The organism is Sphingobium sp., from assembly GCF_041987595.1.
GTDB lineage: Bacteria > Pseudomonadota > Alphaproteobacteria > Sphingomonadales > Sphingomonadaceae > Sphingobium.
Map to the genome: position 1 here is coordinate 1 of NZ_JBHIWJ010000029.1, position 46923 is coordinate 46923.

At 65.4% G+C, this 46923-nt stretch carries 28 protein-coding genes; 8 read left to right on the top strand and 20 right to left on the bottom strand.

Annotated features, from left to right (window positions below; genetic code table 11):
• Positions 1-319: 319 nt before the first annotated feature.
• From ACFC3J_RS09670 to ACFC3J_RS09700, 7 genes are all read right to left on the bottom strand, one after another.
• Positions 320-1045 (bottom strand): FadR/GntR family transcriptional regulator, encoded by a 726-nt coding sequence (locus ACFC3J_RS09670; protein ID WP_375195965.1) that lies wholly within the window; start codon positions 1043-1045, stop codon positions 320-322.
• Positions 1042-1809, bottom strand: a complete 768-nt coding sequence (locus ACFC3J_RS09675; protein WP_375195966.1) for a helix-turn-helix domain-containing protein — start codon at positions 1807-1809, stop codon at positions 1042-1044. The genes ACFC3J_RS09670 and ACFC3J_RS09675 overlap by 4 nt, the downstream gene beginning before the upstream one ends.
• Before the next feature lie 55 nt (positions 1810-1864).
• Entirely contained in the window at positions 1865-3217 is a 1353-nt protein-coding gene (locus tag ACFC3J_RS09680; RefSeq protein ID WP_375195967.1) for an MFS transporter, read from the bottom strand.
• Positions 3218-3275: 58 nt separating this feature from the next.
• Positions 3276-4688, bottom strand: coding sequence for an FAD-binding oxidoreductase (locus tag ACFC3J_RS09685; protein WP_375195968.1), 1413 nt, complete (start codon positions 4686-4688; stop codon positions 3276-3278).
• Positions 4689-4693: 5 nt separating this feature from the next.
• Positions 4694-6799: a TonB-dependent receptor gene (locus ACFC3J_RS09690; protein ID WP_375195969.1), complete on the bottom strand. Its 2106-nt coding sequence runs from the start codon at positions 6797-6799 to the stop codon at positions 4694-4696.
• A gap of 148 nt (positions 6800-6947) precedes the next feature.
• A complete protein-coding gene (locus tag ACFC3J_RS09695) occupies positions 6948-7709 on the bottom strand; it encodes an SDR family NAD(P)-dependent oxidoreductase (protein WP_375195970.1) in 762 nt (253 codons plus the stop codon).
• Between the two features lie 78 nt (positions 7710-7787).
• Positions 7788-9281, bottom strand: coding sequence for a carboxylesterase/lipase family protein (locus ACFC3J_RS09700; protein WP_375195971.1), 1494 nt, complete (start codon positions 9279-9281; stop codon positions 7788-7790).
• Between the two features lie 149 nt (positions 9282-9430).
• On the opposite strand from ACFC3J_RS09700, the gene ACFC3J_RS09705 reads away from it, so the two are divergent.
• Positions 9431-10303 (top strand): helix-turn-helix domain-containing protein, encoded by an 873-nt coding sequence (locus ACFC3J_RS09705; RefSeq protein ID WP_375195972.1) that lies wholly within the window; start codon positions 9431-9433, stop codon positions 10301-10303.
• A 39-nt stretch (positions 10304-10342) separates the two neighbouring features.
• The gene (locus ACFC3J_RS09710; RefSeq protein WP_375195973.1) at positions 10343-10546 is read left to right on the top strand and encodes a hypothetical protein; all 204 of its coding nucleotides are present in this window, start codon (positions 10343-10345) and stop codon (positions 10544-10546) included.
• A 78-nt stretch (positions 10547-10624) separates the two neighbouring features.
• Here the strand turns inward: ACFC3J_RS09710 and ACFC3J_RS09715 are convergent, their stop codons facing one another.
• Genes ACFC3J_RS09715 through ACFC3J_RS09730 form a run of 4 tightly spaced genes read right to left on the bottom strand, consistent with a single transcriptional unit; the run spans position 10625 to position 26143 of the window.
• The gene (locus tag ACFC3J_RS09715) at positions 10625-11812 is read right to left on the bottom strand and encodes an HlyD family type I secretion periplasmic adaptor subunit (RefSeq protein WP_375195974.1); all 1188 of its coding nucleotides are present in this window, start codon (positions 11810-11812) and stop codon (positions 10625-10627) included.
• The gene (locus tag ACFC3J_RS09720; protein WP_375195975.1) at positions 11809-13950 is read right to left on the bottom strand and encodes a type I secretion system permease/ATPase; all 2142 of its coding nucleotides are present in this window, start codon (positions 13948-13950) and stop codon (positions 11809-11811) included. The genes ACFC3J_RS09715 and ACFC3J_RS09720 overlap by 4 nt, the downstream gene beginning before the upstream one ends.
• The gene (locus ACFC3J_RS09725; RefSeq protein ID WP_375195976.1) at positions 13943-15280 is read right to left on the bottom strand and encodes a TolC family protein; all 1338 of its coding nucleotides are present in this window, start codon (positions 15278-15280) and stop codon (positions 13943-13945) included. Before ACFC3J_RS09725 ends, ACFC3J_RS09720 begins: the two co-directional genes overlap by 8 nt.
• Before the next feature lie 18 nt (positions 15281-15298).
• Positions 15299-26143 carry an Ig-like domain-containing protein gene (locus ACFC3J_RS09730; RefSeq protein WP_375195977.1) on the bottom strand — a complete coding sequence of 3615 codons (10845 nt, stop codon included), beginning with the start codon at positions 26141-26143 and terminating at the stop codon, positions 15299-15301.
• A gap of 826 nt (positions 26144-26969) precedes the next feature.
• On the opposite strand from ACFC3J_RS09730, the gene ACFC3J_RS09735 reads away from it, so the two are divergent.
• The 3 genes from ACFC3J_RS09735 (at position 26970) to ACFC3J_RS09745 (ending at position 30084) form a co-directional block, all read left to right on the top strand.
• Positions 26970-27434 carry an aminoacyl-tRNA deacylase gene (locus ACFC3J_RS09735; RefSeq protein ID WP_375195978.1) on the top strand — a complete coding sequence of 155 codons (465 nt, stop codon included), beginning with the start codon at positions 26970-26972 and terminating at the stop codon, positions 27432-27434.
• 160 nt (positions 27435-27594) lie between these two features.
• Positions 27595-29808, top strand: coding sequence for a catalase/peroxidase HPI (gene katG / locus ACFC3J_RS09740; protein ID WP_375195979.1), 2214 nt, complete (start codon positions 27595-27597; stop codon positions 29806-29808).
• Between the two features lie 117 nt (positions 29809-29925).
• The gene (locus ACFC3J_RS09745; RefSeq protein WP_375195980.1) at positions 29926-30084 is read left to right on the top strand and encodes a hypothetical protein; all 159 of its coding nucleotides are present in this window, start codon (positions 29926-29928) and stop codon (positions 30082-30084) included.
• A gap of 175 nt (positions 30085-30259) precedes the next feature.
• Here the strand turns inward: ACFC3J_RS09745 and ACFC3J_RS09750 are convergent, their stop codons facing one another.
• The 7 genes from ACFC3J_RS09750 to ACFC3J_RS09780 all read right to left on the bottom strand — a co-directional run bounded on the left by ACFC3J_RS09750 (position 30260) and on the right by ACFC3J_RS09780 (position 39845).
• A complete protein-coding gene (locus ACFC3J_RS09750) occupies positions 30260-32929 on the bottom strand; it encodes a GAF domain-containing protein (RefSeq protein WP_375195981.1) in 2670 nt (889 codons plus the stop codon).
• A gap of 305 nt (positions 32930-33234) precedes the next feature.
• Positions 33235-35451, bottom strand: a complete 2217-nt coding sequence (locus ACFC3J_RS09755; RefSeq protein ID WP_375195982.1) for a NahK/ErcS family hybrid sensor histidine kinase/response regulator — start codon at positions 35449-35451, stop codon at positions 33235-33237.
• A complete protein-coding gene (locus ACFC3J_RS09760) occupies positions 35448-36590 on the bottom strand; it encodes an FIST N-terminal domain-containing protein (RefSeq protein ID WP_375195983.1) in 1143 nt (380 codons plus the stop codon). The genes ACFC3J_RS09755 and ACFC3J_RS09760 overlap by 4 nt, the downstream gene beginning before the upstream one ends.
• A 49-nt stretch (positions 36591-36639) precedes the next feature.
• Positions 36640-37032, bottom strand: a complete 393-nt coding sequence (locus ACFC3J_RS09765; RefSeq protein ID WP_375195984.1) for a DUF779 domain-containing protein — start codon at positions 37030-37032, stop codon at positions 36640-36642.
• Between the two features lie 115 nt (positions 37033-37147).
• Positions 37148-38668 carry an aldehyde dehydrogenase gene (gene adh / locus ACFC3J_RS09770; RefSeq protein ID WP_375195985.1) on the bottom strand — a complete coding sequence of 507 codons (1521 nt, stop codon included), beginning with the start codon at positions 38666-38668 and terminating at the stop codon, positions 37148-37150.
• A 79-nt stretch (positions 38669-38747) separates the two neighbouring features.
• The gene (locus ACFC3J_RS09775) at positions 38748-39437 is read right to left on the bottom strand and encodes a hypothetical protein (RefSeq protein ID WP_375195986.1); all 690 of its coding nucleotides are present in this window, start codon (positions 39435-39437) and stop codon (positions 38748-38750) included.
• Positions 39438-39542: 105 nt separating this feature from the next.
• Positions 39543-39845 (bottom strand): hypothetical protein, encoded by a 303-nt coding sequence (locus tag ACFC3J_RS09780; RefSeq protein WP_375195987.1) that lies wholly within the window; start codon positions 39843-39845, stop codon positions 39543-39545.
• Positions 39846-40257: 412 nt separating this feature from the next.
• Here ACFC3J_RS09780 and ACFC3J_RS09785 point away from each other — a divergent pair, with 412 nt between their 5' ends.
• The 3 genes from ACFC3J_RS09785 (at position 40258) to ACFC3J_RS09795 (ending at position 43954) form a co-directional block, all read left to right on the top strand.
• Positions 40258-41451, top strand: a complete 1194-nt coding sequence (locus ACFC3J_RS09785) for an AAA family ATPase (RefSeq protein ID WP_375195988.1) — start codon at positions 40258-40260, stop codon at positions 41449-41451.
• Positions 41452-41529: 78 nt separating this feature from the next.
• Positions 41530-42615 (top strand): ParB/RepB/Spo0J family partition protein, encoded by a 1086-nt coding sequence (locus ACFC3J_RS09790; RefSeq protein WP_375195989.1) that lies wholly within the window; start codon positions 41530-41532, stop codon positions 42613-42615.
• A gap of 166 nt (positions 42616-42781) precedes the next feature.
• Entirely contained in the window at positions 42782-43954 is a 1173-nt protein-coding gene (locus ACFC3J_RS09795; RefSeq protein WP_375195990.1) for a replication initiator protein A, read from the top strand.
• Between the two features lie 942 nt (positions 43955-44896).
• On the opposite strand, the gene ACFC3J_RS09800 is transcribed toward ACFC3J_RS09795, so the two are convergent.
• Together ACFC3J_RS09800 and ACFC3J_RS09805 are read right to left on the bottom strand one after the other, a co-directional pair.
• A complete protein-coding gene (locus ACFC3J_RS09800) occupies positions 44897-45841 on the bottom strand; it encodes a hypothetical protein (RefSeq protein ID WP_375195991.1) in 945 nt (314 codons plus the stop codon).
• 377 nt (positions 45842-46218) lie between these two features.
• Positions 46219-46923: sulfatase-like hydrolase/transferase (locus ACFC3J_RS09805; protein ID WP_375195992.1), on the bottom strand; the 705-nt coding region annotated here is incomplete at its 5' end.

Below are 46923 nucleotides of genomic sequence, written 5' to 3' on the forward strand. Positions count from 1 at the left end.
CCTACGCCTGAAAGCCGTAAGAACCCAGGGCCGCCGCCCACATGTCCCTTCATCATACTAACAATGTCAAAGAACCGACAACTTTAGAGGGACAGCCTTCCCGCCTCGAAACTTCTTCCGAGGGAGGTGCGTCCCATCCATGTTGGCGACCGTCCAGTCCAGCGCCTCAGTGGCGGCGTCCCGTCCGGTGAGAGGCCATCTATGTGGGTCCGAAGATTCGGGCAACCCCAAAAATGACAGTTTCGGGAAATTTATCGAAAAAGAGCGACGAAATCGAGCTAGTCCATTGTTTTTGCGTTATTTATTTATAACCCAGCGCTCAATCCCGCATGCGTCGGGCGTCTCTGGCGTAGAGTTGCTGCCCCACCGACGCATCGAAATGCGCTTCCATCGCCGCCCCTGCCGCCGCCGGATCGCCAAGCTGAATCGTCCGCGCCAGATCCAGATGTCGATCGATCATCGCCTGCCGCTGCTCGGCCGCGGTGCGGGTACGCCAGGCCTGCGATACGGCCGTTTTCATCAACGGCGCAAAGGACCGGACGATCTGCGCGAACAGCTTGTTGGCGGCAGCGTCGGCTATGGCCTCATGCAAGGCGATGTCATTGGCGGTGAGGCGGTCCTTGTCGCCGTCCGCCTCCGCCATGGCTTGCGCGAGCGCCATGATCCGCGCGGCCTGTTTTTCGGTGCGGCGTTCGGCCGCGAGCATGGCGATGCGGACCTCCACCGTCCGGCGCACGTCCCAGACCTCAGCGACGCTGATCTGCTCCGTCGCCACGGCATGATCCAGCGAAGCGCCCATCACAGACCCGTCGATCGCGCCGACCCTGGCCCGGCGGCCATTGGCAACGTCGATCAGGCCCAATGCCGCCAGCGCACCAAACGCCTCCCGCATGACCGCCCGGCTGACGCCCATGTCTTTCGCGAAACTGCCTTCGCCGGGCAGACTGTCGCCCACTTTCAGATCATGGTCCCGGATATGGTCGCGAACCGCCTGGATCGCGTGATCGACCAGCGACCCCCCGTCTTCCGTCATGCGCAGGGTCATGCAGCCAGCCGGTGCGAACGATATTGCGTGGGCGCAATTCCGAAGCGGCGCACAAAGGCGCGGGTGAAGCTGGTATTGTTGAGATAGCCGCATCTATAGCCGATGGACGACACCGGCAGTTCGGTCGCCAGCAGCATTTCGCCCGCCTTGCCCAGACGCTGCTGCGCGATCGCATCGGCCACCGAGCAATCGAACATGTCGCGGAAGCCGCGGGTCAGCTTGGCGCGGTTGAGGCCGCAGGCGCGGGCGATCATGTCGAGAGTGAGCTTCTCTGCCCAGCGTTCTTCGATCAGGCGGCGCGCGGCCAGCAGCCTTTCGCTGTCGGCGCGGGAGAGGATGGCATCCTGACCGATGGGGATGAAACCGCCTTCCCTGGCGGTGCGCAGAATGTCGCAAAGCAATTCAATGCATTTCGCAAGCCGATAGGGCGTCGCCGCGGCTTCATGAAGATCGCAATCCCGAATGGAGAGCGCAATGGCGCGCAGCGGCGCTGGGAGATAATAGGCCGTGTCGAACTGAAGCGGAACGGGGCCGTCGGCCACCCGCTCACAGGCTTCGCGGGTGACCAGCAGGATCAGGCGGCTGCCGCTTTCCCTGTTGAGATCCTCCACCGTAGGCCGGTCGATCATGCGCATCGACGCCGATTGGCCGACCGAACCAAAACCCAGCATGAACAGGCGACCGGATCCGCTCTGCTCAGGCAAGCGGGCTGGCCCGGACCCCAGCAGGGCGATCATTTCCGGCGACACGTCGATTCGGTGCATTTGGCGCTTCTCCTATGCGAAGGAGAATGACCTATCTGATAGGTTTGAGCAAGAGCTATCTGATAGGTGCCTTGCGCCTGGCCTGCGCAAAGGCCAGCAGGGAGAGGGCGCTGACCGCCGTGCCGACGACGGCCAGCCCTTGATTCAGATGAGCTTCGCCACCCAGCAGCGCGCTGATGAGAGTGACGAGCGTGGGTGCGACGCCAAAGCCGATCAGCCCGGCAATCGCAATGAAGGCGCCGATGCACAGACCCCGCAACTCATTGGGCAGGAAGACGGTGAGCGCAACCGAAGTGACAAGGCCGGTGACGGTGCCGCAGAGCATCAGGGCGCCAAGCGCGAGCGCAAAGCTTCCGACGCCGGGCATGACCGGAAATAGGGCGGAGGGTATGCCCAGTCCCGCCGCAATGACCGCGCCGGTCAGCAGGCCTCCCCTGCCGCGGCGCTTCTGGCCCCAGTCAGCCGCGAAGCCGCCCAGGATCGCACCTGCAACGCCAGTGACGAAGATCAGGCCGCCCATCCAGCCGGCAAAGTCCGGAGGCGCAAGGCCATAGCTGCGCGAGAGCACCGGCGACGCCCAGATTGCCGCCGCGGCATCGGCCATCACGACGGAGACCTGTCCCATGAACAGCGGAGCGAGAAAGGCGCGGCGCGACCAGAGTTCGCGGACAATCGTGCCCCAGGGGGCGTGAATGCTGGATTCGACTTCGTGGCGAGCCGGTTCGCGCAGGGTCAGCATCGGCAGGATGAGTGCTGCGCTGAGCAAAGCGAGCGCGAAATGGGCGGCCCGCCACGGCGCGGCATGCGGGAACCATTGGGCGCCCACGCCTTGCAGGAACAGCGCCAGCAGCCAGCCAGCCAACGCGAAGGCGGCGGCCTGACCCAGACTCTTGCCCAGCGTCACGATCAGCAGGGCGCGGCCGCGCTGTTCGGGCGCACACATGTCGGCCGCCAGCGACAGCGCAGCCGTCAGGGCGCCGGTCGTGCCCACGCCCGCCAGCATGCGGGCCAGAAAAAGCATCGCGACGCCCTGCGCAGTGGCGGTAAGGAAGGTGCCCAGCGTCCAGATGATGGCGAGCAGGACGAACAGCCTCAACCGGCGCATCCGGTCGACCATGATACCGATCGGGATGGAGAAGAGCAGCAGCGGGACGGCGGCAGCCACACCCTGCACCAGCGACAGCTGGAAATCGGAAAGCGCCATCTCCGCCTTCGCACCTTCCTGCACCATGCTGAACGACCCCATCATCGTGAAGCCGGATGCCATGGCGAGCGCAAGGATGAGGAGGGATGGGAGGGCATGGGCGATCGGGGAGGCGGGGTCGCCCTCACCCTTCCCGCTTGCCGCCGCAAGCGGACTCCTTCCCTCTGTCCCGCGGAGAGAGGGTGATTTGGTGGCGCTGTCCAACAGTCTTCCTTTCCATGATGTCCGGCCGCGGAAGGGGGAACAAACGCGGCCGGACAATTCAGCCCCCCGGCTGAACGGCGAAAATCTTGCCCGGATTGAAAAGATTTTTGGGGTCGATAGCGCGCTTGATGACGCGCATCATGTCCACCGCATCGCCCAGCTCGTCGATCAGGCACTGCTGCTTGCCCAGCCCAATTCCATGTTCGCCGGTGCAGGTGCCGTCCATCGCCAGTGCACGCTGCACCAGCCGCTCGTTGAGCGCCTCCACCTCGGCCATTTCTTCAGGCGCTTCGGGATCGATGGAGAAGATCACATGGAAATTGCCGTCGCCGACATGGCCCAATATGGTCGCGGGCAGGCTGGCCCCGTCCAGATCGGCGCGGGTCTGGGTAATACACTCGGCCAGTCGGCTGATCGGCACGCAGACGTCCGTGGCCCAGCCGATGGCGCCCGGACGCAGGTTGACCGCAGCATAATAAGCCTCGTGCCGGGCCTTCCACAGCTTCGTGCGTTCTTCGGGCAGGTTCGACCAGCGGAATTCGCCGCCGCCGTTCATCGACGCGATCTCCTCCACTGTCCGAACCTGCTCGTCCACATAGGATGGCGACCCGTGGAACTCGAAAAAAAGCGTGGGAAGTTCGGGATAATCGAGCTTCGACCAGCGGTTGACGGCGCGCATCTGATGGTCGTCCAATATCTCGACCCGCGCCAGCGGCACGCCGATCTGGATCGACTGGACGACGGTATCGACCGCGCCCTGCAGCGTTTCAAAGCCGCACACCGCCGAGGAAATGGCCTCCGGAATGGCGTGGAGGCGCAGGGTGATCTCCGTGATGATGCCCAACGTCCCTTCGCTGCCGATCATCAGGCGGGTGAGGTCATATCCCGCCGCCGACTTGCGCGCCCGGCGGGCGGTGCGGATGTCCCGTCCGTCCGGCGTCACCACGCGCAGCGACAGGATCGCCTCGCGCATCGTGCCGTAGCGCACCGCATTGGTGCCGGAGGCGCGGGTGGAGGCCATGCCGCCGATCGTGGCGTTGGCGCCGGGATCGATCGGGAAGAACAGGCCCTGATCGCGCAGATGTTCGTTCAGTTGCTCGCGCCGCACGCCGGCCTGCACGGTGCAGTCGAAATCCTCCTGATTCACCTCCAATATGGCGTTCATCTGGCTGAGGTCGACGGTGACGCCGCCCTGCACCGGCAGGGTGTTGCCCTCGATCGAGGTGCCCGCGCCAAAAGGGATGACCGGCACCTCCGCCGCGACGCAGAGCTTCACCAGCGCGGCCACCTCCTCCGTCGAACGGGCGAATATCACGGCGTCCGGCAGGACAGGGGCGAAATGGGTCTCGCTCTGTCCATGCTGGCTGCGCACCGCTTCCCCGGTCGAGAGGCGGTCGCCGAAAACCGCGCGCAACTGGTCGAGAAAGCCTTCGGGCAAAGGCTTGCGCGGCTGGGGGGACGGCGCGCTCATCGCGATCAGAACCGGAAGCTGGCGCGCACGCCATAACGGCGCAGGTCGCCGATGATGCCAAGGTCGGACGCGGGCAGACCCGCCAGCTGCAGCGTGGTCTTTTCGATATAGCTGTCGAAATATTTCTTGTTGAACAGATTCTGGCCGAACGCCGCCAGTTCGATCCCGCCCGCCGTCGCGAAGGTGATGGAGCCGTTGACCACCGCATAGCCCTTCAGGAAGGTCGGCACCGTCTGGTTCAGCGTCGCGGCGAGACGGCGGCCCTTGCCGTTCAGGCTGGCATTGAACGTCAGCCTGTTGTCTCCGATCGGCACGACATAATCGCTGCTGACGTTATACATCCAGTCGGGCTGGAAGGTCAGATGATCGCTCGCCAGGGTGCGGCCCGTGATGGCGGTATATTCGCGCGTGTCGGTGAGGCGCGCGTGCATATAGGTGAGGCCGCCCGACAGGGTCCAGTTGGCCGTGGGCCGCACCGTCGCCTCCAGCTCGGCGCCGTAGCTTTCCACGCTGCCCGCATTGAGGTCGACCGTCACCAGCCCCGCCGGAACGGCGGGCGCGATCGAGTTCAGGCCGATATAATGTTTGTAATCGCTGTAGAAGATATCGCCTGCCAGCGAGAAACCGGGCGCGGCATATTTGGTGCCGATTTCATAGGTCCAGGCATTGTCGCCGCGATAGGTGCGCAAGGGCGCGTTGGGCGCATTGAAGCCGCCGCCGCGATAACCCCGCGCGGCCGAAGCATAGCTCATCAGCTGCTCGTTCCAGTGATGGGTGATCGACAGGCGCGGTTCGACCTCGTTCGACTTGATCTGCGCGGGCGGGATGGCGATGCCCGCGATGGTGCCGGTCGCCTTGCGATCCTCATGATCGTAGCGCAGGCCCAACGCCACTTCCCATTGCGGGTTCGGCTTCCAGAAGACGGTGCCGAAGGCGGCATAGGTGTCCCCGGTGCGATGGTCGATCTGGCGCACCTGGCGTCCCAGGATGAGGATGTTGGTCAACGCATCGGCGTCGAAGCTTTCCCGGCTGTAGAACAGGCCGACCAGCGTGGAGAGCGTGTCGCTGAGCGTCGTGTCGAAGCGCAGTTCCACCGTCCTGGTGCTGAGCCTGTCGGTGCCCGACAGGCGCACCGCATCGAGCGGGCCGAAATCGCCGTCCGAATCGGGCGAGTCCGTCGTTCGCGCATCATAGGCGGCAAGCAATGTGACCTTCGTGTCGATGCCTTCGACCGGCAGCTCGATCCGACCGTTCACGCCCTTATATCTATAGAAGGTCAGGCCGGTGGTGTTGAACTGGTTGGTGCGCTGATAGTCGGTCGGCCCGGTAACGCGGGCATAGGGAACATTATGGCCCTTCACCCAGTCATAATAGCCGTTGAGCGCCACCACCACGTCATTGCCCGGCGTGAAACGCAGCGTGCCGCTGACCGAATCCGTGTTGAGGCTGTTGCTGTTGCCGCCGACCACGACATTTTTGATGAAGCCGTCCTGCTGGCGGTGGGAGGCGCCGATGCGGATGGCGAGCCGATCCTGCACGATCGGCGCGGAGACGGAACCGGAAACGAGCCAGCTGTCATCCGGCCCGGCATAGCTCGCCTGGCCCCGCACCTCCAGATCGTTGCCCGGCTGGCGGGTGATGACGTTGATCGCGCCGCCCAGCGTGTTCTTGCCGTAAAGCGTGCCCTGCGGCCCGCGCAGCACCTCGATCCGCTCGACGTCGAGCAGCGGGTTGTTGAGATAGGCGGTGTTGGGTCGGTAGATGCCGTCGATGAACAGGCCGACGCCCGGCTGCACCGTCTGCACCAGCGTCACGCCGACGCCGCGGATCGAGACGAAGGCGCGGCCTGCGCCGTCGCTGGAAATGTTGAGGCCTGGGGTCAACACCGCCGCCTCGCGCACGGAATTGATGTTGCGGCGGGCCAGCGTGTCGCCGCTGACGGCGGTGACCGCGACCGGCACATCGAGCAGCGTTTCCTGCCGTTTGCGAGCGGTGACGATGATCTCGCCCTGATCGGCCGGGGCGACGACCGGCGCCTGCTGGGCCAGCGACATAGGGGGCAGCGCGGCGACGATGGCGGCACCGGAAAAAAGCAAAGCCTTGAACGTCATACATCCTCCCTCCCGAACGCCCGAGGGAATCATGCCTGTCGGGTCTGATCTGGAATGATCCGACCCTATACCTATCAGATAGGTTTGGGGAGGGTCGCCGCTTTGCTTTTCGGTTCGATGGGTTGGCCGATCGGATCAGGCGGCAGGCTTACCAGCAGGTGTAGCCGCCGTCGGCAAGCACGATGCTGCCCGTCATCAGGCTCGCCGCATCGGACGCGAGAAAGGCGACCACCGAGGCGACCTCCTCCGGATCGCCCAGCCGCGCCATCGGAGTGGAGTCGATCCAGCGCCGGAACATGAGGCTGCTTTCGTCCGCAAAACGGTTCAGGGGCGTGCGGATATAGGTGGGCGCCACCGCATTCACGCGCACGCCCCGTCCCGCCCACTCGGCGGCCAGGCTGCGGGTCAGCTGATGCACCGCCGCCTTGGACGCATTATAATAGCTCTGCTCCTGCGGCCGGTTGACGATGAAGCCGCTCATCGACCCGATGTTGACGATGCTTCCGCGCCCGGCGGCCAGCATGTGGCGGCCAAAGGCGCGGGCGCACCAGAAGGTGCCGTTCAGATTCACGTCGATGACGTTCAGCCAATGTTCGTCGGTGACGGATTCGGCCGGGGTTTCACTGCGGGCGATGCCGGCATTGTTCACCAATATGTCGATCGGCCCGACATGGTCGGCGACCTCCGTGACGCGGCGGCTGTCGGTCACGTCCATGACCATGCCTTCGGCGGGGATGCCCCGTGCGTCCAGCGCCGCGACCGTCGCCCGCACCATGCCGGGATCGAGATCCGCGACGATAGCCGTCGCGCCCATCTCCGCCAGCGCCTCGACGCAGGCAAGGCCGATGCCGCTCGCCCCGCCGGTGACCAGCGCCCGGCGGCCATCCAGTCTGAGCCTTTCGAGATACATGGCAGAAATCCTCTTTGGAGCGTTTTCCAGGCGGATGGCGATCATCCGCCGACTTGAAAAACGCGATAAAACAAAGCTCTAGGGGAGGAAGGGCGCCGCCGGCATGGGCGCTTCAGAAATCGCCTCCCCCCGCGCCAGTTGATAGACCTGCCGGTCCTCGCGGGTGAAGGCGCGCCACGGCAAGGCTCCGGACCTGGCGAAATCGACCCAGATGCGGTGAACCCGGTCGGCCAATTCCTGCGGCGGCGCCTCGCCGCACAATCCCTGCGGGCCGGTGACGCTGGCCAGCGTGTCGAAGACGAAGGGCAATTCCATCGCATGGGCCGCGCCCAATCCCCCGAACCCCGGCTCCCCGAACAAAGGCGACCGCCATTCGAACTCATACATATGGGTGCGGCCCTGATGCTCCTCGGCAAAGCGGCGGGCAGGCCAGCGGAACACCAGATCGTGCAGCGCGTCGGTAAAGGCATGGCCGGGCTTCACTCCCTTTGCCCCCATGCCATAGGCCTTCAGCACCCGCCGGGCCTGCGGCTGGCATTTATGGATGAAATAGGTGGCGAGCAGGCGGCCGATCTTCTCGCGAACGCCGGTCGGGACGAAATAGAGGTTCATCTCCTCCGCGTTGCTGCCGATCAGCAGGTCGATCTGCGCGCCCGCGCCCTGCCGCAAAGCCTCGATCGGCTTTTCGGGCAACACATCGTCGCCATGGACGGGAATGAAGCGGCTGATGCCGAACACCGGCTCGCGCCCCTCCTCATCGCGCAGGTCGAGCCGCGTGGTCGGCAGGCCGACTTTCTCCACCGCATCCAGCATCGCGCCCGGCTCGATGGATCGGAAACCGGCTTCGTCGGGCGTGATCTTCAGCAACTGCGCGAGCTTCTTCACCAGCCTTTGCGCGACGCCTATGTCGCGGGTCATCGCGCCATGGCCGCTTTCGATGATGGCGCGGCGGAACAGCCCCTTTGCGCGGGGCGAGGTGACGAGGTTGGCAACCGACATCCCACCCGCCGATTCGCCGAAGACCGTGACATTGGCCGGATCGCCCCCAAAGGCCGCGATATTGTCCCGCACCCAGTGAAGCGCGAAAATCTGGTCGCGCAGGCCCAGATTGGTGGGGATGCCGGGGATCGGCAGGAAGCCCTCCACCCCCAGGCGATAGTTGATCGCCACCAGCAGCACGCCGTCGCGCGCAAAGGCGGTTCCGTCCTGCACCGGCGCATCCTTCGACCCCAGCACGAAGCCGCCGCCATGGATGAAGACCATGACCGGCAGGCCGCTCTGCGCGCCGGCGGGCTTCCAGATGTTGAGCGCCAGATAATCGTCCCCCGGCACCCAGCCATGACCGATCAGGGCATGCGCATCCAGGCCGGGGACGGCGCGGACCTTTTGCGGCGCATTGGGTCCCGGATCGCTCGCCTGCCGAACGCCGTCCCAACGCGCATGCGGCTGCGGCAGGGCGAAACGCCGGGCGCCAACCGGGGCGGCGGCATAGGGAATTCCGGAAAAGCGCGTCACCGCGCCTTCGTTCACCCCGCTGACGCTGCCTGACCGGGTTTCGACGATTTCCTGCATCGCTGCTCCTGCACGCTCATTTTACATGCAGGATAGACGGACGCCCGCGCCGGGGGGAGCGGAAACTCTGTGCCGAACCGCACGCTGAAAGTGCCGAACGGGCGCCCTTGCGCCGGGCGCGGCACGGGCGCATAGATGGACGATCCACCATGACATCCAGCGCCGTCCCCAGCTTTTATCTCTATGGCGAACCTCAGCGAAGCGTGGCGGAGGGCTTCGTCCATGTCGAAAGTCTGGACGACCGGTCCCGCCCCAGCGAATGGACGATCCGCCCGCATGTCCACCGCGACCTCAATCACATCATCCTGATCGCCGAAGGCGGCGGGCAGATGCGGGCGGAGGCGGAGACGGTGCATTTCGAGGCGCCGTGCCTGCTGCTGATCCCGGCGGGCATCGTCCATGGCTTTGCATGGCACCGGGAATCGCGTGGCTGGGTGACGACGATCGCCGACAGCTATCTGCACCATCTGCTGGAGCGGGACGGCGATCTGGCCGCGCTGTTCCGCCACCCCCATGCCGTGACGCTGCGCGCCGACGACGGCGCCGACGCCGAACAGGGGATCGGGCGAATGGCGCGTGAACTGGGCTGGGCCGGGCCGGGGCAGCGCGCTGCGGTGGAGGCCGCACTGCTGTCGGTCATGGTGCTGGCGCTGCGCCATGGCGCGCTCGCCCGGCAAAGCCATGGCGGCAGCGCCCGGCAGGCGGCGCTGGTGGCGCGGCTGCGCGAACGGATCGAACAGCGCTTCCGCCAACGCGAGCCGGTGACGGACCATGCGCGGGCACTGGGCGTCAGCCTGACCGCGCTGCGTCAGGCCTGCGCTCTGGTGGCGGGCACCTCGCCCGCGGCGATGCTGGACGAACGGACGCTGCTGGAAGCGCGGCGGCTGCTGCTCTATTCAAACCTTTCGGTGACGGAGGTGGCCTATGCCGTCGGTTTCGAGGATCCTGCCTATTTCTCGCGCTTCTTCACCCGCCATGTCGGTCAACCGCCGCGCGGCTATCGCGCGGCCAAGGATGATTGAACCGATGGAAAAGCGGCAGGACGGGGGACGGCAGCGATCATGACGGCGGAGATCCGCGCTATTCTCGACCGGCTGAGGACGCCGACGGACAATGTGGTCACGCGGGCGCGGCGCATGGTGGAGGCCCATGTGCCTGAGGACCGGCGCGGGCCGGGATGGGACCGGCATTGGCGCGAGCTGGAAGCCTATCTGGAACTGCCAGGCCAATGGCCGGGCAAGGCGGAGGTCGAGGAAGACCGTTAGGACGCCGACCCGCAACTGGCACGTTCGAGGCTTGAGGCAAAGGGTCCGGCATGAGGAGAGGGGGCAGGCATATGCCCTTCACCGCTCCCGAAGCGCTTCCTGCGCCTTGTTGATCGGCTTCATCAGATATTGCAGCACGGTCTTGCGGCCGGTGCGGATCTCGACGGTCGCGACCATGCCCGGCATGATTGCATGGGCCCGGCCATCCTTCGTGCGCAGGATGGACTGTCCGGTGCGCACATAGACGCGGTAATAGACCTGATCGCGATGCACCTCATCCTGCAAGGTGTCGGGCGAGATGCGGTCCACCGTCCCCGCAAGCGTGCCGTAGATGGAAGGATCATAGGCGGTGATCTTGACCGTCGCGGGCAGGCCGGGCCGAATGAACGCGATGTCGCGGGGGGACATGCGCGCCTCGATCAGCAACTGTTTTTCCAGCGGCACGATCTCCATCAGCGAACCGCCCGGCTGGATCACGCCGCCGATCGTCGTCACCTCCAGATTTTTGACGATGCCGCGCACCGGGGAGCGCAGCTCCGTGCGGTCCAGCTGGTCGCGACGCCCGCCCACGACCTGCGTCACCTGATCCAGTTCGGCCCGTGCCTTGGCATAGTCGGCGCTGGCGTCGATGACGAACTGGTTGCGCAGGGAATCGAGCTTGGCCTGAATCTCGTTTTCCTGACGGCGCAGCTGGATCACCTCGACCTGATTGGCGGCGCCCAGTTCGACCAGCGGCTCGGTCATCGCCAGCTGGCGGCGCGTGAGCGCCAGCGACTGGCGCAGGCTGGCCGTCGCCACCTCCAGATTCTGGCGGCGGGAGCGCATCAGTTCCCTCTCCCGCGCGATCAGACCCGGCGTGGCCTGCACCGCCGCGCTGAAATGCGGCTCGCCCCCGTTTATCTCCGCCTCCAGCCGGGCGGCCGAGGCCTCCAGCGCCCGTGCCTTGGCCTCCGCCTCGCCCAGCATGGAACTGAAACGGGCGCGATCCAGCGTGGCCAGCTTCTGGCGGGGTTCGACGATATCGCCTTCATGGACGAAGATGCCGTTGACGATACCGCCCTCCAGACTCTGGATCGTCTGGCTGCGCGAAGGCGGCGTCACCTTGCCGGGGCCGATCGCCACCTCGTCCAGCACGCCGAACCAGGCCCAGATCAGGAAGGCGAGCACGCCGATCGACACGATCGGAATGATGCGCAGCCTCCCCAGGGTGCGCAGCCAGCGGCTCTCCTCTTCGCCGGGCAGTTCGTCCCAGGTGGCGCCCCTCATGCCCGCTTCTCCTTGAGCGCGGGTCCGGCGAGCGCAGCCAGCACCTTGTCCCTGGGGCCGTCCAGCGTGATCCGGCCATTGTCGATCAGCACGATCCGGTCGACCAGTTCCAGCAGACCGGGCCGGTTGGTCGTCACCACCAGCGTCCGCCCGCGAAGCCAGTTTCTGAGGTTCGCAACCAGATTGCGCTCGCTGATGTCATCCAGCGGGGCGGATGGTTCGTCGAGCAGCAGGATATGGCTTTCCCGCAACAATGCGCGGGTCAGGAGCAGCGTCTGCCGCTGCCCCCCGGACAGGCCGGCACCGCCCTCCTGCAACAGGAGGTCCAGCCCCTGCGGCTGATTCTGGATCAGCGGGATGCCGCCGGTGACGGCAAGCGCGCGCAAAATATCCTCATCGCTCACCCCCGGCGATCCGATCGTCAGATTTTCGCGGATCGTGCCGAGGAAAAGCTGTGCCCCCTGCCCCAGATAGGCCGTATCGCGACGGACGTCGGTGGGGCTGATCTGCGTCATCGCCGTGCCGTCGAGCAGAGCCTCTCCGCTGGTGGGCCGCGCCAGTCCCGCGAGCAGCCGCAATAGGGTGGATTTGCCCGCCCCGATCCGGCCCAGCAGCGCGACCCGCTCGCCTGCCCGGATGGTCAGCCGTTCGACCTTCAGCGCGACCGGCGCCTCCGGGTCATAGGCGTAGGTCACGTCCTTCAGCTCATAATGGCCGTGCAGCGCCGGACGCCGCAGCAGGCCCTGTTCGGGATCATGGTCGACCGGCTTGCCGAACAGGTCGTCAAGGCCCGCCATGGCGACCTTCGCATTCTGCCAGCGGGTGAAAATCTGGCCGAAGGGCACGAACAGCACCAGCGCGCGGCTGGTGAGGATGGAACAGGCGATCAGCGCCCCCATGGTCATGTCGCCGTCCATGACGCGGAAGGCGCCCGCCACGATCACCACCGTATAGGCGAGCTGTTGCAGCGTCTGCGTCCAGTTCACGAACAGCGCCGTCAGGAAGCGCTGTTCGCCGCCAACACGCGATCCGGTCAGGGTCAGCCGCTCCCACAGGGTCTGGAAGCGGGCCTCGGCCTGGGCGGACTTGATCTCGTCGATCCGCTCGATCGATTCGACGAGGATCGCGTTGCGCAACGCGGCCTCCCTCATCCCTTCGGTCGCCAGCCGCGCCAGCGGGCGTTGCAGCAGCAGGCCGGGCAACAGGATCAGCAGCGCAGCGCCCGCCAGCACGAAAGTCAGCGGCCCGGCCAGCATGGCGAAGAGGATCAGGAACAGCGCGATGAAGGGCAGATCGATCATCGCCGACACGGTGGTCGACGTCAGCATTTCGCGGATCTGTTCTATATCGCGCAGCTGCGCGATCAGCGCGCCGGTCGATCGCGGCCGCGCATCGTTGCGGATGTCGAGCGCGCGCGCGAAGATGCGGGAGGAAATCGCCATGTCCGCCCGCCGCCCGATCCTGTCGACCAGTTGCACCCGCGCCGTGCGCAGCATCAGTTCCAGCAGCAGCGCCATGCCCGTGCCCAGCGCCAGCACCCAGAGCGTGGGGATTGACTGGGCCGGGATCACCCGGTCCCACACCTGCATGGCAAAGAGCGAGGTGGCAAAGGTCAGCAGATTGCCGAACAGCGACCCCAGCATCACCTCGCCATAGCCGCGCCGATCACTCAGAATGATGTCGCGCAGCCAGCTTTTGGGTGGCTTGCGCAGGAACTCGTCCAGCCGGGCATCGCGCGAACGGGTGGAGAGCGGCTCGACGAAACCGATGCGGCCGGTCGCCTGCGCCTGAAACTCCGCGAGCGCCAGTTCAACCGGCCGGTCGCGACGCAGCCCCGGCAGGGTGGCGCGGACATGGTCGCCGTCGCGGCTGTGCAGAATGGCAGCCCCCTGCCCCTCCAGTTCGACGATCACCGGCAACAGCATCAGCGGCACATCTCCGGCCGCCATGGTCACGATGTCGAAGCGCAGCCCGGAAAGCTGGGCGGCATGAATGACCGCCTCCTCCAGTCCCTGCCCGTCCACCCAATAGAGGCGGCCCATCAGTTCCGGCGCGCTCAACGGCACGCCCTTCAGCGTGCCGAGCGCCGCGACCGCCGCGATCCAGGGGCTCTGCCGCAATTCCGGGCGGTCAGCCATCGGGGTCCTCCTGTTCATTGAAGCGCGCAGGCAGGCCAAGCGAGGGCCGCAATGTGCCGCGCAGGGTTTCGAACTTCACCCGCGCTTCCATGATGTCATGTTCCGCTACGATCCGGGCGCTGGCGGCGCGATAGATTTCCAGTTGGGTGTTCAGCAATTCGGTCAGCGTCCGCTTGCCCAGCTTATATTCTTCAAAGAAGATGCGGCTGGCCGTGACCGCCTGCCGTTCCTGAAGGCTGTAGGCGGTAATGCGCGCCTGTCCCGCGCGGATTTCCTGCCGGGCGGTCAGCGCCCGGCCCCGCATGTCCAATATTGCCGCTTCCCGCGTGGCCTGAGCGGCGCGCCGGTCTTCCTCGGCCGCCGTCACCAGATAATGGTTGCTTCGGCGGTAGAGGTCGCCCGTTACCGTCACCAGTGCGGTGAAGCTGTTGTCGCGGACGTTGTAGCTGTAATTGTTCCGGGTATAGCCCAGTTGCAGGCCCAGTCGCGGATAGCGTTCCGCCTTGGCCTGTCCGATTTTCGCGGCGGCCGCCCTTTCCGCCTTTTCTGCCGCAACGATCGCGGGCAGGGATGCATAGTCCGGTTCCTGATCCCCCGCCTCGAAGCGGGAAATCTGCGCCGCCGGATCGGCATAATGCTGGGCCGGGCCGCCGGTCAGGTTGGCGAGCGCAGCCTTTGCAATGCCGAGCGAGGTTTCCGCCTGGATGGCGTCGCCCCGCGCGCTTTCCACCCGGACATCGGCCAGCATCAGGTCGGACTTGTCCGAAATCCCCGCATTGACGCGCAGCCCGATTTTCTGGCGCAGCTGTTCCAGTTCAGCCACCTGCTTGCCAGCTTCCGACGACAGCGCCTCGAACCGCTTCACCTCCAGAAAGGCAAGCGCGCCCTGTTCGGCCAGCTGATCGGCAACTGACTCCAGCTCATGCCAGCGCTGGCCCGTAGTCGCGCGGGCGGCGCCGATCTCGCCCTTCGACCGGCCAAAGTCCCAGACCTGCTGCTGAAGATAGACGCTCGGTCCCGCCATATTCTCATTGAGGCCGGAGCCGTTCCGGCCCGAAAGCATATGGGGTCCGACATTGGCCTGATAGGATAGTTGCGGCGTCCATGCCGCCTTCGCCGCGCCCAGATCCGCCCTGCCCCGCGCCAGGGCGGCATTGGCCTTCGCGATTTCGGGGTGGCGGGCCAGCGTCAGCGCCACCGCCCCCGCCATGTCAAGCTGCCCCGGAAGCGGCGCGGCCGCCGGCCTGCCCCCATCCTGCGCCAGCGCGTGTCCCGCGGCCAGTGCAGCGACAATCGCCAGCCCGGCAATCTCGCACAGCCTGAACCCCATGCGCCCCCTTTTTTTGCCCTACACCACGACCATCACAGGATGGTCGACGTAGATGTTGGTGGTTCCCAAAGTGTAATGATTATAGGCTTCGCCATTGATCTGCGTCTGACCGACGAAGGTAGCGCCGGTCATGGTGACGCTGTCGCTGCCGTCGCCCAATATGGTGAGCTGGCGATTGCTGTCGGTGGCGCGCAGGACGCCCGCTTCGGTCAGCGTGATCTGCCGCCCGGCGTCGCGGGTGCCAAGGTCGATGCGCTCGATATTGCGGATGTTGTTGACGGCATCCAGATTAAGCACTGGACCGGTGCCGGAGTTGATCAGCAGCGTGTCGGCGCCGGCGCCGCCGTCGATCAGCGTGTCGGTCGCGTCATAGACCAGCGTATCATTGCCATTGCCGCCGTTCAACGTATCGGCCCCGGCCCCGCCGCGCAGGAAATCATTGCCGTCATTGCCATTCAGCGTGTCGGCGCCGCCATAGCCGTAGATCCGGTCATTGCCGCTGGTGCCGTTCAGCGTGTTGGCGCTGCCGTTGCCCTCGACCAGATAGGGCGATCCGCTGGCGTTGAGCAGACTGAGGTCAAGCAGCGTCCCGACCGCCTGCGTGGAGGTCAGATTGGTCGTGTCGGTGGCGCTGATCGTCGTGGCACCCAATATGTCGAGGCCCAGAAGGCCCAGATTTTGCTGGAAGTGAACCGTATTGAGCAGCTCGTTCACCGCCAGATTGTCGATCGCCCCACCGCCCGATGCCGTGATAGTCAGTTGCGAGCTGGGCGCGATGAACAGGGTGCCGGGATCGTTGACGATGGAAATGACGAGCCCAAGTTCGGCCGCCAGCGCGGAGGACGCCGTCAGCGTGTAGGAGCCCAGCGACAGCAGGGGCGCAAAGCGGATGGTGACGCTTTTCAGATTATTGTTCACATCAGCGGCGGAAAAGGCCTGGTTGCTGAGATCGATCAGGTTGAGCGCCTCGACCCCGACCAGACCCAGCAGCGCCGTGCCGCTCGCCTGCACCACCGGAGCCTGAGCGCCGACAGCGGCAATGGTGAAGCTTTGCGAGGCACCGTTGCCGACATTCCCCGCTGCGTCGACCACCCGCACCGCAGCGCTATGCGTGCCGATGGAGAGCGTCCCGGCGCCATAGAACCAGCTCGTGCCCGACGCGGCAGCGTCGACCCAGCCGCCATTGTCGATCTGGATCTGGACCTTTTCCCCGGCGCCCAGCGCCGCGCTGAGCGTGCCGCCAATGGTCGGGCTGTTGTCCTGCGTGCTCCAGTCGCCGACGGTGCCGGTATCGACCGTCAGGCTGGTGATCGCGATGGTGGCCGTGGGTGCCAGCGTGTCGACCGTCATGCCATAGGCGGCGGACCCCCCACTGGCATTGCCCGCCGCATCCACCGCGACGGCGGTGAAGCTGTGCGCGCCGTTGCCCAGCGCGGTGGATGGCGTGAAACTCCATGCCCCGGTCCCGTTGGCAACCGCGCTGCCAACCAGAGCGCCATTGTCATAGACCAGCACGGTGGCGCCCGCCGCCGCCGTGCCATTCAGCGTCGGAGCGCTATCGTTGGAAATGCCGCCATTGGCGATCGTGCCGGTATTGGGCGCGACATCGTCCGTGATGACATTGATGACGGGAGCTGCCGGAGCCGTGAGGTCGACGGTGATGGCGAAAGCGCCGGATGCCGGGCTGGCATTGCCTGCCGCGTCGGCTGCCGTTGCGGTGAAGCTGTAGCTGCCCTCGGTCAGGGGGGAGGCCGGACTGAAGCTCCAGTTGCCCGAGGCGTCGGCAATCGCGGTGCCCAGCGCCGAACCGTTGGCAAGGATGGTGACGGTCGATCCCGCCTCCGCCGTGCCGCGCAGCAGCGGCACCGTATCGTTGGTAACCCCGCCATTGGCCACCGGACCCTGCAACGTGCCGACATCATCGGTGATGCCGGCGATCACCGGCGCAGCAGGCGCGGAGGTATCGACGCGAATGACAAAGGGAGAGGAAAGCGTTCCCTGATTGCCGACCGCGTCGGTGGCGCGGGCCGTGAAGCTGTGGTCGCCCTGGGCGAGCGGCGTGCCCGGCGTAAAGCTCCAGACGCCCGATCCATTGGCTGTCGCCGTGCCAATGACCGCGCCATTGTCATAAAGCGTGACCGTCGCTCCAGCTTCCGCCGTCCCGGTCAGCAGCGGCAGCGTATCGTCGGTCGTGGCGCCATTGGCCAGCGTTCCGGTGCGCGTGCCCGCGTCATCGGTGACGGCCGCAATGGCTGGCGCGGCCGGAGCGCTGGTGTCGACCGTCAGCGCATAAGCGGCGGAAGCGGCGCCGACATTGCCCGCTCCGTCGCGCGCCGTCACAGTGAAGCTGTGCGCCCCATCGTTCAGCTGGGCCGGTGGCGCGAAGCTCCATGCGCCCGATCCGTTCGCCGTCGCAGTGCCCAGCAGCGCGCCATTGTCGTAGACGGAGACAATCGCCCCCGCCTCCGCCGTCCCGGTCAGCAGCGGTTGCGCATCATCGGTCGTGCCGCCGTTGGCGATGATGCCGGTGATCGCGCCCGCATCATCTGCGGCGGACAGGATGACCGGCGCATCGGGGGCGCTGGTGTCGATGGTCAACGTGAAAGCGACCGATGCCGGACCACTGTTCCCGGCAAGATCGGTGGAGGTGACGGTCAGGCTGTGCGCTCCGCTGCCCAGCGGCGTGGCGGGAGTGAAGCTCCACGCACCTGAGCTGTTGGCGGTGGCCGTGCCGATGGAGACGCCATCGTCAAAAATGGTGACGGTCGCGCCAGCCTCCGCCGTGCCGCCGAGCGCCGGACGGCTATCGTCGGTCACCGCGCCCGAACCCAGCGCGCCCTGCACCAATCCCACATCATCGGTTACCGTCAGGATCGAGGGGGCGAGGGGTGCGGTGGTATCTACGGTCAGATTGAAGGCGCTCGACGCGGGGCCGCTATTGCCCGCAGCGTCCGTGGCGATGGCTGTCAGCGCATGTGCGCCGTTGCCGAGCGGCGCGCCGGGCGTAAAGCTCCAGGCACCCGTTCCGTCGACCTGCGCCGTGCCGATCGCCGCGCCATTGTCATAGATGGTGACGGTTGCGCCCGCCTCCGCCGTGCCGCTGAGTGCGGGCCGCGCATCGTCGGTCAGCCCGCCATTGGCCAGCGCGCCCTGAACCGGGCCGACATCGTCGCTGGCTCCGCTGATGGCGGGCGTGGCAGGCGCAGTCAGGTCGATGGTGATGCTGTAGGGCGCCGATTCAGCGCTGACATTGCCGAGCGTGTCGGTGGCGGTGATGGTAAAGGCATGCAGGCCCGCCGCCAGCGCAGCGCCGCCATAGCTCCACGCCCCCGTCCCGTCGGCCCCGACTGTCGCGATCAGCACGCCATTGTCATAGATGGAGACGCTGGCATTGGCCTCCGTGGTGCCCGACAGGGTTGGCGTGGTGTCGTCGGTCGACCCGCCATTCGCCACGGTACCGATGACCGTCCCTACATTGTCGGATATGGCAGCGATGCCGGGCGTCACCGGACCGGCCCGGTCGATCACCGTCGTCGCCGGGGTGGAGACATTGCCCGCCGCGTCGGTAGCGGTCACGCTGACCGGCGTTCCATCAGCGAGCGGCGCTCCGGGCACATAGGTCCAGTTGCCGCTGCCGTCGGCCGTGACGGTCGTTTCCGGCGCGCCGTCCCCATTGAAGTCGAGATTGACGGTCGCCCCCGCCTCCGCCGTGCCGGACAGGACCGATCCATTGCTGGCATCGACCGTGGGCGGCGCAGGCGGACTCGTGTCGACCGTCAGCAGGAAGGGAGCCGTGTTCAGGCTTTCATTGTTGGCAGCGTCGGTCGCCGTCACCGTCAGACTGTGCGCGCCTTCCGCCAGCGTCGGGATATAGGTCCAGTTGCCCAGGCCATCGGCGGCGGTCGTGCCTATGACGACGCCGAGGTCATAAATGGTGATCGTCGCCCCGGCCTCCGCCGTGCCGCTGATTACCGGCGTCGCGTCGTTGGTCGAAACGCCGCTGCTCAACGGTCCGGTAACAGGCGCGGCATCGTCCGCGATGACGACCAGCGGAGGCGCGGGCGGCGTCGTGTCGAGACCATTGTCGACGATCTGCGCCGGGCTGCTGCCTGATGCATTGCCTGCGGCGTCGGTGGCAGTGGCACTCACCGTATCGCCATTGGAAAGGGCGGGGGTGAAGGTTACCAGCCACCGGCCGAAACTGTCGGCTACGGTCGTCTCCGTCGCGCCGCTGCTGGCCGTGACGGTGACCGTCGCGCCCGCCTCCGCCGTGCCGGTGACGCTGTTGCCGTCCGTCGGATCAAGCAGCGGCGCGGCGGGCGCGCTGGTATCCACCCGGAGCGCAAAGGCAGCGGAAGGCACGCCTTCATTGCCCGCCGCGTCGGTGGCGGTGAAGGTGAGGCTGTAATCCGCCTCGCCCAGGGTCGGCGACCAGATCCAGCCGCCGCTGCCATTGGCCGTCACGCTGTCGATCTGCACGCCATTGTCATAGATGCGGATGACCGCGTTCGCCTCCGCCGTGCCGGCGAAAACCGGGGTCGTATCGTTGGTAGCGCCGCCATCGGTGATGAGACCGGCCTGCGGCGACACATCATCCGTCACCGACGACAAGGCCGGCGCGGCGGGCGCCGTCGTATCGACGCTGAAGGTGAAGGCGGCCGTCGGCGTGCTGACATTGCCTGCCGCGTCGCTGGCGGTCAGGGTGATGCTGTGCGGTCCTTCACCCAAGGGGGCGGCGGGCGTGAAGCTCCAGGCACCCGTTCCATCGGCGGTCGCCGTGCCCAATATCGTGCCGCCGTCGCGGATGGTGATGGTCGCGTTGTTTTCCGCCGTGCCCGAGAAAGTGGGCCGGGTATCGTCTGTCGTGGCGTTCAATCCGATCGCGGTCTGCACCGACCCCTGATCGTCGGCCACGCCCACCAGCACCGGCGGAGCGGGCGGTAGGGCGTCGACGATGATGGCGGCAGGTCCCGACAGATTGCCCGCCGCGTCGCTCGCCGTCGCGGACACGCCGGCGCCGTCCGCCAACGGAGAGGCAGGGGTGTAGGTCCATGCGCCCGTGCCGTCCGCCTGCACCTGCTGCGTCACGGCGCCATGGCTGATGGTGATCGTGGCATTGGCCTCCGCCGTGCCAGTCACGCTCTGGCCGTTGCTGGGGTTGATCACGGGGGCGGCGGGAGGACTGACGTCGATGGTGAAGGTGAAGGCGGCGGAGGCTGGGCCGACATTGCCCGCCCGGTCGGTGGCGGTCGCCGTGATCGCCTGCGCCCCGGCGCCCAGCGGCGAGGGTGGCGTGAAGCTCCAGGCACCCGTTCCGTCGGCATTGGCCGTGCCCAGCAACAGGCCATTGGCATAGAGCGATACCGTCGCGCCCGCCTCTGCGGTGCCGGAGATGAGCGGCGTCGTGTCGTCAGTGACGCCGCCCGCGCCAATCCCGCCGAGGATCGCACCGGCATTGTCGGACAGCGATCCGATCTGCGGCGCGGACGGCGCGCTGATGTCGATGGTGATCGCATAGGCTGCGGACGCCGGCCCGGCATTGCCTGCGCCGTTGGTGGCGATGGCTGTAAAGCTGTGGCTGCCCGGCGCCAGCGGCGCGGAAGGGGTAAAGCTCCAGAGACCCGAGCCATCGGACTGGGTCGTGCCCAACAGCGCCGCGCCGTCATAGACGGATATGGTGGCATTGGCGGGGCCGGTGCCGTCGATTTCCGGCAGCAGGTCGTTGCTCGCGCCGCCGTCGGGCACATTGCCCGCCGCCGGGCTGACATTGTCCGCCACGCCGCTGATGACGGGCGCCGCCGGAATGCCGGTGTCCACCGTTATGCCGTAGCCCGCCGACAGCGCGCCGACATTCCCCGAAAGATCGGTCGCCTGCGCGGTGAAGACATGCGCGCCGCCGCCCAGGGGCGCGGTCAGTTGCAGGCTCCATGTCCCGCTTGCGCCCACGACGACGGTTCCGATCAGCGCGCCATTGTCGAAGATGCGGACCGTCGATCCGATCTCCGCCGTGCCCGAGACCAGGGGCAGCGTGTCGTCGGTCGTCCCGCCGGGCGCGACGATGCCGGTCTGCACTCCGACATTGTCGGTAACGCTGTCGATGGCCGGTGCGACCGGGCCGGTGGCGTCGATGATGACGCTGCCCGGTCCCGACATGTTGCCCGCCGCGTCGCTGGCAGTGACGATGACGGTCGTTCCGTCGATGATCGGGCTGGAAGGCGTATAGGTCCAGCCGCCAAGCGCATCGGCCGTGACGGCGTCGTCCGCCGTGCCGTCGCCGTCCAGATCGAGATGGACCGTTGCAAGGGCCTCCGCCGTGCCGGTCAGGAGCCCGCCGGCACTGTGATTGATCGTGGGTGCGGCGGGCGGCGTCACATCGATCGTCACGCTGAAGGGCAACGACGGCGGCCCCGCATTGCCCGCCGCATCGGTTGCAACGGCGGTGAAACTGTGCAGCCCCTCGCCCAGCGGCGCCGAAGGGGTGAAGTTCCATGCGCCGCCGCTCGCGAGGACCGTCCCGATCAGCGTCGCTCCGTCATATATGGCGACGCTCGCGCCCGCTTCGGCGGTGCCGGACAGGCTGGGCAGAATGTCGTCGGTAACGCCGCCGCTCGCGACCGGCCCCTGCGCGCCGCCGATATTGTCATTGAGCATGGCGATGACGGGCGCGGCGGGCGCGGTCGTGTCGATGGTGATCGCCAGCGCGGCAGAAGGACCGCTGGCATTGCCCACCGCGTCGGTCGCAATCGCGGTGAAGCTGTGCCCGCCCGGCGCGAGCGCGGACGACGGCCGATAGGTCCACTGCCCCAGCGCATCGGCCGTTACCGTGGCCACGACCACACCATTGTCGCGGATGGTGATGCCGGCGTTCGCTTCGGCCGTGCCGGACAGGACCGGGCGGCTGTCATCGGTCGAGCCGCCAGGCGCGACGCTGCCCTGAACCGGCCCCACGGCATCGGTCAAACCCGTTATTATGGGCGCTGCAGGCGGCAGGCTGTCGATGGTCAGGGCAAAGGCCGCCGAAGGCGCGCTGACATTGCCCGCCGCATCGGTCGCGGTCAGCGTGAAGCTGTGATTGCCCTGCCCCAGCGCACCCGCCGGGGTGAAACTCCACGCGCCGCTGCCGTCGGCATTGGCCGTGCCGATCGCTGTGCCATTGTCGTAAATGGTAACGACAGCATTGCCTTCCGCCGTGCCGGCGAGCGCGGGCCGCGTATCGTCGGTCAGCCCGCCATTGACGATGGCGCCCGCAACCGATCCCGCATCATCGGTGACCGCAGACAGCAGCGGCGACGCCGGAGCGATGCTGTCGATGACCAGCGCAAAGGCGGAGGAAGGCACGCTGACATTGCCGACCGCGTCGCTCGCGGTGGCCGTGAAATCATGGCTGCCCTGCCCCAGCGGCACGGGCGGGGTAAAGCTCCATCCGCCCGATCCATCCGCCGTCGCCGTGCCCAGCAGCGTCCCATTGTCATAGACGGCGATCAGCGTCCCGGGATCCGCGCTGCCCGACAGTGCGGGCTGGCCGTCGGGCGTCGAGGCGCCGCTGGCAAGATTGGTGGTTGCGCCATCCGCGCGGGCGGACAGGATCAGCGGCGCGGCGGGCGGCAGCCTGTCCACCGTTGCAGATGCCGGACCGGACATATTGCCTGCCGCGTCGACCGCCCGAGCGGTAATGACCGTGCCGTCCGTCAGCGGCGTGCCTGGCGCGTAGGTCCAGATTCCCGCGCCGTCGGCGACCGCGGAGCCGTCAGTCGTGCCGTTGCCGTCAAAGTCCAGATTGACGGTCGCCCCCGCCTCCGCCCTGCCGGTCACGATCGACCCATTGCCGGGATCGATCGCTGGAGCCGCCGGTGGCGCCGTGTCGACCGTCAGCGCGAAAGCGGCCGAAGGCTGGCTTTCGTTGCCGACGCCGTCGGTGGTGGTCGCGGTCAGGCTGTGCGGCCCTTCACCCAAAAGGGGTGCAAACGTCCAGTTGCCCGATCCATCGGCGGCGGTCGTTCCGACCAGCACGCCGTTGTCATAGATCGACACCGTCACCCCGGCCTCCGCCGTGCCTGTCAGCACCGGTTGGGCATCATCGGTCGAAGCGCCGTCCATCAGCGCTCCCTGTATCGCCCCTGCGTCGTCATTGACGCTGCCGATCACCGGCACCGGGGGCGGCGTGGTATCGATGCCGCTGTTGACGATCGCGCTGGCCGCCGGAGAGACATTGCCCGCCGCGTCCGTTGCCACCACGCTCAACGCTGTGCCGTTGGCAAGCGGCGACGCGAAGGTGACGCTCCAGCCGCCGGTGGCGTCTGCGGTCGCGGTCGCGTCGGGCACGCCGTCGCCATTGCTATCCACCGCGATGGCCGCCCCCGCCTCCGCCGTGCCGGACAGGGTGACCCCGTCGGTCGACTGGAGCACGGGCGCCGAAGGCGCGCTCAGGTCGACGATGACGATATGGCCCGCCGACGGGCCGGAGACATTGCCCGCCGCATCGGTCGCGGTAACGGCAAAACTGTGCCCTCCTTCGGCAAGGGGTGCCGGCGTAAAGCTCCACGCGCCTGCCCCATCCGCGGCGGTCGTTCCGATCAGCGTGCCTCCGTCATAGACATAGACGGTAGAGCCGGGTTCGGCTGTGCCGCTGATCGTGGGCGTCGAATCGTTGCTGGACCCGCCGCTGGGGACAATGCCGGTCTGCAAGGCCACATCGTCGATTACCGACAGGATATAGGGCGCGATGGGCACATCGGCATCCACCACAATGGTCGCGGGCGGCGAAACATTGCCTGCCGCATCGACCGCCGTGACGCTGACGCTTGCCCCATCAGGAATGCGCGAGTCCGGCACGAAGATCCAGTTGCCATCGACATCCGCCACCGCCGAGCCGTCGGCCGTCCCGTCACCGTTCAGGTCGATCCGGAGGGTCGATCCCGGCTCCGCGACCCCGACCAGACCCGCGCCATTGCTGGGCGAAATGGTGGGCATGGCGGGCGGGGCCGTGTCGATGACGAGGTCGAAGGCCGCCGTAGGCCGGCTTTCATTGCCGCTGCCGTCAGTCGCCGTAACGGTCAGACTGTGCGCGCCCTCGCCCAGCGCCGTCGCCGGGGTGAAGCTCCATTGGCCGGCGCCATTGACGCCTGTGGTGCCGATCGCGACTCCATTGTCATAGATGGTGATGGTCGCGCCCGGTTCGCCGCCCGATCCGCTGAGTTGAGGCCTTCCGTCGTCGCTCACCGCGCCGCTGACCAGCAGGCCCTGCACCGTGCCGACATCATCGCTGACCGCGCCGATCACCGGCACCGGCGGCGGCGTCGTGTCGAGCGCCGCGTCGACCCTGGCTGTGCCCGGCACCGATACATTGCCCGCCGCGTCGATCGCAACGGCGCGAACCAGCGTGCCGTCGGTCAGCGGCCCGTCCAGGGTGACGCTCCACGCGCCGGACGCGCTGGCGATCGCGCTGACGTCGGTCACGCCGTCGCCATCGACATCGATCGCGACCGTCGCCCCCGCCTCGGCGCTGCCGGAAATGGTAAGGCCGTCGGTCGGGCCGAGCAGCGGCGCGGCTGGCGCAGTCAGATCGATCGTCAGCAGATAGGGCTGGGACGCGCCGCTCACATTGCCTGCGGCGTCAGTAGCGGTGACGGTGAAGCTGTGGTTCCCCTCCGCCAGCGGATCGACAGGCGTAAAGCTCCACGCTCCGCTGGCATCGGCAGTGACCGTCGCCACCACCATGCCGCCGTCGAAAAGGGTGATCCGCGCTCCCGCTTCGGCATAGCCGGTCAGCAGGGGTTGGCGGTCGTCGGTCGAACCGCCGCTGGGCACGATGCCCTGCACCGCGCCCGCATCGTCACTGATCGCGCCGATAAAGGGGATGGCAGGCGCGCTGAGATCGATGGTCAGCGATGCGGGGTCGCTGACGTTGCCAGCCGCATCGGCCGCAGTGACGGTGACCATTGCACCGTCCGCCAGAGGCGCGGCGGGCGTATAGCTCCAGCGGCCATCGGCGCCCGCGGTCACCGTCCCATCCGCCACGCCGTCGCCGTCAAGATCGATCGCGACCGTCGCGCCCGCCTCCGCGGTGCCGTTCAGCACCGTGCCGTTGCTCGGATCGATCACCGGCGCCGCGGGAGCCACGGCATCCGTGACGATCCGGGTCTGCGGCGAAACATTGCCCGCCGGATCGACCGCCGTCACCGTCACTGCCGTACCGTTGGCGATCGGCGCCGCCGGGCTGTAGGTCCAGTGGCCGCCGGCATCAGCCGTTGTGGTGCCGTCGACCGAGCCGTCGCCATTCAGGTCGATGCGGATGGTCGCTCCCGCCTCGGCCGTGCCGCTGATCGTCCGGCCGTTGCTGGGTGCGACCACCGGCGCAGGGGGCGGTGTGGTGTCGGCTGGAGGAACCGGCGGCCTTCCGCCCCCTCCCCCGCCGCCAGCCGCCGCAGCGACAAGTCCGCCCGCGCCCAGCGCGCCCAGTCCGATGAACAATCCGCTGCCAAGACCCGATGACGCCGCCGCCTCCGCTCCGAAAGGTGAGAGATTATATCCCAGCGCCTCCTGCGAGAGATCGCCCGGCGCGGCGCAAACCGCGTCGCTCAGAGTCACCAGCCACTGCGCCGCACTGTCCGGATCGCTCAGGCTCAAATCGCCCATATCCTGACCCGAACAGGCAAAATAGCCTTCCAGACGAATCGCTGAGCCGTCGGCAAAGCGGATGATCAGGTCGTCGCCTTCGCGGACCATTGCCGCGACGCTGTCGTGCGGCGTTATGATGCGAACATGGGAACCGGCTTTGACGGGAATTGCGCTGTGGACTTCCCGCGCGACCGTTGTGTTAACGACTTTGGTGGCGCGGTCGACAATTTCTACCCGTCTCTCCATATTCCGTCTCCCGGGAAGAAGCTTTCTTCCAGTGAAAAGGCCTTCGGCAGTGATTATATTTATGATGCCATGATATATTCGCGGCAGTAAAATTCAACTATAACATAGCATTAACAAGGAATTATATATTCCTTTTTCTAACAGGCAAAATTACATCGTCAAATGCCGAAAAATTCTTGAGAACTTTCGTGAGATATTTTCGGGCGCTGAGATGGAATTGGCAGCAATTACTTTTGGCTTTCCATCGGCCAGGGTGTATTTCTTGATCTTTCAAGAAAATAGGTTCAAGCCATTCCGCTAAACCCTCGTTCGTTGCGCCGGTTCCTTCATATGCGCAAATATCTCACGAATTTTTAAGGCCTTGCTGGAAATTGCCCAGTTTCCGGGCTGTCCGCCGGGAACAAAATATTGCCATTTTGGATGTAATGATAAGGCAGGACAGGCCCGGCTGTATCCGGTTGCCATCTCTGGTCGGGGCAGCCGGGCCTGAAAATCGCGTGATGATGACATCGAGCGACGCTGCGACCTCCCCGAGCAGCCGACAGCGACCCGATCATAGCGCGCGGGCCACGCGAAGGCACTTGCGCAACATGCTGATCCGGCGTCCCTTCTTTGCCGCAGCAATGCCCCTTCGGAGCGATTGACGAACCCGGCAAAGTTGGTTCCCTTGTTGGTTATCGGGCGAGAATCTGCTATTCCTGATCCATTGGATGGCATCGGCCAGACCCGCCGCCCGACTGGCGCCGCATCGCATTCCGGCGCCCGCCCATGACGCCCGGCTGACCGTGCCCCCGTGGACCGGCAAGACGGGCCGATGGAGGATGTCATGGCGATTTCCCAGAAACTGCGCAGCTATATGGACCGCTGCGGAACCCGATTTGACGAGCTGATGCACGAACCCGCCGCCGAAATGGCGCGCGCCGCTCAGGCTGCCCATCTCCCCGGACGGCAGGTGGCCAAGGCCGTGCTGGTTCAGGCGGGCGACGAATATATGCTGGCCGTCCTGCCCTCGTCCAAGCATGTCAGCTTCAATTTCCTGCAGCAATGGCTGGCCCGCGACGTCAGTCTGGCGGAAGAACACACCACCGCCGCCCTGTTCCCCGATTGCGAACTGGGGGCAATCCCGCCGGTGGGCGCGGCCTATGGCCTGAAGACCATCATTGACGATGACATGTTGGTGGATCAGGAAGTCTGGTTCGAGGGCGGCGATCACAACACCTTCGTCCACATGGACGCATCCAACTGGAAACGCCTGCAAAAAGGCGCGGGCCATTTTGCCTTCAGCATCTGAAGACGGCAACGGAGCGGGTGCCCTGGGGCACCCGCTTCATGCAATTAATTCCATACTGTTATCGGAAAAATAAACTGGTCCGGACTGTTCACCGCCGACCCGGCATGGCCTAAAGTCACGCGGCAAGATCGTCGTTGGAGAAGCCGAAAGGAAACGTGCAATGGACGCAAAGACTGGTGACCCGCTGGGCTGTCCGATGAAGGAACCCGCAGCGCTGCGATCGCTGCTGGGACGGACCAATCGGGACTGGTGGCCCAACCAGCTCTCGCTCGATATTCTTCAGCAGAACGGACTGTCGGGCAATCCGCTGGGCGATGATTTCGATTATGCCGCGGCGTTCAGGTCGATCGACTATCAGGCGCTGAAGCAGGACCTGACGGCGCTGATGACCGACAGCCAGCCCTGGTGGCCGGCCGACTATGGGCATTATGGCCCCTTCTTCATCCGCATGGCGTGGCATTCGGCGGGCACCTATCGCACCGGCGACGGGCGCGGCGGGGCTTCCTTCGGCACGCAGCGCTTCGCGCCGCTCAACAGCTGGCCGGACAATGCCAACCTCGACAAGGCACGCCGCCTGCTTTGGCCGATCAAGCAGAAATATGGACAGAAGCTCAGCTGGGCGGACCTGATGATCCTGGCCGGCAACGTCGCGATCGAGTCGATGGGCGGCCCGGTCTTTGGCTTTGGCGGCGGCCGCGCGGACGTGTTCGAGCCGGAAAAGGACGTTTATTGGGGGACGGAGGAGCAATGGGTCGGCCAGGAAGGCAACCAGACCCGCATCCAGCCCGACAAGAACATGGTGTTGGAAAGCCCGCTCGCCGCGATCCAGATGGGCCTTATCTACGTCAACCCGGAAGGACCGGGCGGCAATCCCGACCCGCTGCAGTCGGCGCGCGACATTCGCGAAACATTCGCACGGATGGGCATGAACGACGAGGAAACGGTGGCCCTGACCGCGGGCGGCCATACTTTCGGCAAGGCGCACGGCGCGGGTGACGCGTCCAAGGTCGGGCGCGAACCGGAAGGGGCCGACATCGCCCAGCAGGGTCTGGGCTGGCAGAGCGGCTTTGAAAGCGGCATGGGCGATCACACCATCACCAGCGGCATCGAGGGCGCGTGGACGCCCACGCCCATCACCTGGGACCACAGCTTCTTCCACATGCTGCTGGACTATGAATATGAGCTGGTAAAGAGCCCGGCGGGGGCCAAGCAGTGGCAGCCCGTGAACCAGAAGCCGGAGGATATGGCGCCCGGAGCGCACAGCCCGGACAGGCGCGTGCCGACGATGATGACGACGGCCGACATGGCGTTCAAGATGGACCCGGAATATCGCAAGATTTCCGAACGCTTCCGGGCCGATCCCGCCGCTTTCGCCGACGCCTTCTCCCGCGCCTGGTTCAAGCTGTGCCATCGCGACATGGGACCCAAGGCCCGTTATCTAGGACCAGAAGTTCCGGCGGAAGACCTGATCTGGCAGGACCCGATCCCGGCCGTCGACCATCCGCTGGCGGATGCGGGCGACATCGCCGATCTCAAACAGAAGATACTGGCCTCCGGCCTGAGCATCAGCGAACTGGTGCAGACGGCCTGGGCGTCGGCCTCAACCTATCGCGGATCCGACCATCGCGGCGGCGCCAATGGCGCGCGCATCCGCCTGGCTCCGCAAAAGGATTGGGACGTCAACCAGCCCGAACAGCTCGGCCGGGTGCTCAGCGCACTGGAGAAGATCAAGGCCGAATTCGACGGCGCGGGGACGAAGAAGGTCTCGCTCGCGGACCTCATCGTGCTGGGCGGATCGGCGGCAGTGGAAAAGGCGGCGAAGGATGGCGGCCATGCGGTGGACGTACCCTTCACCCCCGGCCGCACCGACGCCTCGCAGGACCAGACCGATCCGGACAATTTCGCGGTGCTGGAACCGAAGGTGGACGGCTTCCGCAACTATGCGCCGGTGCCCTATAATGTGCCAACCGAGGAACTGCTGATCGACCGTGCCCAGCTGCTGGGGTTGAGCGCGCCGGAAATGACGGTGCTGGTGGGCGGCCTGCGCGTATTGGGCGCCAATCATGGCGGCTCGCGTCACGGCGTCTTCACCGACCGTCCGGGCGTGCTCAGCAACGACTTTTTCGTCAATCTGCTCGACATGGGAACGGCGTGGAAGGAGACCGGCAAGGACGAGTTCACCGGCACGGATCGCAAGACCGACCAGCCCAGATGGACGGGCACGCGGGTCGACCTGGTCTTCGGTTCAAACTCGCAGTTGCGGGCGCTTTCGGAAGTCTATGCTTCCGCCGACGCGGGCGAGAAGTTCGTGAAGGACTTTGCCGCCGCCTGGGTGAAGGTGATGAACGCTGACCGTTTCGACCTTTCGGCCTGAGACGGGAAAGGCCGCCCCACATTCGGCGGGGCGGCCTTTTCTGATGCAAGTAAGCTTTCCGGCCAATTGCGGCTGCGGCCATTACGTGCGAAAATGACGTCCTGCGGGAGACGCATCATGCACGACTATCTGAAAGACGCTGCCGAAGCCGCCGATCTTTCGGATGCGAAACTCATCGCCCTCTATGATCAGATCCGTAACCGGGATCATCCCACCGGCTTTGAACAGGCCGTGCTGGATGAAATGGAACGTCGGCATTTGATGCCTCCACGATGACTGAAGGAAAGGGCTTCGACAAGCTCAGCCCGAACGGTTCTCGAACGTCCACAAATGCTTCTGGAGCATCGTCCGGATAAGCGGGAACCGGTTTTCGGCCTGAAATGATGCGACCACAAAAGCTTGGAACGCGCGGCCTGCGTCTGATTTGCCGCAGCGCTTCTAAACCTGCCCCTCACTCATCGAGCAATTTCCGGATCTGCCCGGCCAGATCCGCCAGCGCGAAGGGTTTGGGAAGCAGCGAAATCCCGCTTTCCAGTCGGCCACCGCGCATGAAACCGTCGCGAGTATAGCCGCTGGTGAACAATATCCGCAGCCCCGGCCGCAGCATCCGCGCCCGGTCGCTGAGGTCGTTGCCCGACATGCCCGGCATCACGACATCGGTGAACAGCAGGTCGATCACCCGTTCCTGCTGCTCGATCAAGGCCAGAGCGGCAGCCCCATCGGCCGCCTCCAGCACCGCATAGCCCAGCTCGCGCAGGATTTCGGCCGAATAGGCGCGCACGCCGTCGTCATCCTCGACCACCAATATGGTTTCGCCACGGGTCTGCGCGCTTACATCCAGTCTGCGCGCATGGGGCTGAGCCGCCGCCTGTCCCCTGAACCGCGGCAGATAGAGCTGAACCGTCGTCCCCTGCCCTTCCTGCGACTGCACTTCGACAGAGCCGCCCGATTGCTTGACGAAGCCGTAGACCTGACTCAGCCCCAGCCCAGTGCCGCGCCCGATTTCCTTGGTCGTGAAAAAGGGTTCAAAGACCTTGCCCAGCGTCGCCGCCGACATGCCAACGCCGGTATCGGTCACCGCCACCATCACATAGTCGCCCGCCGCCACATAGGGATGCCGCGCCACATAATTCTGATCGAGATGCACATTGGCCGTCCTGATGGTCAAGGTGCCGCCGCCGGGCATGGCGTCCCGCGCGTTGACGGCAAGGTTGAGCAGCGCATTCTCGATCTGATTGGGGTCCGCCTCCACCGCCCACAGGTCCGGCTGGGCATCCGTCTCCAGCCGGACCAGCTCGCCCAGCGAGCGCTGGAGCAGTTCGCTCATATCTGTCACCATCCGCCCTAGGTCGAGCGGCTTTGGCGAGAGCGGCTGGCGGCGGGAAAAGGCCAGCAACCGCTGCGTCAGAGCTGCCGCCCTGTCCGCCCCCTGCATCGCGTTGGCGATCGCGCGCCGGGCCTTTTCCACGCCTCCGCCCGGCGCGCCCGCCTGCTGCAAGGCGCGCTCGGCCAGTTCGATATTGCCGCCGATCACCGTCAGCAGATTGTTGAAATCATGCGCGATTCCGCCGGTCAGCTGGCCCACCGCCTCCATCTTCTGCGCCTGCCGCAACTGTTCCTCGATGGCGCGCTTTTCGGTGAGATCGCGAGTCACCTTGGCAAAGCCGATCAGTCGGTCCTGATCGTCATGGATCGCATCGACGACGACGTTCGCCCAGAATTCGGACCCGTCGCGCCGCACGCGCCAGCCCTCCGCTTCGAACCGCCCTCCGACCGCCGCCACCTGCAATGTCCGGGCGGGCATTCCGGCCGCCTGATCTTCCTCCCGGTAGAAGATGGAGAAATGCCGCCCGACAATCTCGTCGGCGGCATAGCCCTTGATCCGTTCCGCTCCCGCGTTCCAGTTGGTGACGATGCCCTTGGCGTCGAGCATGCAGATGGCGTAGTCCGTCACCCCCTGCACCAATATGCCGAAGCGTTGCTCGCTTTCCTTCAATGCCTCGAAAGCCCGCCGGATGTCGGCGGTGCGCGCCTCGATCCGCTGTTCCAGCGTGCCGTTCAACTGGCGCAATTCGGCCTCGGCAGCGGAGCGGGCGGCGATCTCGCGCCGCGCCTGTTCGTGCAGTCGCGCATTGTCGATGGCGGTGGCGGCATGGCCGGCTATGCCCGCCATGATCTTCTCATGCTCGACGCTGAAGCGGCCGGGCCTGTGATGGCCGAAGAACAGCCCGCCATGCACTTCGCCGCTATGCGAGACGACCGGCACGGCCAGATAGCTGGCCACCGGCAAATGGCCCTGCGGCATGCCATGATGGGGCGCGCTGCGGCCATAACGGGGGTCCAGCCGGATGTCGTCGGACCGCACGATCCCCTGCCCCGCGAAGGTTGTCGCGAATACCGCCGTATTGCGCGGCATGGGGAAAGCGGCGAAGGCCTCCCTCGGTACGCCCGAGAGACTGTAGAGCATGTAGCTCTCCCCATCCTGCGCGAGGCGATTGTAGAAAAAGGCGCCAAATTCCGCGCCGGTCAGCTCCACTCCGGCATCGGTCACGGTCTGAACGATCCGCTCCAGATGCTGATCGGCGGCCACGCCCGCGCCGGTCTGGTTGACGATCTCGAAGGATGTCTGGAGCGACACGTTGCGGATCGCCGCCGCCACCAGCCGCGCCAGTTGCCCCAGCAGCGCCACGGCGAAGTCCGTGGGCGCGTCCACCGCGTCCCAATAGGCGCCGATGGCGGCTTCGGTAACGCCGGTGTCGACGGGCATCATCACAAGGCTTTTGACAAAGGTGGAGCGATAGGCCTCATGCGGGATGCGCGGATCGGCATAGATGTCGGGAATGACGGCCGGTTCGCCGTGCAGCATCACCCAGCCTGAAATGCATTGGGTGAGCAGGAATCGCTGCCCGGCCCACAGCGGCGCGATCGCATCCTCCGCCACATAATGGCAATGATCGCCCTCAGCCGTGACGAAGGTGATCCCCTGCGCCCCGATGATGGTGCGCGCGGCGGTACGGACGACATCGACCACATCCTCCAGCGAACGCGCCTTCGCCAGCCGCTCCGCAGCGGCGAAGAGGCGAGGCCACGGCGTGGCGATATGATCCCCCAAATTGCGCATCTATAATAGCGACCTTCCGGTCTGATCCCCGGCCCAGCATAAGCCATTGTTTTTGAGCGACCAACCGTAACAAATACAGTTTGGGATCGATTCACCGCGTTTTTTCCGGAGCGTGGGGAGGGACGGACATGAAATTCCGCAAGCACGCCCCGCCGACAGGCTGCATTCTGAAATATTCTGCAATCCGGTTGCAGCACGACGCGGCTAGGGCTGAGCGGTCAACGGCGCCCCCCCTCCTCGGCCGTTGACCCCTGAACCTTGGCCCCCGGCATCGCGCCGGGGGCTTTTTTACGCCATGCGGGCCGCTATTTCAGCATCGTGCGCAGCAGCGCCCGCAGTTGGGCAGGCTTGACGGGCTTGTTGAGCAGCGGAATCCCCCAGCCGTCCAGTTTTGCCTTCAGTTCCTCGCCACGATCGGCGGAAATCATCACGGACGGCACCGGCCGGCCGAAATGGCGATGCAGCCGCTCGATCACGCTGTCGCCCGTCTCGCCCTCATCCAGATGATAATCGACCAATATGACGTCCGGAGCCTGCCCGTCGGCAAACTGCCCGACCGCCTCGTCAAAGCCTGCCGCCGTCGTCACCGCACAGCCCCAGCCGCCCAGCAGCGTGCTCATCCCCGTCTGGATCGCACGCTCATTGTCGACCACCAGCACGCTGAGGCCGCGCATCGACCGGTCGCTGCGTTGCGGCCCGCCGCCCTCGCCCTCCTCCATCACCGCCTCCCCGCGCGGCACGGTGATGGAAAAGGTTGCCCCCTGCCCCGGCGCCGATTCCAGCGTCACCTCATGGCGCAGCATGTCGCTCGCCCGCCGCACGATGGCGAGTCCCAGCCCCTTGCCGCCTGCGCCCCGGCTGCCCGGCGTGTCCAGCCGGCGGAATTCCTCGAAGATCAGCTGCTGCTTGTCGGGGGCGATGCCCGGCCCACTGTCGGTCACGCTGATGCGGATCGCCTGCGCCGTTTCGACGCAGCTGACCCGCACCGAGCCGCGCTGGGTGTAGCGCAGCGCATTCGACAGGAAATTCTGGAGGATTCGCCGCAGCAACCTGATGTCGGACCGGACCCAGACCGGCCCATCCACCGCCGTCAAACTCTCCATCGCCAGCGTCAGTCCCGACGACCGCGCCATGGGCGCAAATTCGGTGCGCAGCGTGTCCAGCACCCGATCGAGCCGGAAATCGCCAATCTCCGGCTGGATCGCGCCCGCGTCGAGGCGGCTGATCTCCAGCAGCGCCTCCAGCAGATCCTCCACCGAATCCAGCGCGGTGCTGGTCTGGTTGACAAGCGCCCGCGTCGGCAGGGCCAGCCGCCGGTCGCCCAGCGCCGCGACGAACAGGCGCGCGGCGTTCAGCGGCTGCAACAGGTCATGGCTGGCGGCGGCAAGGAAACTGGTCTTGGACAGGTTCGCCTTTTCCGCCACGATCTTGGCTTCGCGCAGCTGCGCCTCGATCTCGCGCCGTTCGGTGACTTCCGCTTCCAGCTCGGCAGTGCGTTCGGTAACGCGCCGCTCCAGCGTCTCCGCCGTCTCGCGCAGCGCCGCCTGCGCGCGCAGCATGTCGGTGACGTCGGTAAAGCCGATCACCTGCCCGCCCCGCGCCATGGCGTTGCTGCGTAATTCGAACCGGCGATCCCCGGCCTCGACCAGTTCGCTGCGATCCGCGCCCCAATCGAGACATCGATTGTCCGCCATGCCCAGCCGGTCCCGGCACCAGTCGATCAGCGCATCATGACTGCCCCACTCCTGCGCCCAGTCCTCCGGCAGTTCCAGCAGCCGTTGCAGCGCCTCATTCCACGCCGCCACCCGTCCTTCCGCATCGAACAGGCACACGCCTTCGGACAGATTGTCGAGCGTCGTCTGCAACACGATATTGCGTTCCGCCAGTTCCCGCGCCCGGTCGCGGGCGTCCTCCGCCTTCACCTCGGTAATGTCGGTGTAGATGCCGACGATCCCGCCTTCGCTGGTGCGCAGCTCGTTGATCTGCACCCAGCGCCCGTCGGAAAGCGCCTGCACCTGCCCGCCCTCCGCCACGCTGTGCCGCGCCAGGCGGTCGGATACCCATCGGTCCTGCCCCACCGGGCGATGATGGGCGGCGGCGAGCTTGGCGATCTCCTCAAAGGCCATGCCCTCGTGAATTTCCCCGGCAATTTCGGGCCAGAAACCGAGATAGGCTTCATTATAGAGGACCAGCCGATCCTCCGCGTCGAACAGGACAAAGCCTTCGTTGATGGAATCGATCGCGTCGCGCAGCCGCATCCGGGCAGCGTCGGCGGTGGCGTGCGCGGCGGCAAGATCGGCATTGGCCTCCGCCAGCTTCGCCAGCGCATCCTCCAGCTGCATGGTCCGCTCGCGCACCATCGCTTCCAGCGAGATCGCGGTCTCGAACATCGAAAAGGCGTTGCCGGCCATGTCGCTCGACCGTTCGACCCGATCGATCAGCGCCGCATTGATCTTGCGCAACTTGCGGTTCTCTTGCCTGAGCGCCTCCAGTTCGGCGGAAGAGAGGTCCGCGTCGCTCATCGGCCGATGGCCAGGCCGCTGAAGGTCTGGTTGACGTGCAGCGCATGATATTGCTCGCCATAGGTGTTGAAGCCGATCACCCGATGCCGTCCATAAAGTTCCGAAACCGCCCGGCTGATCTGCCGCTGCTGCGCATCGATGCGGTTCAGCACGCAGTCAAAGGCGATGATCCGGTCCACCTGCCCGACATGGCCTTCTATGTCGGCAAAGACCGCCTCCATGCCGGATATCCGCTCCACCGGCTCGCCCACGGTCATCACGATCCCCTCGTCGATCGCGCAGTAGAAGGTGAGGCTGCCGTCAGGGTTCGCGCTCTGGATCGACCGCACATGATAATCGCCTCCCGCCCGGACCATCAAAGGATGCGCGGCATAGAAGGCAACGCCCAGCGCCTCGCCCGCATGACCTGCCAGCCGCAGATATTCCTGCGCGGCCGGTTCCGCATTGATCTCCGTCACGATCCGGTCCTGCGGGATGGCGCCGGTGACGACCATCTTCGCCGCGCCGGGGCGATAATGCTGCGCCTTGAACACATGCATCGGCCGGGGCGAAGAGAGGATGGCCACCACCGCCGCCCGCCCGTGAAAGCGCCCGCCCTCGAAAATCGCGGTCTCGCGAAAGGCAAGGCCATCACCCGACGACCCGCCGATCAGCGGAATGTCGCCCAGCGCGTCCTGAATCGTCATGGTCAGCAATTCTTCCCGATGCGACAGGCCGTCGACCAGAAACAGCGCGACATGATTGACCCGATCGCCCAGATGGCGGCTGTCCCGGTCGGCCTGCGCCACCAGCGCGCGCACCGCCTCCCGCGCGGCGGCGGGGTCAAAGCGTTCGACGTCGTCGAAGCAGAGCGAGGCCAGATGGAACGCCGACGCCGGGAAACCGATGACGCTCAGACTGTCCTCATCATAGCCATTGTCGGTCAGCTCACCCGAGCTGGTGCAGCCGATCGCCGCCACGCCTTCACTGCAACGGTTGACCGCGCGCGCCAGCGCGTCCCGGTCGAAGCGGTGGGAGCAAAAAAGCAGCATGCCCGCCAGCGGCTCATCGCCCAGTTGGGCAGCCACGTCCGACATGGCCCTGGCCGGATCACCCGCATGGCTTGACGCAAAGGCAATCTCCGATGCCAGCATCGTCATGGTCCTCTCCCCGCTTTTTTTCTCCCCGTTCCGCCTGTCTATGCGGTTTTCAGCCGCCGCGCAAAGGCTTGCCCGCCGCCTCCAGCGCGCCATTCTCCTCGTCGGTAAAGACGCGGGAGCGCACGATGAAGCGCATCCCCTCCGGGCTTTCCAGCGACATGCCGGCGCCGCGGCCCGGCACGGCGTCGATGGTGACCTGCGTGTGCCGCCAATAGTCGAATTGCGCGGCGCCGATCCACACCGGGACCCCGCCAGCTATGTGACCAAGCAGCACATCCTGGCCGCCGGTCCGGAACTCGCCGCGGGGGAAACACATGGGCGCGGAGCCGTCGCAACAGCCGCCCGACTGGTGGAACATCAGCGGGCCGTGCCGCGCCGTAAGGCGCGCGATCAGCGCCTCGGCTTCCGGCGTGGCAAGCACTCTTGGCGGAATGTCAGCCATGTTTCAGCTTTCCCCGGGGAAACAGAAAAAGGCGGACGCTCCCCACAGGAAGCGCCCGCCAATAGCCGAAGGCGTGAAAGAGGAGAGGTTCGCCTCCGGCATGGCGCGACCCGCCTCAGAAGAAGCCCAAAGCCTTCGTCGAATAGCTCACCAGCAGATTCTTGGTCTGCTGATAATGGTCCAGCATCATCTTGTGGGTTTCGCGGCCGATGCCCGACTGCTTGTAGCCGCCAAAGGCCGCGTGGGCCGGATAGGCATGGTAGCAGTTGGTCCAGACGCGCCCTGCCTGAATGGCGCGGCCCATGCGATAGGCGGTGTTGCCGTTGCGGCTCCAGACGCCCGCGCCAAGGCCGTAGAGCGTGTCGTTGGCGATGTGGAGCGCGTCCGCCTCGTCCTTGAAGGTCGTGACCGACAGGACCGGGCCGAAAATCTCCTCCTGGAAGATGCGCATCCCGTTATGCCCTTCCAGCACGGTCGGCGTCACATAATAGCCCTGTTCCAGCTCGCCGCCCAGATGAGCGCGACCGCCGCCGGTCAGCACCTTCGCACCCTCCCCCTTGCCGATGTCGATGTAGCTCAGGATCTTTTCCAGCTGGTCGTTCGACGCCTGCGCGCCGATCATCGTCGCAGGATCGAGCGGACTGCCCTGCACGATCCTTTGCACGCGGGCGACGGCGCGCTCGATGAACTTTTCGTAGATCGATTCCTGCACCAGCGCGCGGCTGGGGCAGGTGCAGACTTCGCCCTGATTGAGCGCGAACATCGCAAAGCCTTCAAGGCATTTGTCGAAATAATCGTCGTCCGCGTCCATCACGTCGGCAAAGAAGATGTTGGGCGACTTGCCGCCCAGTTCCAGCGTCACCGGGATCAGATTTTCCGACGCATATTGCATGATGAGGCGGCCGGTGGTCGTCTCGCCGGTGAAGGCGATCTTGCTGATCCGCCTGTTGGTGGCGAGCGGCTTGCCCGCTTCCACGCCAAAGCCGTTAACGACGTTCAGCACGCCTTCGGGGATCAGGTCGCCGACCAGATCCATCAGCACCATGATCGACATGGGCGTCTGTTCGGCGGGCTTCAGCACCACGCAATTGCCCGCGGCCAGCGCAGGCGCCAGCTTCCACGCGGCCATCAGGATCGGGAAGTTCCACGGAATGATCTGGCCGACGACGCCCAGCGGCTCGTGGAAATGATAGGCGACCGTGTCATGGTCGATCTCTGCGATCGAACCTTCCTGGCTGCGCACGCAGGCGGCGAAATAGCGGAAATGATCGATGGCGAGCGGAATGTCGGCGGCGGTCGTCTCGCGGATCGGCTTGCCGTTGTCGATCGTCTCGGCCATGGCCAGCAGGTCGAGATTTTCCTCCATCCGCTGCGCGATCCGGTTGAGGATATTGGCGCGTTCGGTGGCGGAACGGTGACCCCAGCCTTCCTTCGCCCTGTGCGCGGCGTCGAGCGCCAGTTCGATGTCCTCGGCGGTGGAGCGGGCGACCTTGCACACCGCCTGCCCGGTCACGGGGGAGATATTGTCGAAATATTCTCCGCGGGTCGGCGCGACCCACTGGCCGCCGATGAAATTCTCATATTGATCGCGGATCAGGGTCTTGCCCGCGAACCGCGCCATTGCCTGCTGTAACATCCATCCTCTCCCGGACTCGTCTGAAGTTGGATTCAGGATGAACGTTTCGCGGGAAGGCACAATTAGACCTTGGGTCAGATCAGGGTGAACGGGACGCGCTGGCGCTCAGAAAGGGCTGCACTCTCAGACGCGGAAACACCTCCTCCAGCGGCTTGGTGTCTGGGAGCACGTAGACATAGCCGCCCTTCTTCTGGAACAGCGGGCGCAGGTTCCGACTATATATGGCCATCGGCACGTTGATGCAGCCGAAGGTGATGCGGTTGTCGTCCGCAGTCGGGGACAGCATCCTTTGCCTCCGCTTTTCCTTCGGATTGCCCTTGGGAATAGGATGCAACGCCACGGACGTCGCATAATCAACCCACAACACCTTCTGCCTGCCCGCCGCGACGCCGAATTTCGCCAGGAAGCGCCCGGCCGGCGTGGTTTTCTCCGCCGGGCCGATCTCGGCCAGATTCTTGCTGCCGACGCCCGGCGTGGCGTCATCGCCGGGGGCGATACCGATCAGCACCGGAGACTGGCCGAGCGGCTTTCCCTTTCCGTCGAACAGAAAGAGCGAGGCGGTCTTCTTGTCGATGATGATATAGGGACGCGACCCGTTATCGCCCGAGGACGCAACCCAGTCGGAGACGCGTCTGGCATCCTCCGACAGCCCTGCCGCCGCGGCTGCGACCGCCGACGGTCGGGCGCTTGCCACCGCCGGTTCAGGCGCCGGTTCAGGCAAGGAAGCGGTCGGCGCGGGTCCGGCAAGCGCCAACAGGAGGGAAATCATCGTCCGGCTTTACTCACAGCAAATGGCCGGCGCCAAGGGAGAAGCGCCGACCGGGGATTTAACGATCCGGTCAGCTTTCGCTGCCGTCCGCAGGCATTTCCACGCTTAGTTGCGCGGGCGCTTGCGCTGGCTCTCGGCCATCTTCTGCTCTACGCCGTCAACGCGCGCGCCCAGCTGGTCCAGACGCTGGCTGTTCTGCTGCGCCTGACCCGACGCCGACTGCGCTTCCGCCAGAGCCTGCTTGGCGGTGCCGTCGGTGGCCTGAAGCCGGGAGTCGAGCGCGTCGACGCGCTGGTTTACCGCCGCGACCTGCTCGCGCACGAAACCCTTGGTGGCGCAGCCCTGCAGGCCCAGCGAGCCGACGAGGATAAGGCCCAGGGGTGCAAGCTTCTTGATAGACGGGGGCATCGAATTCTCCATGATGTTTAATAAAGCCGTAACGCCACAAGCCGACCATCGTTCCGCAAACAATATGATTCTGTCCGGTCGTGCCTGTCTTCCGGTGAATTGAACCCCGGATTTGTTCGGCTTTTTGCCGGTATGAACGCGGCATTAAGCGCGCTTGTCTTCCGCTTTTCCTGAGGGCGGTTCAGCGCGAAGGCGAGATGTTGTCGCGTCGAGCGGAATGTCCTGCGCGACCTGAACGGTGTTCGGGAAGGCGCCTTTCCGGCGAGAGGTTGATTGGATCAGCATGGCCGGGGCGAATTCAAAGTCGCCCCTTCCCATCCTGTCGCATCTCAAATTGCGCTCATTTGCCAATTTGAAGGATTTATGCCACATCTACTCGACTTAAGCTTCAACTTTGCGGGCGAGGGCGGGAATGAACGCAGTGGTTACCCAGATTGGCGATCTGGCGGAGGCCGGCGAAAAGATGGTCGAACGCCTGCGGCGCAAGGCTTTTCTGCCGGAAAGCCGCAAGGAGCTCAACGTCCGTTTCGGCATCGCCGAGGCCGCGCAACTGCTTGGCTGCTCGACGAATCGGATTCGCATGGCGGAGGAGGATGGCCGCCTCCCCCCCGCCCCGCCCACCGAAAATGGGCGCCGCCCCGGCTATAATCTGGAAGAGCTGTTGAATATGCGGCAGGTGCTGGGCGCTTCGCCCGAACGCGCGCCGCTGGACGTGCCCGCCATCATCGCGGTGCAGAATTTCAAGGGCGGCGTCGGCAAGTCGACCGTCACCACCCATCTCGCCCATTATTTCGGCATTCAGGGCTATCGCGTGCTGGTCGTCGACTGCGACAGTCAGGCGACCACCACCACGCTGTTCGGCTTCAACCCGCATTTCAACATCCAGCGGGAAGAGACGCTCTATCCCTATCTCTCGATCGATCCGACGCAGGTGGACCTGCTCTATGCGGTCAAGCATACCGCCTGGCCCAATGTCGACCTGATCCCGTCCAACCTTGAACTGTTCGATGTCGAATATGAGCTGGCAGCGGCGGGCAGCGACGGCGGTTCGGTGCTGGCAGCGCGTTTCCGCAAGCTGAAGCGGGGGTTGATGGATCTGGCCCGCCATTATGATGTGGTGCTGCTCGATCCCCCGCCCGCACTCGGCACGATCAGCCTTGCGGTGATGCAGGCCGCCAATGCCCTGTTGGTGCCGCTGGCCGCCACGACGCCGGACTTCTGCTCCACCGTTCAGTTCCTCTCAATGATGGATCAGGTGATCGGCCAGCTCCAGCAGGCGGGGATCGAGGTCGACTATCAGTTTGTGCGGCTGCTCTGCTCGAAATTCGACAGCAATGATCCCAGTCATTCGATGGTCCGCGCCATCATGGAGCAGAGCTTTGGCCCTGCCCTTCTGCCCATTCCGATCCTCGACAGTGCGGAGATCAGCCATGCCGCGCTGCGCATGATGACGGTCTATGAGCTGGAAAAGCCGATCGGCACGCCCCGCACCCACAAGCGCTGCCGCGCCAATCTGGACGAGGCCATGGGCCAGATCGAGGCATTGGTCCGTCAGGGCTGGGGCCGGGTCGCCCCGGCGCGGGAAGAGGATGTCGTCAATGCATAACGGATCAGTACGGCATAAAAGCCTTTCCTACTTGCGTATGTTCACCATATGTTCCCGATTCGTCAAGGAGGGAATGTGATGGCTCGCAAACAATCCGATTATCTGGCTGCGCTGCTTTCGGATGAGGCCGAGACGGCGGCGCCTGTTCCGGCCGTTCCTGAAGAGACGAAGGTAGCGGAGCCGGCCCCCTCCCCTGCCCCCGGCCGTTCCGACCGGGCGCGCGGCACCACTTTGCTGGGTCGCGAATCCGCGCTCGCCCGCCTCGCCTCTGGCGAAGTGCGGCAGGTCACGCAATTGCTGCTCGATCCGGCCAAGGTTCGGATCTGGACCGGCAATGCCCGTCATCAGGCCCTGCTCAATGAAGAGAATTGCCGCGAGCTCATCGATTCGATCATTGCCGAGGGCGGTCAGAAGGTGCCCGCGGTGGTCCGTCGGATCGAAGGCGATCCGGAGCATGACTATGAGGTGATCGCAGGCACGCGCCGCCACTGGTCGATCAGCTGGCTGCGCGCCAACAGCTACCCCGACATGATGTTCGTGGCGCAGGTCGCGCAGTTGGACGATGAAGCGGCCTTCCGCCTCGCCGACCTTGAAAACCGTGCGCGCAAGGATGTGTCGGATCTGGAGCGCGCCCGCAACTATGCCGAGGCGCTCAGAACCCATTATGGCAGCCACCTGACCCGGATGGCCGAGCGATTGAAGCTCTCCAAGGGTTGGCTCAGCAAGATGATCAAGGTCGCGGGCATATCCGACGCGATCATCGATGCCTTCGCCTCGCCCGCGGACGTGCTGCTCAAGCCCGCCTACGCGCTGGCGCAGGCGCTGGACGATGCCAGGGCCGCCCCCGCGATCAGCTCGGAGGCGAGCCGGCTGGCATCCGAACAGCGCGCCCTGCGCGCAGCGGGCGCTTCGCCCATCGCGGCGAGCGATGTGCTCAAGCGCCTGCTCGACGCGCCTCGGGTGGCGCAGTCCGCGCCCCGGCAGGAACCCTATAGCTGGACGACCCGCCATGGCCGCCCTGCCCTGACCGTGCAGTCGGTCAACCGTCAGGGCGTCACCATTCGCCTGCACGCCGGATCGGGCGCGGATGTGGAGATGCTGACGCAGGCCCTGCGGGACACGCTCGAACATCTGGAGCAGCAGGGCATGGGGTTGCAGCGCTGATGCAGGCCGGGGGGCGAGAGGGAGACAGGGCGGGCGCGGGACGCCGGGTTCGGCAGGCTGCGCGGCCGCCCTGTTCGACGGTCCTTGGCCATTGCGTTTCCCCGGGGAAACGCTTTCCCACGTTTCCCCGGGGAAACGGCATGCCGATCATCATAAGGATCCGTCCATGACGCGCGCGGCCCAGAACGGGATCAACGATCAGTTCGAACTCTTCCTGCCCTATATTGCGGACATGCCGTTGCGCGACCAGCGCGAGATGATGGAGCGCCCCTTCTTCAGCCTCGCCAAGTCGAAGCGCGTCAAGCCGATCGACTACACCTCTCCTGACGGCAAGGCGTGGGTCCATGTTTCGGCCAATCCCGATTATGGCATGGCCACGATCTGGGATGCCGACATCCTGATCTATTGCGCGTCGGTGCTGGCCGACATGGCACGCCGGGGCCTGAACGATATTCCGCGCAAGCTGCACCTGATGCCCTATGACCTGCTGCGCGCCATCCATCGTCCGACGACGGGCCGCGCCTATGAGCTGCTGGGCCAGTCGCTCGACCGGCTCGTCGCGACCACGATCAAGACCAATATCCGCGCCGAAAACCGGCGGGAGGCAACCTTCAGCTGGCTGGACGGCTGGACCCAGCTGGTCGATGAACGCACGGAACGGTCGCGCGGCATGACCATTGAGCTGAGCAACTGGTTCTATGAAGGCGTGCTGATGCAGGGCGGGGTGCTGTCGATCGACCGCGCCTATTTCGACCTGACCGGCGGGCGCGAACGCTGGCTCTACAAGGTCGCCCGCAAGCATGCCGGCGGGGCAGGGGAGGGCGGCTTTGCCATTTCCATGCCGACCCTGTTCGAAAAGTCGGGTGCCGAAGGCGCCTATCGCCGCTTCAAATTCGAGATCGCCAAGATAGCCGAACGCGATCCCCTGCCCGGCTATACGCTTGAGCTGGAACAGGCGGACGGGAAGCGCGAACCTTCGCTTCGCATGCGTCGCAGGATCTCCGCCGATCCCCGGCCCGGCAACGCGCAGAAAACGGCGCCGGCCGTCGCCAAGCCCGTCTCCGTTTCACCGTCCGCCGGTGAAAAGGGCATGTTCGATGCCAGCGCGATCATACGCAGGACGGTCGTCGGGCTTTCCGCGAAGGCCAATGCGGGCGAAATCACCGACGCCACCATGGCCACCCTTCGCGCCGAATGTCCGGGATGGGACTATCAGTCCCTTCACCAGGAGTTCAGAGATTGGCTGAACGGTGATGCGGAGCGCACGCCGGTCAATTATCAGAAAGCGTTTATCGGCTTCGTTCGCCGCTTCCACGAAAAGAACCGCCATCGCCTCTGATGCGTGACTCGACGACCTGAATATTCCCGGCCGGGCATCGGGAAGACGGGAAGCGGCTTTCCGCCCATAACGATCCGACAACAAAATCTGGAGCGCACGACCCGCATGTGGTCGAGCGCAGCGCGCTCAAGAGCGCTTTACAGCCAATAGGCATCGCTCGCTGGTCAGGAAGTCGCGTCAAGACAGGGCATGAGAGCGGTTGATCTGATGCAATCAAATCGCAAGCCTTCCGGCTACGGCTCGACCCCGAAATCCCGGTCCAGCGTCCATCGCTCCGCCAGATCGTTCCTCTCTTCGTCGATGGCGCGCTCCTTTCCGGAAAGAACCGGATAGCCGGCGGAGCGATCCACCGCCGCCCGCCATCTCACATGCCGGTCCAGCCCCGGCGGATGAGAATTCCCTGCGCCCGGCTTCCGCCCATCCCTGCCTCGCCATCGCGCGCAATTCCGATGCCCTCCGCCAAATGCAAAGGGCGCCGGCCCGGCCCGGCTCTGTCCCACGTCAGCCGTGACATGATGGTCGGCCCGTTCCCGAAGTGTCGGGTCGCTCGCCACGGATTATCCAAAGCCCCACGGTCAGATTTTGCTTTGCTCAACTTGCCGATGGATTTGAACGTCCTTTGAAGGGGTGCCCGCAAAATTGATTCAATCCAACGCTGCCAATCGGATGCCAACCGCACCCTTCGACATAACGGGAACGCCATTCGGGCTTTCAGGAACGCTTTCCCGACATATCGGGAACGGAAGGTTCGACATAAGGGGAACGAACCATCGGACTTACGGGAACAGCGTCTTTCCGCCGACTCGTGCGAATTCGGCGATTCGGGTCCGCCTGCGTGCGCCGCTAACTCTCTAACCTTATTAGAAACCCTGTAACTGGCAGGAGATATTTCGGTTTTGGAAAAGAAGGATGAAGGGAGACGAGCGACTGGCGCAGGAATCCTCACCCCTGTCGCAACCTCCCGCCGGTCAGCTTCTGGACCTGTTCCACAAGCTTCGTCGCGCCCTGGTGAGAAATGCCGAGCAGGCGCGAAACCGCCATCTTGCTGAGTCCGGGATAAGCCAGTTCCAGCCGTATCAGGAGCGGGGCCTTGCTCCTGCGCGTGACCGGCAATTCCCCAGGCAGTCGCGCGAGCTTCGCCTCCAGCCGATCCAGCTCAATCAGTCCCTGTCCCGCCTGCCGCGCGATCATGCCCGCCATATGCTCAGCCAGAACCGCGGCATCACCCGGCACGAAGCGGGGCAGTTCGACCAGAGAGGGAAGGGGCCTCAATATCAGCCCAGAAGCAGCCAGCGCGGCGGGCAAGTGACAGCCCAGCAGCCATGCCGTGTCGAACCGTCGCGGCTCGATGCGCCATTGCCGCCCGTCGGCTGTCGTCACCAGCTGTCCTTCCGTCGCTGGGGCATCCAGGCTGGCCTGGGCGTCGATCAGACGCTGGGCGATGCTGTGCAGCGTCGCAGTGGGATAGGGGGCTTCCAGAAGCATCTGGGCCATGCGCCAGGACGGACCGAAGCGCACCAGATCTTCGGCCGCCCAGAGATCGGCCTCCTTCCGGTCATCCAGCAGCGTCCTTGATATGTTGAGGGTTGCTCGCGCGAGCGGGTCGCAATGACCGCCCGTGGCCGATAGCGCGAAATGAAACAGCGCGGCGATGGAGAGCGGATCGTTCAGCCCCTCGCTATGCCGTGGCGGAGGCGTCCGGCCGCAGATCCAGTCCTGAAGGTCCCTGACCGACACCGGCACCCCGGCAAAGCCGGCCAATGTCGCTGCACCCCTGAGCCTTGCCCGCGCCAGCCAGATATCAGCCGCCGGACTGTTAACCAGCCGTCCGTCGAGTCTGCCAAGCAGCAGTAGAGCGTGATCCGCAGAGGAAGAAAAATCGCGCATTTGCAAGGCATAGCGCATTATCGCACACAACCAAACTCCCTCGTTGGTTGTATCTGCTGAGAGGGTATTGGGTGAGAGCCGATCCGGCGATGCTGCTGAAAGCGAGACGGCTGTTGAGCTTATGCCATGGTGGGAGAGGCATCGCCAGCGCTGAATTTGCGCATGGCCACCTTACTGCAACCGACCCCTTATATGGGAGAGGAGGGGGGATAATCCCCGATTCAGCTGCTCAGATCAGAACAAAAGGCGAAAGACCTGAAAATGGCGCTCAGAAGCCCGTCAGAGACGAAAAGCGTTTCAGCATATCGTCACACGCCTGCGCCATGTTTTGCGCTCTGGCGGGCTTCCAGCAGTGCCTAATTTTTAGGCATAAAGCCTCATTCGACCCTGATCTGTGGATCCGGGAGGACGACGCCTACCGATCGTGCATAATCACCCCATGCCTTTTCCAGCGCGGCGCGGCGTGCGGGTTGCGCCGCCGACAGGTCGGTCGTCTCGCCGGGGTCCTGCACGATGTTGAACAGCCGCCATTGGCCATCGCCGGGATCGGTGATCTTCCAGTCGCCCTGACGCAAGGCGCGCGATCCGAACAGTTCGGTGCCGATGCTCTCGTCCGCCGGATGAACGGTCGCGCTCCTTCCCGCCAGCCATGGCGCCCAGCTGGTGCCCAACATCGGTTGAACCGTGCGTCCATCAAATCGTCCCCGCGGTTGCGCGAGGCCGGCCAGGTCGAGCAGGGTAGGGGCGACGTCCATGACATTCAGATACTCATGCGCCACCGCGCCCGGTTGCCGCACCACCGGGCCGGAGAGAAAGGCGGCGGTCCGCGTGCCGCCCTCGGTCGCGAAGGCCTTGTAGAGCCAGGAGGGCGTGGTCGCCGCCTGCGCCCAGCCGGGACCGTAGCTGACATAGCTGCTCGACCGGCCCAGATTGTCGAGGCTGTTGTCGGCCTGTTCCGCCCGCGCGCGGAAACGGGGATTTTTGGCATGGACCAGATCCATCCCCTCCGCGCCATTGTCCGCGAGGAACAGGATCACCGTATTTTCATAGTCGCCGCTGGCCTTCAGCGCATCGATCACCCG

What these genes read in the sequence shown, in the direction of transcription:
- ACFC3J_RS09670 (WP_375195965.1), bottom strand. Translation starts at nt 1,045, where the DNA reads ATGACCCTGCGCATGACGGAAGACGGGGGGTCGCTGGTCGATCACGCG.
- ACFC3J_RS09675 (WP_375195966.1), bottom strand. Translation starts at nt 1,809, where the DNA reads ATGCACCGAATCGACGTGTCGCCGGAAATGATCGCCCTGCTGGGGTCC.
- ACFC3J_RS09685 (WP_375195968.1), bottom strand. Translation starts at nt 4,688, where the DNA reads ATGAGCGCGCCGTCCCCCCAGCCGCGCAAGCCTTTGCCCGAAGGCTTT.
- ACFC3J_RS09690 (WP_375195969.1), bottom strand. Translation starts at nt 6,799, where the DNA reads ATGACGTTCAAGGCTTTGCTTTTTTCCGGTGCCGCCATCGTCGCCGCG.
- ACFC3J_RS09695 (WP_375195970.1), bottom strand. Translation starts at nt 7,709, where the DNA reads ATGTATCTCGAAAGGCTCAGACTGGATGGCCGCCGGGCGCTGGTCACC.
- ACFC3J_RS09700 (WP_375195971.1), bottom strand. Translation starts at nt 9,281, where the DNA reads ATGCAGGAAATCGTCGAAACCCGGTCAGGCAGCGTCAGCGGGGTGAAC.
- ACFC3J_RS09705 (WP_375195972.1), top strand. Translation starts at nt 9,431, where the DNA reads ATGACATCCAGCGCCGTCCCCAGCTTTTATCTCTATGGCGAACCTCAG.
- ACFC3J_RS09710 (WP_375195973.1), top strand. Translation starts at nt 10,343, where the DNA reads ATGACGGCGGAGATCCGCGCTATTCTCGACCGGCTGAGGACGCCGACG.
- ACFC3J_RS09715 (WP_375195974.1), bottom strand. Translation starts at nt 11,812, where the DNA reads ATGAGGGGCGCCACCTGGGACGAACTGCCCGGCGAAGAGGAGAGCCGC.
- ACFC3J_RS09720 (WP_375195975.1), bottom strand. Translation starts at nt 13,950, where the DNA reads ATGGCTGACCGCCCGGAATTGCGGCAGAGCCCCTGGATCGCGGCGGTC.
- ACFC3J_RS09725 (WP_375195976.1), bottom strand. Translation starts at nt 15,280, where the DNA reads ATGGGGTTCAGGCTGTGCGAGATTGCCGGGCTGGCGATTGTCGCTGCA.
- ACFC3J_RS09730 (WP_375195977.1), bottom strand. Translation starts at nt 26,143, where the DNA reads ATGGAGAGACGGGTAGAAATTGTCGACCGCGCCACCAAAGTCGTTAAC.
- ACFC3J_RS09735 (WP_375195978.1), top strand. Translation starts at nt 26,970, where the DNA reads ATGGCGATTTCCCAGAAACTGCGCAGCTATATGGACCGCTGCGGAACC.
- katG (WP_375195979.1), top strand. Translation starts at nt 27,595, where the DNA reads ATGGACGCAAAGACTGGTGACCCGCTGGGCTGTCCGATGAAGGAACCC.
- ACFC3J_RS09745 (WP_375195980.1), top strand. Translation starts at nt 29,926, where the DNA reads ATGCACGACTATCTGAAAGACGCTGCCGAAGCCGCCGATCTTTCGGAT.
- ACFC3J_RS09750 (WP_375195981.1), bottom strand. Translation starts at nt 32,929, where the DNA reads ATGCGCAATTTGGGGGATCATATCGCCACGCCGTGGCCTCGCCTCTTC.
- ACFC3J_RS09755 (WP_375195982.1), bottom strand. Translation starts at nt 35,451, where the DNA reads ATGAGCGACGCGGACCTCTCTTCCGCCGAACTGGAGGCGCTCAGGCAA.
- ACFC3J_RS09760 (WP_375195983.1), bottom strand. Translation starts at nt 36,590, where the DNA reads ATGACGATGCTGGCATCGGAGATTGCCTTTGCGTCAAGCCATGCGGGT.
- ACFC3J_RS09765 (WP_375195984.1), bottom strand. Translation starts at nt 37,032, where the DNA reads ATGGCTGACATTCCGCCAAGAGTGCTTGCCACGCCGGAAGCCGAGGCG.
- adh (WP_375195985.1), bottom strand. Translation starts at nt 38,668, where the DNA reads ATGTTACAGCAGGCAATGGCGCGGTTCGCGGGCAAGACCCTGATCCGC.
- ACFC3J_RS09775 (WP_375195986.1), bottom strand. Translation starts at nt 39,437, where the DNA reads ATGATTTCCCTCCTGTTGGCGCTTGCCGGACCCGCGCCGACCGCTTCC.
- ACFC3J_RS09780 (WP_375195987.1), bottom strand. Translation starts at nt 39,845, where the DNA reads ATGCCCCCGTCTATCAAGAAGCTTGCACCCCTGGGCCTTATCCTCGTC.
- ACFC3J_RS09785 (WP_375195988.1), top strand. Translation starts at nt 40,258, where the DNA reads ATGAACGCAGTGGTTACCCAGATTGGCGATCTGGCGGAGGCCGGCGAA.
- ACFC3J_RS09790 (WP_375195989.1), top strand. Translation starts at nt 41,530, where the DNA reads ATGGCTCGCAAACAATCCGATTATCTGGCTGCGCTGCTTTCGGATGAG.
- ACFC3J_RS09795 (WP_375195990.1), top strand. Translation starts at nt 42,782, where the DNA reads ATGACGCGCGCGGCCCAGAACGGGATCAACGATCAGTTCGAACTCTTC.
- ACFC3J_RS09800 (WP_375195991.1), bottom strand. Translation starts at nt 45,841, where the DNA reads ATGCGCGATTTTTCTTCCTCTGCGGATCACGCTCTACTGCTGCTTGGC.